At 72.2% G+C, this 57,671-nt stretch carries 47 protein-coding genes (1 of these 47 running past the window's edge); 15 read left to right on the forward strand and 32 right to left on the reverse strand.

The window, feature by feature from the left end:
• Positions 1-142: 142 nt before the first annotated feature.
• Complete coding sequence (locus ACF07N_RS33740) at positions 143-3,151, forward strand: bifunctional [glutamine synthetase] adenylyltransferase/[glutamine synthetase]-adenylyl-L-tyrosine phosphorylase (protein WP_392120405.1); 3,009 nt, start codon at positions 143-145, stop codon at positions 3,149-3,151.
• Positions 3,152-3,217: 66 nt separating this feature from the next.
• On the opposite strand, the gene ACF07N_RS33745 is transcribed toward ACF07N_RS33740, so the two are convergent.
• Positions 3,218-4,111, reverse strand: coding sequence for a phosphatase PAP2 family protein (locus ACF07N_RS33745; protein WP_392120408.1), 894 nt, complete (start codon positions 4,109-4,111; stop codon positions 3,218-3,220).
• Between the two features lie 93 nt (positions 4,112-4,204).
• Positions 4,205-5,239, reverse strand: coding sequence for a LacI family DNA-binding transcriptional regulator (locus ACF07N_RS33750; protein ID WP_383323502.1), 1,035 nt, complete (start codon positions 5,237-5,239; stop codon positions 4,205-4,207).
• Positions 5,240-5,629: 390 nt separating this feature from the next.
• Between ACF07N_RS33750 and ACF07N_RS33755 the strand changes: the two genes are divergently transcribed.
• From ACF07N_RS33755 to ACF07N_RS33785, 7 genes are all read left to right on the forward strand, one after another.
• Complete coding sequence (locus ACF07N_RS33755) at positions 5,630-6,898, forward strand: extracellular solute-binding protein (RefSeq protein WP_392120410.1); 1,269 nt, start codon at positions 5,630-5,632, stop codon at positions 6,896-6,898.
• Between the two features lie 118 nt (positions 6,899-7,016).
• Positions 7,017-8,021 carry a carbohydrate ABC transporter permease gene (locus ACF07N_RS33760; protein WP_383323508.1) on the forward strand — a complete coding sequence of 335 codons (1,005 nt, stop codon included), beginning with the start codon at positions 7,017-7,019 and terminating at the stop codon, positions 8,019-8,021.
• Between the two features lie 13 nt (positions 8,022-8,034).
• Entirely contained in the window at positions 8,035-8,946 is a 912-nt protein-coding gene (locus ACF07N_RS33765; protein ID WP_392120413.1) for a sugar ABC transporter permease, read from the forward strand.
• A gap of 140 nt (positions 8,947-9,086) precedes the next feature.
• Complete coding sequence (locus tag ACF07N_RS33770) at positions 9,087-10,778, forward strand: glycoside hydrolase family 13 protein (RefSeq protein WP_383584548.1); 1,692 nt, start codon at positions 9,087-9,089, stop codon at positions 10,776-10,778.
• A gap of 120 nt (positions 10,779-10,898) precedes the next feature.
• Positions 10,899-12,272: an alpha-amylase family protein gene (locus ACF07N_RS33775; protein ID WP_392120416.1), complete on the forward strand. Its 1,374-nt coding sequence runs from the start codon at positions 10,899-10,901 to the stop codon at positions 12,270-12,272.
• Between the two features lie 198 nt (positions 12,273-12,470).
• Complete coding sequence (gene pulA, locus ACF07N_RS33780) at positions 12,471-17,873, forward strand: pullulanase-type alpha-1,6-glucosidase (RefSeq protein WP_392120419.1); 5,403 nt, start codon at positions 12,471-12,473, stop codon at positions 17,871-17,873.
• 88 nt (positions 17,874-17,961) lie between these two features.
• Positions 17,962-18,318, forward strand: coding sequence for a 5-carboxymethyl-2-hydroxymuconate Delta-isomerase (locus ACF07N_RS33785; RefSeq protein WP_392120421.1), 357 nt, complete (start codon positions 17,962-17,964; stop codon positions 18,316-18,318).
• Positions 18,319-18,324: 6 nt separating this feature from the next.
• On the opposite strand, the gene ACF07N_RS33790 is transcribed toward ACF07N_RS33785, so the two are convergent.
• The 3 genes from ACF07N_RS33790 to ACF07N_RS33800 all read right to left on the reverse strand — a co-directional run bounded on the left by ACF07N_RS33790 (position 18,325) and on the right by ACF07N_RS33800 (position 21,607).
• Positions 18,325-19,014, reverse strand: coding sequence for a TetR/AcrR family transcriptional regulator (locus ACF07N_RS33790; RefSeq protein ID WP_392120423.1), 690 nt, complete (start codon positions 19,012-19,014; stop codon positions 18,325-18,327).
• A 93-nt stretch (positions 19,015-19,107) separates the two neighbouring features.
• Entirely contained in the window at positions 19,108-21,030 is a 1,923-nt protein-coding gene (locus ACF07N_RS33795; protein WP_392120425.1) for a hypothetical protein, read from the reverse strand.
• A 49-nt stretch (positions 21,031-21,079) separates the two neighbouring features.
• Entirely contained in the window at positions 21,080-21,607 is a 528-nt protein-coding gene (locus ACF07N_RS33800) for a tetratricopeptide repeat protein (RefSeq protein WP_392120427.1), read from the reverse strand.
• Positions 21,608-21,756: 149 nt separating this feature from the next.
• Between ACF07N_RS33800 and ACF07N_RS33805 the strand changes: the two genes are divergently transcribed.
• A complete protein-coding gene (locus ACF07N_RS33805) occupies positions 21,757-22,191 on the forward strand; it encodes a hypothetical protein (protein ID WP_383340809.1) in 435 nt (144 codons plus the stop codon).
• A 71-nt stretch (positions 22,192-22,262) separates the two neighbouring features.
• On the opposite strand, the gene ACF07N_RS33810 is transcribed toward ACF07N_RS33805, so the two are convergent.
• The 8 genes from ACF07N_RS33810 to ACF07N_RS33845 form a co-directional block, all read right to left on the reverse strand.
• Positions 22,263-23,771: a DUF1996 domain-containing protein gene (locus tag ACF07N_RS33810; RefSeq protein WP_392120429.1), complete on the reverse strand. Its 1,509-nt coding sequence runs from the start codon at positions 23,769-23,771 to the stop codon at positions 22,263-22,265.
• A 203-nt stretch (positions 23,772-23,974) separates the two neighbouring features.
• A complete protein-coding gene (locus ACF07N_RS33815; protein WP_392120431.1) occupies positions 23,975-24,628 on the reverse strand; it encodes a LuxR C-terminal-related transcriptional regulator in 654 nt (217 codons plus the stop codon).
• Positions 24,619-25,878 (reverse strand): sensor histidine kinase, encoded by a 1,260-nt coding sequence (locus tag ACF07N_RS33820; RefSeq protein ID WP_392120433.1) that lies wholly within the window; start codon positions 25,876-25,878, stop codon positions 24,619-24,621. The genes ACF07N_RS33815 and ACF07N_RS33820 overlap by 10 nt, the downstream gene beginning before the upstream one ends.
• Before the next feature lie 97 nt (positions 25,879-25,975).
• Positions 25,976-26,986 (reverse strand): SDR family oxidoreductase, encoded by a 1,011-nt coding sequence (locus tag ACF07N_RS33825; protein WP_392120435.1) that lies wholly within the window; start codon positions 26,984-26,986, stop codon positions 25,976-25,978.
• A 64-nt stretch (positions 26,987-27,050) separates the two neighbouring features.
• Positions 27,051-27,626 (reverse strand): winged helix-turn-helix domain-containing protein, encoded by a 576-nt coding sequence (locus ACF07N_RS33830; RefSeq protein ID WP_392120436.1) that lies wholly within the window; start codon positions 27,624-27,626, stop codon positions 27,051-27,053.
• Between the two features lie 393 nt (positions 27,627-28,019).
• Positions 28,020-29,051 (reverse strand): glutamine synthetase, encoded by a 1,032-nt coding sequence (gene glnII / locus ACF07N_RS33835; RefSeq protein WP_383323551.1) that lies wholly within the window; start codon positions 29,049-29,051, stop codon positions 28,020-28,022.
• A 357-nt stretch (positions 29,052-29,408) separates the two neighbouring features.
• Entirely contained in the window at positions 29,409-30,092 is a 684-nt protein-coding gene (locus ACF07N_RS33840; RefSeq protein ID WP_392120438.1) for a hypothetical protein, read from the reverse strand.
• Between the two features lie 118 nt (positions 30,093-30,210).
• Positions 30,211-30,570 carry an arsenate reductase family protein gene (locus ACF07N_RS33845; protein WP_383323557.1) on the reverse strand — a complete coding sequence of 120 codons (360 nt, stop codon included), beginning with the start codon at positions 30,568-30,570 and terminating at the stop codon, positions 30,211-30,213.
• Positions 30,571-30,799: 229 nt separating this feature from the next.
• On the opposite strand from ACF07N_RS33845, the gene ACF07N_RS33850 reads away from it, so the two are divergent.
• Positions 30,800-31,114 carry a hypothetical protein gene (locus tag ACF07N_RS33850; protein ID WP_309098129.1) on the forward strand — a complete coding sequence of 105 codons (315 nt, stop codon included), beginning with the start codon at positions 30,800-30,802 and terminating at the stop codon, positions 31,112-31,114.
• A gap of 54 nt (positions 31,115-31,168) precedes the next feature.
• Here ACF07N_RS33850 and ACF07N_RS33855 read toward each other — a convergent pair whose 3' ends face one another.
• Positions 31,169-32,224: an aldo/keto reductase gene (locus ACF07N_RS33855; RefSeq protein WP_392120440.1), complete on the reverse strand. Its 1,056-nt coding sequence runs from the start codon at positions 32,222-32,224 to the stop codon at positions 31,169-31,171.
• Between the two features lie 95 nt (positions 32,225-32,319).
• Between ACF07N_RS33855 and ACF07N_RS33860 the strand changes: the two genes are divergently transcribed.
• The gene (locus ACF07N_RS33860; RefSeq protein WP_383586820.1) at positions 32,320-32,943 is read left to right on the forward strand and encodes a TetR/AcrR family transcriptional regulator; all 624 of its coding nucleotides are present in this window, start codon (positions 32,320-32,322) and stop codon (positions 32,941-32,943) included.
• Positions 32,944-33,204: 261 nt separating this feature from the next.
• Here ACF07N_RS33860 and ACF07N_RS33865 read toward each other — a convergent pair whose 3' ends face one another.
• The 4 genes from ACF07N_RS33865 to glnA all read right to left on the reverse strand — a co-directional run bounded on the left by ACF07N_RS33865 (position 33,205) and on the right by glnA (position 36,833).
• Positions 33,205-34,392, reverse strand: a complete 1,188-nt coding sequence (locus tag ACF07N_RS33865; RefSeq protein ID WP_392120539.1) for a winged helix DNA-binding domain-containing protein — start codon at positions 34,390-34,392, stop codon at positions 33,205-33,207.
• A 197-nt stretch (positions 34,393-34,589) separates the two neighbouring features.
• Entirely contained in the window at positions 34,590-34,994 is a 405-nt protein-coding gene (locus ACF07N_RS33870; protein ID WP_392120442.1) for a signal peptidase I, read from the reverse strand.
• A 42-nt stretch (positions 34,995-35,036) separates the two neighbouring features.
• Positions 35,037-35,312 (reverse strand): hypothetical protein, encoded by a 276-nt coding sequence (locus ACF07N_RS33875; protein ID WP_383323572.1) that lies wholly within the window; start codon positions 35,310-35,312, stop codon positions 35,037-35,039.
• 111 nt (positions 35,313-35,423) lie between these two features.
• On the reverse strand, positions 35,424-36,833 hold the full coding sequence (gene glnA, locus ACF07N_RS33880; RefSeq protein ID WP_309096258.1) for a type I glutamate--ammonia ligase: 1,410 nt from the start codon (positions 36,831-36,833) through the stop codon (positions 35,424-35,426).
• 210 nt (positions 36,834-37,043) lie between these two features.
• On the opposite strand from glnA, the gene ACF07N_RS33885 reads away from it, so the two are divergent.
• Positions 37,044-37,511 (forward strand): RDD family protein, encoded by a 468-nt coding sequence (locus ACF07N_RS33885; protein WP_383323575.1) that lies wholly within the window; start codon positions 37,044-37,046, stop codon positions 37,509-37,511.
• A 140-nt stretch (positions 37,512-37,651) separates the two neighbouring features.
• On the opposite strand, the gene ACF07N_RS33890 is transcribed toward ACF07N_RS33885, so the two are convergent.
• The 4 genes from ACF07N_RS33890 to lipB form a co-directional block, all read right to left on the reverse strand.
• Positions 37,652-38,356: a DUF4191 domain-containing protein gene (locus tag ACF07N_RS33890; protein ID WP_383323578.1), complete on the reverse strand. Its 705-nt coding sequence runs from the start codon at positions 38,354-38,356 to the stop codon at positions 37,652-37,654.
• A 75-nt stretch (positions 38,357-38,431) separates the two neighbouring features.
• Positions 38,432-38,644, reverse strand: coding sequence for a hypothetical protein (locus tag ACF07N_RS33895; protein ID WP_392120445.1), 213 nt, complete (start codon positions 38,642-38,644; stop codon positions 38,432-38,434).
• A 260-nt stretch (positions 38,645-38,904) separates the two neighbouring features.
• Positions 38,905-39,870 (reverse strand): lipoyl synthase, encoded by a 966-nt coding sequence (gene lipA / locus ACF07N_RS33900; protein ID WP_383323581.1) that lies wholly within the window; start codon positions 39,868-39,870, stop codon positions 38,905-38,907.
• 95 nt (positions 39,871-39,965) lie between these two features.
• Positions 39,966-40,766, reverse strand: a complete 801-nt coding sequence (gene lipB, locus ACF07N_RS33905; RefSeq protein ID WP_383323584.1) for a lipoyl(octanoyl) transferase LipB — start codon at positions 40,764-40,766, stop codon at positions 39,966-39,968.
• 238 nt (positions 40,767-41,004) lie between these two features.
• Between lipB and ACF07N_RS33910 the strand changes: the two genes are divergently transcribed.
• Positions 41,005-42,483, forward strand: a complete 1,479-nt coding sequence (locus ACF07N_RS33910; protein WP_383583963.1) for a regulator — start codon at positions 41,005-41,007, stop codon at positions 42,481-42,483.
• A gap of 146 nt (positions 42,484-42,629) precedes the next feature.
• On the opposite strand, the gene ACF07N_RS33915 is transcribed toward ACF07N_RS33910, so the two are convergent.
• Both ACF07N_RS33915 and ACF07N_RS33920 read right to left on the reverse strand, forming a co-directional pair.
• Entirely contained in the window at positions 42,630-44,036 is a 1,407-nt protein-coding gene (locus ACF07N_RS33915) for an NAD(P)/FAD-dependent oxidoreductase (protein WP_392120447.1), read from the reverse strand.
• Between the two features lie 268 nt (positions 44,037-44,304).
• On the reverse strand, positions 44,305-45,201 hold the full coding sequence (locus tag ACF07N_RS33920; protein WP_392120449.1) for a TIGR01777 family oxidoreductase: 897 nt from the start codon (positions 45,199-45,201) through the stop codon (positions 44,305-44,307).
• Between the two features lie 70 nt (positions 45,202-45,271).
• Here ACF07N_RS33920 and ACF07N_RS33925 point away from each other — a divergent pair, with 70 nt between their 5' ends.
• Entirely contained in the window at positions 45,272-45,760 is a 489-nt protein-coding gene (locus ACF07N_RS33925; RefSeq protein ID WP_392120451.1) for a GNAT family N-acetyltransferase, read from the forward strand.
• A 16-nt stretch (positions 45,761-45,776) separates the two neighbouring features.
• Here the strand turns inward: ACF07N_RS33925 and ACF07N_RS33930 are convergent, their stop codons facing one another.
• Entirely contained in the window at positions 45,777-46,961 is a 1,185-nt protein-coding gene (locus ACF07N_RS33930; protein ID WP_392120453.1) for a MarP family serine protease, read from the reverse strand.
• A 259-nt stretch (positions 46,962-47,220) separates the two neighbouring features.
• Between ACF07N_RS33930 and ACF07N_RS33935 the strand changes: the two genes are divergently transcribed.
• Entirely contained in the window at positions 47,221-48,069 is an 849-nt protein-coding gene (locus ACF07N_RS33935) for a peptidoglycan recognition protein (RefSeq protein ID WP_392120541.1), read from the forward strand.
• Between the two features lie 208 nt (positions 48,070-48,277).
• Here ACF07N_RS33935 and ACF07N_RS33940 read toward each other — a convergent pair whose 3' ends face one another.
• The 7 genes from ACF07N_RS33940 to ACF07N_RS33970 all read right to left on the reverse strand — a co-directional run.
• On the reverse strand, positions 48,278-48,796 hold the full coding sequence (locus ACF07N_RS33940; RefSeq protein ID WP_383323718.1) for a DUF4240 domain-containing protein: 519 nt from the start codon (positions 48,794-48,796) through the stop codon (positions 48,278-48,280).
• Between the two features lie 56 nt (positions 48,797-48,852).
• A complete protein-coding gene (locus tag ACF07N_RS33945; RefSeq protein ID WP_392120455.1) occupies positions 48,853-49,839 on the reverse strand; it encodes a helix-turn-helix transcriptional regulator in 987 nt (328 codons plus the stop codon).
• A 71-nt stretch (positions 49,840-49,910) separates the two neighbouring features.
• Positions 49,911-52,613 carry a pyruvate dehydrogenase (acetyl-transferring), homodimeric type gene (gene aceE / locus ACF07N_RS33950; RefSeq protein ID WP_392120457.1) on the reverse strand — a complete coding sequence of 901 codons (2,703 nt, stop codon included), beginning with the start codon at positions 52,611-52,613 and terminating at the stop codon, positions 49,911-49,913.
• A gap of 267 nt (positions 52,614-52,880) precedes the next feature.
• Positions 52,881-53,504 (reverse strand): GntR family transcriptional regulator, encoded by a 624-nt coding sequence (locus ACF07N_RS33955; protein WP_383323607.1) that lies wholly within the window; start codon positions 53,502-53,504, stop codon positions 52,881-52,883.
• A 263-nt stretch (positions 53,505-53,767) separates the two neighbouring features.
• Positions 53,768-55,600, reverse strand: coding sequence for a 2-oxoglutarate dehydrogenase, E2 component, dihydrolipoamide succinyltransferase (gene sucB / locus ACF07N_RS33960; protein ID WP_392120459.1), 1,833 nt, complete (start codon positions 55,598-55,600; stop codon positions 53,768-53,770).
• Positions 55,601-55,663: 63 nt separating this feature from the next.
• On the reverse strand, positions 55,664-57,052 hold the full coding sequence (lpdA, locus tag ACF07N_RS33965; RefSeq protein ID WP_365086620.1) for a dihydrolipoyl dehydrogenase: 1,389 nt from the start codon (positions 57,050-57,052) through the stop codon (positions 55,664-55,666).
• 273 nt (positions 57,053-57,325) lie between these two features.
• Positions 57,326-57,671, reverse strand: partial view of a leucyl aminopeptidase gene (locus tag ACF07N_RS33970; protein ID WP_392120461.1) — the 3' end only. It continues 1,181 nt past the right edge of the window; 346 of the gene's 1,527 nt are visible here — the last part of the coding sequence; its start codon lies off the right edge, out of view; the stop codon is at positions 57,326-57,328.

Here is a 57,671-nt window from a genome sequence, read left to right on the forward strand (position 1 = left end):
CGGGCGCCCTCGGTGGCACGCCGTGCGGGCGCCCGTCCGCCCGCCGGCCTCGCCGGCGCTTGTCCCGGGCCCTGCGGTTAGGCTCGAAGCCGTACGACCTTGATCCGGCGCGAGTCCGAGAAACAGTGTGAGGGAGGCCTGGATGACGGCGGTCCCGGGGCGCAGGAGCAGCACCTTCACACGGCTGCTGCGGCACGGCTTCACCGACGCCTCCGCCGCCGAGCGGCTCCTGGACAGCGTCGAACTCGCGCCGCTGCGCGACGACCCGGTACTGCTGGACGCGCTGGGCGCGACCGCCGACCCCGACCTCGCGCTGCTCGGCCTCGTCCGGCTGCTGGAGGCCCAGCCGAACCCCGGCGCCCGCCGGGAGCTGCTCGACACCCTGATCTCGGCCAAACCGCTGCGCGACCGGCTCCTCGGGGTCCTCGGCGCCTCCGCCGCCCTCGGCGACCACCTCGCCCGGCACCCGGGCGACTGGCAGGCCCTGGTGACGTACGAGGCACGGGACCTGCACCCCGGGGTGGCGGAGTTCGAGGCCGGTCTCGCCCAGGCCGACGATCCGGTCTCACTGCGCGTCGCCTACCGGCGCTGCCTGCTGTCCATCGCGGCCCGTGACGTGTGTGGCACGACCGGCGTCGCCGAGTCCGCCGCCGAGCTGGCCGACCTGGCCACCGCCACCCTGCGCGCCGCCCTCGGCCTCGCCCGGGCGGCCGCGCCCGAGGACGACGCCCTGTGCCGGCTCGCCGTCATCGCGATGGGCAAGTGCGGCGGCCACGAGCTGAACTACGTCTCCGACGTCGACGTCATCTTCGTCGGCGAGCCCGCCGAGGGGGCCGACGAGACCAAGGCGATCCGCGCCGCGACCCGGCTCGCCTCGCACATGATGCGGATCTGCTCGGAGACCACGGTCGAGGGCTCCATCTGGCCCGTCGACGCCAACCTGCGCCCCGAGGGCCGCAACGGCCCGCTGGTGCGGACCCTGGCCAGCCACCTCGCCTACTACCAGCGCTGGGCCAAGACCTGGGAGTTCCAGGCGCTGCTCAAGGCCCGCCCGGTGGCCGGCGACCTCGACCTCGGCGCCGAGTACGTCGAGGCCGTGCAGCCGCTGGTGTGGAAGGCCGCCGAGCGCGAGAACTTCGTCGCGGACGTGCAGAAGATGCGCCGCCGGGTCGTCGAGAACATCCCCGCCGCCGAGGTCGAGCGCCAGCTGAAGCTGGGCCCGGGCGGCCTGAGGGACGTCGAGTTCGCCGTGCAGCTGCTCCAGCTGGTGCACGGCCGCACCGACCCCTCGCTGCGCAGCGGCACGACCCTCGACGCGCTCAAGGCCCTCGCCGCCGGCGGCTACGTCGGCCGGTCCGACGCCGCGCAGCTCGACGAGGCCTACCGCTTCCTGCGCTCCCTGGAGCACCGGATCCAGCTGTTCCGGCTGCGGCGGACCCACCTCGTGCCGGAGGACGAGGCCGAGCTGCGCCGCATCGGCCGGTCCCTGGGGCTGCGCACCGACCCGGTCGCCGACCTGCACCGCGAGTGGCGGCGGCACGCCACGGTGGTGCGCCGGCTGCACGAGAAGCTGTTCTACCGGCCGCTGCTCGACGCGGTCGCCCAGCTCGCCACCGGTGAGGCCCGGCTGAGCGCCGAGGCGGCCCGCGAGCGCATGGTCGCCCTCGGCTACGCCGACCCGGCCTCCGCCCTGCGCCACCTGGAGGCGCTGGCCTCCGGCGTCACCCGCAAGGCCGCCATCCAGCGCACGCTGCTGCCCGTCCTGCTCGGCTGGTTCGCCGACTCGGCCGACCCGGACGCGGGCCTGCTGAACTTCCGCAAGGTGTCCGACGCGCTCGGCAAGACGCCCTGGTACCTGCGGCTGCTGCGGGACGAGGGCGCCGCGGCGCAGAACCTCGCTCGGGTGCTGTCCGCCGGCCGCCTCGCGCCCGACCTGCTGATGCGCGCGCCCGAGGCGGTGGCGCTGCTCGGCGACGGGGACGGCGGCGGTCTCACGCCCCGCCCGCGCGCCCACCTGGAGCAGGAGATACTCGCCGCCGTGAACCGGGCCGACGGCGCCGCCCAGGCGGTCACGGCCGCGCGCGGGGTGCGCCGCCGCGAGCTGTTCCGCACGGCCGCCGCCGACATCGTCGGCTCCTACGGCACCGAGGAGCAGCCCGCCGAGGCCGACCAGGGCGCCCTGGTCGACCGGGTCGGGGCCGCCGTGTCGGACCTGACCGCCGCGACCCTGGCCGGCACGCTCCGGGCGGTCGTGAGGGACGGCTGGGGTGACGAGCTGCCCACCCGGTTCGCGGTCATCGGCATGGGCCGCTTCGGCGGCCACGAGCTGGGCTACGGCTCCGACGCGGACGTGCTGTTCGTGCACGAGCCGCGCGACGGCGTCGACGAGCGGGAGGCCTCCCAGGCGGCCAGCAAGGTCGTCTCCGAGATGCGCCGCCTGCTGCAGATCCCCAGCGCCGACCCGCCCCTGCTCATCGACGCCGACCTGCGCCCGGAAGGCAAGTCCGGGCCGCTGGTGCGCACACTGACCTCGTACGCGGCCTACTACCGCCGGTGGTCGCTGACCTGGGAGTCGCACGCCCTGCTGCGGGCCGAGCCGGTCGCCGGTGACGCGGACCTGGGCCGCCGCTTCATCGAGCTGATCGACCCGCTGCGCTACCCGGCCGGCGGCCTCGGGGACGAGGCCGTGCGCGAGATCCGGCGGCTGAAGGCCCGGATGGAGCGGGAGCGGCTGCCGCGCGGCGCCGACCCCAAGCTGCACGCCAAGCTCGGCCCGGGCGGGCTGTCCGACGTGGAGTGGACCGTGCAACTGCTGCAACTGCGGCACGGCGCGCGGGAGCCCGGCCTGCGCACCACCCGCACCCGCGAGGCCCTGGCCGCCGCCCGCGCGGCCGGGCTCATCACCGACGAGGACGCCGGGACGCTCGACGAGGCCTGGGTCCTCGCCACCCGGGTCCGCAACGCGGTGATGCTGGTGCGCGGCCGGGCAGGCGACACGTTCCCCTCCGACCCGCGCGAACTGGCCGCCGTCGGCCGCTACCTGGGCCACAACCCGGGCCACGTCGGCGACATGCTCGACGGCTACCGGCGCACGGCCCGCCGGGCACGGACCGTCGTGGAGGAACTGTTCTACGGCGTCACCGAGCGCTGATCCGCACCCCCTGCTCCGCGGCGCCCGGGCGTGCGCGCGAACGCCGTGAACCCCGGGAACGTGACGTCAGACTTCGTCCCGCGCGGCCGGCCGGCCCGGCTCGCGCGCCCCGGGCGGCCGGAATCCGGCCGGATCCCGCCCCGGCACCACCTTCGGCAGGGCGTACGGCAGCCGGCCGTACCACAGGCGGGCCACGGCGAAGCCGAACGCCAGGCAGAGCACGCCGCCGACCGCGTCCAGCCAGAAGTGGTTGGCCGTGGCGACGATGACCACCAGGGTCAGCGCAGGGTAGAGCAGGCCCAGCACCCGCGCCCACGGCACCGTCGCCAGCGCGAAGATCGTCAGGCCGCACCACACGGACCAGCCGATGTGCATCGACGGCATCGCGGCGTACTGGTTCGACATGTTCTTCAGGTCGCCGGAGGCCATCGAGCCCCAGGTCTGGTGGACCATGACGGTGTCGACGAAGCCGCCGCCGTTCATCAGCCGCGGGGGCGCCAGCGGGTACAGGTAGTAGCCGGCCAGGGCGACGGCGGTGGTCGCGAACAGGACCAGACGGGTCGCCGCGTAGCGGCCGGGATGGCGACGGTACAGCCACACCAGCACACCCAGCGTGACCACGAAGTGCAGCGTCGCGTAGTAGTAGTTCATGCCGATGATCAGCCAAGTCACCGAGTTCACGGCGTGGTTGACCGACTCCTCGACGGCGATGCCCAGCCGCTGCTCGGCCTGCCAGATCCAGTCGGCGTTGCGCAGCGCCTCGGCCTTCTGCTCGGGCACGGCGTTGCGGACGAGTGAGTACGTCCAGTAACTCACCGCGATCAGCAGGATCTCGAACCAGAACCGGGGCCGGCGGGGGGTGCGCAGCCGGCGCAGGACGCCCGGTCTCGTTTCGGCCGCAACACGGGGCGGGAGGGCCGCCTCCAGGCCCTCCGGCTGCGTCACGGTCGCGTCACCCATAGGCACAAAGTCTGCCAGAAAAGGACTTCTCCACCGATCATCCCGCGGCCCGGCCGGGGCCGCATGTTCTACGGCGACATCAGGCCACCGGCCTCAGGAGCGCGCCCGTTCCCCGGGTGCCGAGGCGGTCGAACCGCGCACCACCAGTTCCGGCATGAACACGAACTCGCTGTGCGGGGCGGGCGTCCCGCCGATCTCCTCCAGCAGCGTGCGCACCGCCGCCTGCCCCATGGCCGGGACCGGCTTGCGGATGGTCGTCAGGGGCGGGTCGGTGAAGGCGATCAGCGGGGAGTCGTCGAAGCCGACCACGGAGATGTCCTTCGGCACGTCCAGGCCCCGCTGGCGCGCCGCCCGGATCGCGCCCAGCGCCATCATGTCGCTCGCGCACACCACGGCCGTGCAGTCCCGCTCCATCAGGGCGGTGGCGGCGGCCTGGCCGCCCTCCAGCGTGTAGAGCGAGTGCTGCACGAGCTGCGACTCGACCGTCTCGGCGCCCAGGCCCACCTGCTCCTGCATGGCGCGCACGAAGCCCTCGATCTTGCGCTGCACGGGCACGAACCGCTTGGGCCCCAGGGCCAGTCCGATCCGCGTGTGCCCGAGGGACGCCAGGTGCGTCACGGCCAGGCTCATCGCCGCGCGGTCGTCGGGGGAGATGAACGGCGCCTGCACCTTCGGCGAGAAACCGTCGACCAGCACGTAGGGCACGCCCTGCGCGCGCAGCCGGTCGTAGCGCTGCATGTCGGCGGTGGTGTCCGCGTGCAGTCCGGAGACGTAGATGATGCCGGCGACGCCGCGGTCGACCAGCATCTCGGTCAGCTCGTCCTCGGTCGAGCCGCCCGGGGTCTGGGTGGCCAGCACGGGCGTGTAGCCCTGCCGTGTCAGCGCCTGGCCGATGACCTGGGCCAGGGCCGGGAAGATCGGGTTCTCCAGCTCCGGGGTGATCAGGCCGACCAGGCCCTCGCTGCGCTGCCGCAGCCGCACCGGACGTTCGTAGCCCAGCACGTCGAGCGCGGCGAGCACGGACTGGCGGGTCGTGGCGGCGACGCCCGGCTTCCCGTTGAGGACGCGGCTGACGGTCGCTTCGCTCACCCCCGCCTGCAAAGCGATGTCCGCAAGCCGTGTGGTCACAGCACTGGACTGTAGCGGCCGGACTTCCGCTTGCACACCGACGGGACGCCGGGTGCGGGCCGTCACACGCCCCGCTGCGGGTTGCTTGGTCATCGCGGTCCCTTGAAGTCGTGTCGGCGTCCGCTCCGCAACGGATGATTCCCCCGGCGGCAACGGATGGCAAGTGCTTGCAGAGTCTTGCACAGCTGTCCGACTCCCCGCGGAACAGCCGGAAATCCAGGCCTTGGAGCGATCGAGGGGAGGTCACGGCGGGATAACCATCCGCACCTCTTGCAACTTTTTGCTGCAAGGTCTTTCGCAACACGTTGCGACGACGTTAATGTCACCGACGCCCGGCCGCCAACGGCGCAGTCGGCAGCACGAAACGGGCATCACCCTCAAGGAGAACTCATGCGGCGTGGCATAGCGGCCACCGCGCTGGTGGCGTCCCTCGCCCTGGCGGCGACGGCCTGCGGCGGAAGCGACAGCGGCGACGAGGCCGGCGGCCCGGTCACCATCACCTGGTGGGACACCTCCAACGCGACCAACGAGGCGCCGACCTACAAGGCCCTCGTCAAGGAGTTCGAGGCCGCCAACAAGGACGTCAAGGTCAAGTACGTCAACGTCCCCTTCGACCAGGCGCAGAACAAGTTCGACACCGCCGCCGGTTCCAAGGGCGCCCCGGACGTGCTGCGCTCCGAGGTCGGCTGGACCCCCGCCTTCGCCAAGAAGGGCTTCTTCCTGCCGCTGGACGGCACCGACGCCCTCGCCGAGCAGGACAAGTTCAAGTCCAACTTGATCAAGCAGGCCCAGTACGAGGGCAAGACCTACGGCGTCCCCTTCACCACGGACACCCTGGCCCTGGTCTACAACAAGGCCCTGTTCGAGAAGGCCGGCGTCGAGGCCCCCAAGACCTGGGACGAGCTGAAGAAGGCCGCGGCCACGATCAAGGACAAGACCGGCGTCGACGGTTACTGGGGCTCGACCCAGTCCTACTACGCCCACTCCTTCCTCTACGGCGAGGGCGCCGACACCGTCGACGTCGGCGCCAAGAAGATCACCGTCACCTCGCCCGAGGCCGAGAAGGCCTACGGCACCTGGCTGAGCCTGTTCAAGGGCAAGGGCCTGCACAAGGCCGACACCACCGCCGACGCCTACGCCCACATCCAGGAGGCGTTCGTCAGCGGCAAGGTCGCCTCGATCATCCAGGGCCCGTGGGAGATCACGAACTTCTACAAGGGCTCGGCGTTCAAGGACAAGGCCAACCTGGGCATCGCCACCGTCCCGGCCGGCTCCAGCGGCAAGGCGGGCGCCCCGACCGGCGGCCACAACCTCTCGGTGTACGCGGGCTCGGACAAGGCCCACCAGGAGGCCTCGCTGAAGTTCGTGAAGTTCATGACCTCGGCCAAGGCCCAGGAGACCATCGCGCTGAAGAACAACACGCTGCCGACGCGCGACGACGCCTACACCGCCGAGGTCAAGGCCGACCCGGGCATCGCCGGCTACCAGGGCGTCCTCGCCGCCGCCCAGCCGCGGCCGGAGCTGCCCGAGTACAGCTCGCTGTGGACGCCGCTGGACGACGAACTGCTGGCGATCGCCGGTGGCAAGAAGTCCCTGGACGAGGGGCTGAAGAGCGCCGAGACGTCCATCGCCAAGCTGCTCCCGGACTACAGCAAGTAGGCCCTCGTGGCCGCCGGATCCTCCGCCACAGAAGGGGAAGGATCCGGCGGCCGTCGGCCTGTGTGCCGTACCCCTCGATCTCCAGCTGATCTCCAGTTCGCGAAGAAGGTTGTCGAACATGACAGTCGCCATCGACCGAGCGACCGGCAAGCGGAGCGGTGACCGCGGTCCCCGGTCCGGGCTGGGCCGGCGCCTCAAGCACAGCTACCAGAAGCACTGGTACGCCTACGCGATGATCGCGCCCGTGGCCGTCGTGCTCGGCGTCCTCGTGCTGTACCCCCTGGCCTACGGCTTCTACCTGACGCTGACCGACGCGACCAGCCTCAACACGGCCCGGACGATCGGCGTCAACGAGATCGAGGCCACCTACAAGTTCATCGGCTTCGACAACTACGCCGACATCCTGTGGGGGGAGACCGCCTACGAGCGCTTCTGGTCCCACTTCATCTGGACGATCGTGTGGACGGCCGCCTGCGTGGCCCTGCACTACTCCATCGGCCTGGGCCTGGCCCTGCTGCTCAACCAGAAGCTGCGGGGCCGCACCTTCTACCGGCTGATCCTGATCCTGCCGTGGGCCGTGCCGACCTTCGTCACCGTCTTCGGCTGGCGCTTCATGCTCGCCGACTCCGGCATCATCAACTCCGCCCTGGAGACGCTGCACCTGCCGACCCCGGCGTGGCTGGAGGACACCTTCTGGCAGCGCTTCGCCGCGATCATGGTCAACACCTGGTGCGGCGTGCCGTTCATGATGGTCTCCCTGCTCGGCGGGCTGCAGTCCATCGACTCCTCCCTCTACGAGGCCTCCGAGATGGACGGCGCCAGCCGCTGGCAGCAGTTCCGCTACGTGACCCTGCCCGGCCTGAGGTCGGTCAGCTCCACCGTGGTGCTGCTCGGCGTGATCTGGACGTTCAACCAGTTCGCCATCATCTTCCTGCTGTTCGGCAACACAGCGCCGGACGCGCAGATCCTCGTCACCTGGGCCTACCAGCTCGGCTTCGGACAGCAGCCGCGCGACTTCGCGCAGTCGGCCGCCTACGGCATCCTGCTGCTCGGCATCCTGATCGTCTTCACCTCCTTCTACCGCCGCTGGCTGAACCGCGATGAGCAGCAGCTCGCGATCTGAGGCAGGAGTCCCCATGAGCACCACGACCGTCCAGCAGTCCGCGGGCGGGGCCCCGGCCCCCGCCGTCGCCCCCGTGTCCGCCGCCGCCCGCCGGCGCGGCCGGCGCGGCGCGGCCGGGAGCCTGCTCTCCCACGCCCTGCTGATCCTGGCGAGCCTGATCGCGCTCTTCCCGATCGTCTGGCTGGTCTTCCTGTCCCTCGGCCCGGACAAGGACGACTATCTGCACCCCGGGCGCATCTGGTCGAAGATGACCCTGGACAACTACGGTTTCGTGCTCCAGGAGACCGCCTTCTTCCACTGGTTGCAGAGCACGCTGATCGTGTCCCTGGGGACCACGGTCATCGGAGTGGTCATCGCCGCCACGACCGGGTACGCCGTGTCCCGCATGCGCTTCCCGGGCTACAAGAAGTTCATGTGGGTCCTGCTGTGCACGCAGATGTTCCCGATCGCCGTGCTGATCGTGCCGATGTACCAGATCCTGTCGAGCCTGCAGCTCGTCGACACCTACTTCGGCCTGGTCCTGGTCTACTGCTCGACCGCGGTGCCCTACTGCGCCTGGCTGCTGAAGGGCTACTTCGACACCATCCCGTTCGAGATCGACGAGGCCGGCCGCGTCGACGGGCTGACGCCCTTCGGCACGTTCTTCCGGCTGATCCTGCCGCTCGCCCGGCCGGGTCTGGCGGTGGCCGCCTTCTACAGCTTCATCACCGCCTTCGGTGAGGTCGCCTTCGCCACCGTGTTCATGCTGGACGACGAGAAGTACACCTTCGCCGTCGGCCTGCAGAGCTTCATCAGCGAGCACGACGCCCAGCGCAACCTGATGGCCGCGACCGCCGTGCTGATCGCGATACCCGTCTCCGCGTTCTTCTACCTCGTGCAGAAGAACCTGGTGACCGGGCTCACCGCCGGCGGCACCAAGGGCTGACCCGGCGTCCCCACGGGCGCCGCCGAACGGCCTTCACCAGCCCGAGGCGGCCGCGGTGCCCATCCGACCCCGCTGTGCCGCGGCCGCCTCGTACCACCTCACGTCCCATGACCACACCCCAGTTACGCATCAAGGACGACATGAGCCAGCACTCAGCTGCACCTGCCCCCACCTCCCCGTCCGCCGTGGCCGTCGCCAAGCGCCGCGACTGGTGGCGGGACGCGGTGATCTACCAGGTGTACCCGCGCAGCTTCGCCGACAGCAACGGTGACGGCATGGGCGACCTGGAGGGTGTCCGCACCCGGCTTCCGTACCTGCGCGACCTCGGCGTGGACGCCGTGTGGCTCAGCCCCTTCTACGCCTCGCCGCAGGCCGACGCCGGCTACGACGTCGCCGACTACCGGGCCGTCGACCCCATGTTCGGCAACCTCCTGGACGCCGACGCGCTGATCCGCGACGCCCACGAACTCGGCCTGCGCATCATCGTCGACCTGGTGCCCAACCACTCCTCGGACCAGCACGAGTGGTTCAAGCGGGCCGTCGCCGAGGGCCCGGGCTCGCCGCTGCGCGACCGCTACCACTTCCGTCCCGGCAAGGGCGCCGACGGTGAACTGCCGCCCAACGACTGGGAGTCCATCTTCGGCGGCCCGGCCTGGACCCGGGTCACCGAGCCCGACGGCACGCCCGGCGAGTGGTACCTGCACCTCTTCGCCCCGGAGCAGCCCGACTTCAATTGGAACCACCCGGCCGTCGGCGACGAGTTCCGCTCCATCCTGCGGTTCTGGCTCGACATGGGCGTGGACGGCTTCCGGATCGACGTGGCCCACGGCCTGGTGAAGGCGGACGGGCTGCCGGACCTCGGATCCCATGATCAGGTGAAGCTGCTGGGCAACGATGTCATGCCGTTCTTCGACCAGGACGGTGTGCACGAGATCTACCGCCAGTGGCGCCTGATCCTGGACGAGTACGCGGGCGAGCGCATCTTCGTCGCCGAGGCGTGGACGCCGACGATCGAGCGGACCGCGAACTACGTGCGCCCCGACGAGCTGCACCAGGCCTTCAACTTCCAGTACCTGAGCACCCACTGGGACGCGGCCGAGATGCGCGAGGTCATCGACCGCACCCTGGAGGCCATGCGCCCGGTCGGTGCCCCGGCCACCTGGGTGCTGTCCAACCACGACGTCACCCGGCACGCCACCCGGTTCGCCAACCCGCCCGGCCTCGGCACCCAGATCCGCCTGGCCGGCGACCGGGAGCTGGGCCTGCGCAGGGCCCGCGCCGCGAGCCTGCTGATGCTGGCGCTGCCCGGCTCGGCCTACATCTACCAGGGCGAGGAACTCGGCCTGCCCGACGTCGTCGACCTGCCCGACGAGGTGCGCCAGGACCCGGCGTACTTCCGGGGCGCGGGCCAGGACGGCTTCCGCGACGGCTGCCGGGTGCCGATCCCGTGGACCCGTGACGGCTCCTCGTACGGCTTCGGCGACGGGGGCAGCTGGCTGCCGCAGCCGGAGGGCTGGGGCGAGTTGAGCGTCGAGGCGCAGAGCGGCGTGCCCGGCTCGACCCTGGAGCTGTACCGGGCCGCGCTCGCGGTGCGCCGGGAGCAGCCCGACCTCGGCGCGGGCACGTCGGTGGAGTGGCTGCGCGCGCCCGAGGGCGTGCTGGCCTTCCGCCGCGGGGAGTTCGTGTGCGTCGCGAACACCACGGGGGAGTCGGTGGCGATGCCCGCGTACGGCCGGGTGCTGGTCGCGAGCGGCGAGATCGTGCAGGTCGACGACGAGGCGAAGGTGCCCGCCGACACCACGGTGTGGTGGACCACCGCGGCCACCGCCTGAATTTTCCGCTGAATTTCGTACGGCCCGCTGCCCTTTCGGGCGGCGGGCCCTTAACATCTGCGTCACCGCAAGGTTTCTGAACCTTGCAGCAAGAACCTTCAACGAAGAAGGAAACCCCACATGGCACGCAGATACCTCTCCGCCGCCGTCGCGCTCGCCGCGGCTGCGGTTGTCATGCACCCGACCGGCGCCCAGGCCTCCCCGCCGGGCACCAAGGACGTCACCGCCGTCCTGTTCGAGTGGAAGTTCGCTTCCGTCGCCCGTGAGTGCACCACCACCCTCGGCCCCGCCGGCTACGGCTACGTGCAGGTCTCACCGCCCGCCGAGCACATACAGGGCTCGCAGTGGTGGACCTCGTACCAGCCGGTCAGCTACAAGATCGCCGGCCGGCTCGGTGACCGCGCGGCCTTCAAGAACATGGTCGACACGTGTCACGCGGCCGGTGTGAAGGTCGTCGTCGACACGGTCATCAACCACATGTCGGCGGGCAGCGGCACCGGCACCGGCGGCTCGTCGTACACGAAGTACAACTACCCCGGGCTGTACTCGTCGTACGACTTCGACAACTGCACCGCGCAGATCACCAACTACCAGGACCGCGGCAACGTCCAGAACTGCGAACTGGTCGGCCTCGCCGACCTCGACACCGGCGAGGACTACGTCCGCGGGGCCATCGCCCGGTACATGAACGACCTGCTCTCCCTCGGCGTGGACGGCTTCCGCATCGACGCCGCCAAGCACATGCCGGCCGCCGACCTCGCGAACATCAAGTCCCGGCTGAGCAACCCCTCGGCGTACTGGAAGCAGGAGGCCATCCACGGCGCCGGCGAGGCCGTCCAGCCCACCGAGTACACGGGCAACGGCGACGTCCAGGAGTTCCGCTACGCCTACGACCTCAAGCGGGTCTTCAACAACGAGAACCTCGCCTACCTGAAGAACTACGGCGAGGGCTGGGGCTACATGAGCAGCGGCGTCTCGGGCGTCTTCGTCGACAACCACGACACCGAGCGCAACGGCTCCACCCTCAGCTACAAGGACGGCGCCAACTACACCCTGGCCAACGTCTTCATGCTGGCCTGGCCCTACGGCGCCCCCGACATCAACTCCGGCTACGAGTTCACCGACCACGACGCCGGGCCGCCCAACGGCGGTCAGGTGAACGCCTGCTGGCAGGACGGCTGGAAGTGCCAGCACAACTGGCCGGAGATCAAGTCCATGGTCGCCTTCCGCAACGCCACGCGCGGCCAGGCGGTCACCAACTGGTGGGACAACGGCGGCGACGCCATCGCCTTCGGCCGGGGCAGCAAGGGCTTCGTGGCCATCAACCACGAATCCGGCTCCCTGACCCGCACCTACCAGACCTCGCTGCCTGGCGGGACGTACTGCAACGTGCAGAACAACACCCCGGTGACGGTGAACTCGAGCGGGCAGTTCACGGCCACCCTCGGTGCGCAGACGGCCCTGGCGATCCACGCGGGCAAGTCCGGCTGTTAGCGGCGGATTCACCCGTGCGCGGTGTACGCGGTCCCGGACGCCACCACCCCCGTGGCGGCCGGGGCCGCTGTGCCGGGCCGGCCCCCGTGGTTGAAAGTTCTTTCTCATGCTTTCACAACTCTTGCTGTAAGGGTTTCGGCGGCGATACCGTCGCGCGGGGTCGGACCCGAGAGAGCCGCAATCGCTAGGAGCCCATCTGTGATACCGAGATGGCCGGTGCCGTCCAGGCGCCGAACCGCCCGTGCCGGACGGGTCGCGGCGGTCACCGCCGCCGCGCTGGCCGCCACACTCGTCCAGCCGCTCGCCGCCGGGGCCGCCACCCCGCCGGCGCCGCCGTCCGATGCCGCGCTGGCCGCCCAGCCGGCCCGCCACGACGCCACCCGGGAGCAGTTCTACTTCGTCCTGCCGGACCGCTTCGCCAACGGCGACGCGCGCAACGACAAGGGCGGCCTGACCGGTTCGCGCCTCGCCACCGGCTACGACCCCACCGACAAGGGCTTCTACCAGGGCGGCGACCTCAAGGGCCTGACCAAGAGGCTCGACTACATCAAGGGCCTCGGCACCACGGCCCTGTGGATGGCCCCCATCTTCAAGAACCGGCCCGTGCAGGGCACCGGGGCGAACGCCTCGGCCGGCTACCACGGGTACTGGATCACCGACTTCACCCAGGTCGACCCGCACTTCGGCACCAACGAGGATCTCGAGACCCTCATCGACAAGGCCCACGACAAGGGCATGAAGGTCTTCTTCGACGTCATCACCAACCACACCGCCGACATCGTCGACTACGAGGAGAAGTCCTACGAGTACCTCTCCAAGGGCGCCTTCCCGTACCTGACGAAGGACGGCGTGCCCTTCGACGACGCCGACTACGCTGACGGGCGGCGGGACTTCCCCGAGGTCGACCGCGACTCCTTCCCGCGCACCCCGGCCGTCACCGCCGCCGAGAAGAACGTCAAGGTCCCGTCGTGGCTCAACGACCCGACGATGTACCACAACCGCGGCGACTCCACCTTCGCCGGTGAGAGCTCGGCCCACGGCGACTTCTCCGGGCTCGACGACCTGTGGACCGAGCGGCCCGAGGTCGTCAGCGGCATGGAGAGGATCTACCAGCGCTGGGTGCGGGACTTCGACATCGACGGCTTCCGGATCGACACCGTGAAGCACGTCAACATGGAGTTCTGGACCCAGTGGGCCACCGCCCTCGACGCCTACGCGGCGAAGAAGGGCCGCGACGACTTCTTCATGTTCGGCGAGGTCTACTCGGCCGACACGGACGTCACCGCCCCCTACGTCACCCAGGGCCGGCTCGACGCCACCCTCGACTTCCCCTTCCAGGAGGCGGCCCGCCAGTACGCCTCGCAGGGCGGCAGCGCCCAGCAGCTCGCGGGCGTCTTCGGCGACGACTACAAGTACACGACCGGCAAGGCCAACGCCTACGAGCAGGTCACCTTCCTCGGCAACCACGACATGGGCCGGATCGGGTACTTCCTGAAGCAGGACGACCCGAAGGCCTCGGACGCCGAGCTGCTGAAGAAGGCCGGGCTCGCCAACGAGCTGATGTTCCTCAGCCGCGGCAACCCCGTCGTCTACTACGGCGACGAGCAGGGCTTCGCCGGCGCGGGCGGTGACAAGGACGCCCGGCAGAGCATGTTCGCCTCGCGCACCGCCGACTACCTGGACGATGACCGGATCGGCACCGACGCCACGCACGCCGAGGACGCCTACGACACGAAGGCCCCGCTGTACCGGCAGATCAGCGCGCTCGCCCAGCTGCGCAAGGCCCACCCGGCCCTCGCGGACGGCGTCCAGCAGCAGCGGTACGCGGCCGACGGGCCGGGCGTCTACGCCTTCTCCCGCACGGACGCCAAGACCCGCACCGAGTACGTCGTCGCCGTCAACAACGCCGCGGAGCAGAGGACCGCGACCTTCGCGACCGGCTCGGCGGACATGACCTTCCGCGGTCTGTACGGCACCGACGCCTCTGTCAAGAGCGACGGCGACAAGAAGCTCACCGTCACCGTCCCGGCCGGTTCGGCGATCGTCCTCAAGGCCGCGGGCCGGCTCGCCAAGCCCGCCACCGAACCGTCCCTCACCCTCAAGGCCCCCGCAGCCGGCGCCACCGGAACCGTCGAGATCTCCGCGGACGTCGACGGCGGGCAGCTCAACCGGGTCGTGTTCGCCGCGCAGACCGGCAACGGCAAGTGGCGGGTCCTCGGCTCCGCCGACCACGCCCCCTACAAGGTCACCCACACCATCGGCAAATACGTGCCGCCGGGCACGGCCCTGCGCTACAAGGCCGTCGTGATCGACTCGGCCGGCCGCACCGCGAGCGCCCTGGCCTCCTCCACCACCGGCACCCCGCCCGTCCAGGAGCCCCCCACCGCGTCCTCCCGCGACTACGCGATCGTCCACTACAAGCGCGCGGACGGCGACTACGCCGACTGGGGCCTGTACGCCTGGGGCGACCTCGCCGAGGGCGAGGCCACCGAGTGGCCCGAGAGCCACCCCTTCACCGGCCGGGACGCCTACGGCGCCTTCGCCTGGGTCAAGCTCAAGCCCGGCGCCTCGAACGTCGGCTTCCTCGTCATCGACAAGGACGGCACCAAGGACGTCGCCACCGACCGCACGATCGACGTCACCAAGACCGGCGAGATCTGGATCGAGCAGGGCGAGGAGACCGTCACCACCGAGCGGCCCGCCTACCCGGCGCCCGACAAGAGCAAGGCCGTCCTGCACTACCACCGGGCCGACGGGAATTACGACGGCTGGGGCCTGCACGTGTGGACCGGTGCCGCGAACCCCACCGACTGGTCGAACCCCCTGAAGCCGGTCAAGACTGATGCCTATGGCGCAGTCTTCGAGGTGCCGCTCACCGAGGGTGCCACCAGCCTCAGCTACATCATCCACAAGGGCGACGAGAAGGACCTGCCCACCGACCAGTCACTCGACCTCAAGGCGAACGGCAACGAGGTGTGGCTGGTGAGCGGCCAGGAGAAGTACCTGCTCCCGCAGCCCGCGGGCAGCGCCGCCGCCCTCGACCTGACCACCTCCAAGGCGGTCTGGATCGACCGGAACACCCTCGCCTGGAACGGCTCCGGCGCCGCCGCCTCCACCCAGCTGCAGTACTCCCGCGACGGCTCCATCAAGGTCGAGGACGGCGCCCTGACCGGCGACGCGAAGTGGCTGCGCCTGGCGAAGGGCGAGCTGACCGACGCCCAGAAGGCGAAGTTCCCGCACCTGAAGGAGTACGACGCCTGGACCGTCGACCCCCGTGACCGCGACCGGGTCCGCGAGGCCCTGCGCGGCCAGGTCGTCGCCACCCAGCACGCGGCCAACGGGGCGGTGCTCGCGGCGACCGGCGTGCAGATCGCCGGGGTCCTCGACGACCTCTACGACGCCACCGGAGCCGACCTGGGACCGACGTTCGACCGGAGCCGCCCCACCCTGTCCGTGTGGGCGCCCACCGCGCAGTCCGTGGCCCTGGAGATCGGCGCCACGACCGTGCCGATGAAGCGCGACTCCGCCACCGGCGTCTGGTCCGTCACCGGCCCCGCCTCCTGGAAGAACAAGCCCTACCGCTACGTCGTGAAGGTCTGGGCGCCCGGCGTCCGCCAGGTCGTCACCAACAAGGTCACCGACCCCTACGCCGTGGCCCTCACCACCGACTCCGAGCGCAGCCTCGTCGTCGACCTGGCCGACAAGGCCCTCGAGCCGGCCGGCTGGTCGACGTACACCAAGCCCAGGGCCGTGCCGCTGCGGGACGCGCAGATCCAGGAGCTGCACGTCCGGGACTTCTCCGTCGAGGACCGCACGGCGAAGCACCCCGGCACCTACCTCGCCTTCACCGACAAGGCCAGCGACGGCAGCAGGCACCTGCGCGAGCTGGCGAAGGCCGGCACCTCGTACGTGCACCTGCTCCCGGCCTTCGACGTCGCCACCATCCCCGAGCGCAGGGCCGACCAGGCGCGGACCGACTGCGACCTGGCCTCCTACCCGGCGGACTCCGAGAAGCAGCAGGAGTGCGTCGGGAAGATCGCCGCGAAGGACGCCTACAACTGGGGCTACGACCCGTACCACTACACGGTCCCCGAGGGCTCCTACGCCACCGACCCGGACGGCACGGCCCGCACGGTCGAGTTCCGCAAGATGGTCAAGGCCCTCAACGACGACGGCCTGCGGGTCGTGATGGACGTCGTCTACAACCACACCGCCGCCGCCGGGCAGGAGAGGACGAGCGTCCTCGACCGGATCGTGCCCGGCTACTACCAGCGCCTGCTCGCCGACGGCTCCGTCGCCAACAGCACCTGCTGCGCCAACACCGCCACCGAGAACGCCATGATGGGCAAGCTCGTCGTCGACTCGGTCGTCACCTGGGCCAAGCAGTACAAGGTCGACGGCTTCCGCTTCGACCTCATGGGCCACCACCCGAAGGCCAACATCCTGGCCGTGCGCAAGGCCCTGGACGAGCTGACCCTCGCGAAGGACGGCGTCGACGGCAAGAAGATCATCCTGTACGGCGAGGGCTGGAACTTCGGCGAGGTCGCCGACGACGCCCGGTTCGTCCAGGCCACGCAGAAGAACATGGCCGGCACCGGCATCGCCACCTTCTCCGACCGGGCCCGCGACGCGGTGCGCGGCGGCGGCCCCTTCGACGAGGACCCGGGCGTGCAGGGCTTCGCGTCCGGCCTGTACACCGAGCCCAACTCCTCGAAGAGCAACGGCACCCCGGCCGAGCAGAAGGCCCGTCTGCTGCACTACCAGGACCTCATCAAGGTGGGCCTGACCGGCAACCTGAGCGCCTACACGTTCACCGACACCGGCGGCAAGGAGGTCAAGGGCTCCGAGGTCGACTACAACGGCGCCCCCGCCGGTTACGCCGACGCGCCCGGCGACGCCCTCGCCTACGCCGACGCGCACGACAACGAGTCCCTGTTCGACGCGCTGGCCTTCAAGCTGCCCGCCACCGTGAGCGCCTCCGACCGGGCCCGGATGCAGGTCCTCGCCATGGCGACGGCCACCCTCTCGCAGGGCCCGGCCCTCTCCCAGGCGGGCACGGACCTGCTGCGCTCCAAGTCCCTGGACCGCAACTCCTACGACAGCGGCGACTGGTTCAACGCCATCCACTGGGACTGCCGGGACGGCAACGGCTTCGGCCGCGGACTGCCCATGGCGGCCGACAACGAGGACAAGTGGCCGTACGCCAAGCCGCTGTTGAGCACGGTGAAGGTGGGCTGCGAGCAGATCCGGGGCGCCTCGGCGGCCTACCGCGACCTGCTGCGGATCCGCGCCGCCGAACCGGACTTCTCCCTCGGTACGGCCGAGCGGGTGCAGTCCCGGCTGTCCTTCCCGCTGTCCGGCACGGACGAGACGCCCGGCGTGATCACCATGCGGCTCGGTGACCTCGTCGTCGTCTTCAACGCCACGCCGGAGCGGCAGGAACAGCGCGTCCCGGCCCTGGCCGGGACCGGCTACCGGCTGCATCCGGTGCAGGCGGCGGGCGCCGACGCCACCGTGAAGTCCTCCGCCTACGCGGAGACGTCCGGGACGTTCGCCGTCCCGGGACGCACGGTCGCGGTCTTCACCCGCACCACCGGGTGACGAAGGCGGTACGGGCGGGGCGGGCCACCGGCGGTGGCCCGCCCCGTCTGCCGTTAGGGTGAGCCCACCCACCGGAACAGGAGTGCTGATGCCGCAGATCACCGTCGACTATTCCGCCGACCTCGCGGACGGCTTCGACCGGCCCGGCTTCGCCACGGCGCTGCACGAGGCGACGGTCGAGATCGCGGCCGCCAAGCCGCCGGCCTGCAAGACCCGGTTCCGCAGGACCGAGGACATCGTCGTCGGCCCCGACACCGAGGGCCACGCCCATGTGCACGTCCACATCGCGCTGCTCGCCGGCCGCACCGACGAGACCAAGGCCCGGCTCACCGAGGCCGCGCTGGAACTGCTGCGGACGCATCTGAAGCCCGCCGCGGGCGTCGTGCTGCACGCCTCCGCCGAGGTCCGCGACCTGGACCCGTCGTACGCCAAGTCCGAGAGCTGAGCCCGCTCAGCTCGCCAGGGCGATCAGCCGGCCGACCAGGTGCGCGAACGGGCCGTCGGCCGGCTCGTCCTTGACGATGCGGCGCAGCAGGGCCGCCATCTCCTCGTCGTAGGCGGCGCTGACCGCGGCGAGCGCGGCGAAGTCGTTGACGAGCTGGCGCTCCAGCTCCTCACGCGGGATGCGCCGGCCGTCCAGCCAGATCAGTGCCGTCGACTCGGCGAGCGAGATCCAGGACCGCACGACCAGTTCGAGCCGCGCGGGCGGATCGGTCACGCCCAGGTGCGAAAGGATCTGGACATGAGCGGCCTGCCGTACGGAGTCGACGAGCGCGTTGGCCCGGGAGGACCCGACCGCCGGGCCGCCGCGCATCAGGGCGGAGAAACCGGGACCGTGCTCGTCCACGAAGTCGAAGAAGCGGTGCATCACCCGCAGCAGCCGGGCTCCCAGCGGGCCCTCGTGCGGCTCCACGAACCGGGCCGCGAGATCGTCCGAGGCCCGCTGCAACGCGGCCTCGTACAGGCTGAGTTTGCCGGGGAAGTAGTGGTAGACCAACGGGCGTGAGATGCCCGCGGCCGACGCTATCTCGTCGATCGACACCTCGTCGGGCGAGCGGCGGCTGAACAGTTCGAGGGCGACGCCGATCAACTGCTGCCGTCGCTCCTCGACTCCCATCCTGCGGCGTACCCCGATAGTCATACGAACACCTTACCGATCGATTCCGGCCGCGAACGGTCCGGATCGATCGGTGGGGTCCGCCCGGGGCGCCCGGGCCGTCACGGAAGGCGCCGCTCAGCGCAGTCCGCCGAGCGAACGCCCGTCCTCCAGGGTGCCCTTCAGCTCGGCCTGCGCGCCCTGCTCGGCCGGGACGGTGAGCAGGCTGCCCCGCGCCGCCCCGTCGACCCCGCCCGCCGCCCGGATCGACGCGGTCTCCCGGCCGCCGGCCGCCAGCAGGTACCAGTCACCGGCCTTCGACTTCCACAACACCCCGGCCAGCACGTGCGGATCACGCGCACCGCACGCCGGGACGTTCTCCGCCTTCGCCGCCACCGCCCCGTACGCCCCGCCCGGGGTGTGGAACTGCGCGAGCACCCGCGCCCCGCCGCCCCGCCAGGTCTCCGCCCGCGTGCACACCCACGCCGCCGAGCCGCTCGCGTCGGGCAGCGGCTGCTCGTTGAACGCCCAGGCGTTGACGCTGCGCACCCCTGCCGAGCGGAGCGTGCCCAGCGAGCAGGCGAACGGTTGCCAGGCGTGCAGCGCCGCCGCCCCGGACACGTCACCCGGACGGCCGGGCCGGCCCGTGGTGAGCCGGGCCGGGACCAGCTCGCCGAGGTCGGTCAGCAGCCGGGTCCGGGCCCCGTCGGTCAGTTGCAGGACGTTCCACGAGGTGCACGGGCCGGACCGCAGGGCCGGGCTGGCCAGCGGCGCGGTCACCCCGTCGGTCAGCGCCAGGTCCATCGCGCCGGAGCCGGGCTTCATCAGATCCCGCTCGGCCGCCTCCTCGACCCACGGAGCGGTCAGGTAACGGACGTTGCCGTCGGCCCGGCCCAGCACCACCGCGCCCGCCTCGGCCCGGGAGGCACCGTCGACCCGTGCGAAGTCGAGGGCGGCGCCCTGCGTGCCGTCCTTCGGCTCGGCGTAGCGGGCGACACGCAGACCGTCGTAGAGGATCACCACGCGTGCGGCGTCGACCGTCCCGGCGTACAGCAGCTGCGGTGGGCCCGCCGGGCCGCCGGAGGGGGTGCCGGGTGTCGCCGAGACCTGGACCGTCTCCCCGGGGCGCGCCCACACCGCGAGGGCCCGGCGCAGCAGGGCGTCGTCGCCGGTGAGGTCGCCCCGGGCCGGCCACACGGAGAAGTCGGTGCGCGCCGAGCCGCGCCACGCGGCAGGGGGGACCCGGGTCAGCTTCCCCGGGTCCAGGGCGGCCTGCGCGGCCGGGTTGCGCGCGTACGGCGGTGCGGCGGCACCGTCGGGTCCCCAGCCCTCGCCGGGCAGTCCGAGCAGTGCCCCGCACACCAGCAGGGCCGCTCCGGCCGCCAGCGCGGCCTTCAGGTGCTGGCGCCGCCGCATCAGGTCGGTCGGGCGGGCCTGCAGCGAGCAGGGGTCGAACTCGGGGGAGTCCAGCAGGGCGAACTGCTCGGGGATCCCGCCGGCCTCCAGCAGCGCGCCGTCCGGGTCGGCGACCCCGGCGGCCGCGAGCACCCTGCGCGCGCCGTCGTCCGTCAGCCGCTCCAGACCGCGCAGCGCGTACGCGGCCCGGGCCGGACCCGAGAGCGTGGACAGCCGCTGGTCCAGGGAGAGTTCGTCGGCGCCGCCGGAGCGCGGGAAGAGCTTCAGACCCCACACCTGCGGCAGCAGCGGCGGCAACTGGGACCGCTTGGGCCAGGTCCGCAGCCGCAGCGGCAGCCCCGCCTGGAGCGCCGTGCGCAGCACCTGGAGCCGGACCAGGGCGTAACCGGGGTCGCCGTCCCGGCCGGTGGACTGGGCCGGGATCACCGGCGCCGGGGTGCGGTTGCGGGGCAGGGCCCGCTGGGTGAGGGCGTGTGCGGTCAGGACGCGCCGGCTGCGGCCCAGGCCGGGCGGCAGCACCAGGTAGGCCAGCCGGACGAGCCGCGGATAGTGCTCGACGAGGGCGGCCTCGGCCTGCTCGACGTCGACGACCGGGCCGGCGGGGGAGGGGGGTGCGGGGCGCTGGGCGACATCCTGTGACTGCACGTTCAGCAGAACGAGCGAATCGGTGGATGGTCACCTGACCACCCCGTGTTCAGGCCCCCGGCCGCCGCGCCGGCTCGACGAGCAGCCGGGCGTAGTTCGCCATCGACCGCTGGTAGCGCGGCAGATGGGGGGCCAGGGCGCCCAGGACCAGCGACAGGCCCTCGCGGTCGCGGCCGAGACTGGACAGGCACAGGGCGAGCGTGGCGCGCACGGCGTCGTCCAGCTCGTCGGACGGGGCGTCGAGTTCGGCTTCGAGCAGCTCGGCGCCCTCCTCGGCCTGCCCGATGTTCCGCAGTGAGCTGGCCAGCTGGATCTTCGTCCGGCGGGCCTTGTAGGGGCTGACGCCGGCCAGTCCCCGGGCCAGCGCCTCCCGGTACAGCGGGACCGCCCGGTCCGAGTGGCCGGTCGAGTCCCAGGCGCAGGCCTGCTCGAACGGGCCCAGCGGGCTGTCCCCGGGCAGTTCGGCCACGAGGGCGTCGACATCGGCGCGGAAGCGGGCCTCGTCCTCGGCGGTCTCGGCGTAGTCGCCGAAACGTGCCCACAGGGCGGTCACGCGATCTTCCCAGTCCTGATTCACCGGGCCACCCTCGCACGGGAGTGCCCACCGGGGCAGCGGGATTTTTGAGCACTCCGGGCCCCGGAGCCGTATCGAGGGGGAGAGCCTCGTTGCCAGGGCTCCGTGCGGCATGCGTCCGGACCGTGCCGTGACAAGGACCGGAGGAACAGATGAGGGTGACCCGACCGATGCTCGCGCTGAGCGGCGCGGTGGCGATACTGGCGCTGGCCGGCTGCGGATCCGGCGGCGAGCACGAGGCGGCGGCCGTGCCCGAGGCGGTGACCGGCAGCCTGGAGCACATCGCGGCCGAGGCCAAGTGCAAGCCGGACATGCAGACCGACGCCGACACCATCCGTCAGGCCATCTGCAAGAGGGGCGAGGAGAAGTACGTCCTCGCCACCTTCGCCACCGACCGTGGCCAGCGCGAGTGGCTGAACGGCGCCAAGGACTACGGCGGTTACTACCTCGTCGGCCGCAAGTGGGTCGCCGTCGGCCAGGAGAAGACCGTGACGGCGCTGCAGGGCACCCTCGGCGGGACCATGGAGGAGGGCTCCGAGCACATGAACCCCGGTGGCAGCCACAACAAGGGCGGCCATCACGGCTGACCGGGCGGAACGCGGGGCAAGCGAAAGCCGGCGGTGGGAATTCCCACCGCCGGCTTCTCACATGGTCCGGACTACTGGCAGTCCTCGCCGTTGTTGATGCACTGGACCATCTCGTTCATCAGGTCCTCGTCGAAGAAGTTGATGAAGTCGTTGTGGTCCGTGATCGGCTTGTGCAGCTGCTCCGGGAAGGAGTCCACCGCGAAGGCGTTCTGCACCTGCCCGTTGTTGATCTGCGGCGCCTGGACGTCGTAGACCAGGCGGACCTGGAGCTGGGGGATGGCCTGGAAGCCGTTCGAGCAGCTGCCGTCCGCCTCCACGAAGTCCACGTGGGTGCGGTGGTTGGCGCTGTCGATGTTCTGGCCGTCCCAGCAGCTCTGGAAGTTGGACGTGCGCACCACGGAGCTGCCCTGGGGGCAGATCGGGTACTTGTCCGTCACCTGCCGGTCCTCGAAGCCGGTGCAGCTCCAGGAGGTGTTGGCGTTGTTCAGGCCGTTGGTGAAGGACTTGGCGTCACCGGTGATGATGCGCAGGGCCTTCGGCATGGCGACGACGTCGCTGGTGCGGTTGCCGACGAACTTCAGCTGCGCCTCGGCCGGCTCGACGATCTTGCCGACGTTGCCGTCCTGGCCACCGCCGGGCTGACCCTGGTCGATGTCCTGCGAGCCGTCCTGGATGCGCAGGACCGGCCAGAAGTAGGAGGACTTGTCGCCCTGGTTCTGGCAGGTGGTCTGGGCGTTGGCCAGGTCCTCGTCGCTCGCGAAGGCGTTGTTGCTCTGGTTGCCGACGTAGTCGTGCTGGTGCTGCGCGCCGTTGGAGACACCGGGCGCCACGATCACGTTGTCGGAGTTGCGGTTCTCGTTCTCGTTGGTGCCGCAGTTCGTGGTGAACGAGCCGGTGGAGCCGCCGTCGCCGTTCGCGGCGAGACCGTTGGGCAGGTTGCGGGAGTTGGGCTGCACGTCCTCGATCTTGATGAAGTCCGCCGCCGCGGGGCCGTTGCCCGCCTGGCCTCCGTTGCCGCCCTGGCCGCCGTTGTTCTGGCCGCCGCCGTTCTGACCGCCGTTGTTCTGGCCGCCGCCGTTCTGGCCGCCTCCGGCGTTGCCGTCGTTGGTGTTCGGGTTCGCGGGCATGCCCTTGCAGCCGGCCAGCCTGCCGAGGTTGGGTGCCTTGCCGCCCACCCGCCGGATGTTGATGCCGATCCGGTCGAGTGCCGCGGTCCGCTTCGCCTTCAGCGGGCCGAGGATGGCGTTGTTGACGAAGCCGGGGTCACCGGCCTGGGCCTGACGCGTGGAGGCGAGCCGCGAGTACGCCTCGCTGATCTGCTTGTCGAGGTTCGCCAGCTCCCGGTCCACCCCCCGCCGGGCGCGCTTGGGCACCTTGGTCAGTTTCTGACCGACGTCCGGGCACTGGATCGTGGCGATCTGCGCGCCCGCGGCCTTCGTCTGGTTCGCCGGATTCTCCTCGTGCGCCGAGGCGTAGAAGTTTGCCCAGATCAGCCCGCCCCCACCGAGCGCTAGGGCCGCCGATGCGGCTATGGCCTTTGTGGCCAGCGGCGTACGGCGTTTTCTTGTGTTGCGTCCCATGGAACTCCTCTGACTTCCTTTTTCGGGGGCATCGAGGCGCCCGACAGGAGTGAAGCGGCTCCCTTCCATACGGAGGCCGTCCCACGGGTGTTCAGAGGTCCCGGAAATCGGTGCGAGATTCGTGGGGACACTGCGTGCTCAACAGCCTCCGGAATACCGGGAGTTGTCGGTCGCCCACCGTGGGTGCGCGCACGCGTCCGGTTTCACCGGTCGTGGTCGAGATACGCGAGAACCGCCAGCACGCGCCGGTTGTCGTCGTCCGAGACCTCGAGGCCCAGTTTGGCGAAGATGTTCGCGGTGTGCTTGGCGATCGCCCGTTCCGTCACGACCAGTTTCCCGGCGATCGCCGCGTTGGACCGGCCCTGCGCCATCAGCTCCAGCACCTCCAGCTCCCGGGGCGTCAGCCGCGCCAGGGGCCGGTCGGTGCCCGACTGCCGCGCCAGCAACTGCTGGATGACCTGCGGATCCATCGCCGTACCCCCGGCCGCCACCCGCCGTACCGCGTCCGTGAACTGCTCGGCGTCGAACACCCGGTCCTTCAGCAGGTAGCCGACGCCGCCGCTGCCGTCGGCGAGCAGCTCGCGCGCGTACAGCTGCTCCACGTGCTGGGAGAGCACCAGCACCGGCAGGCCGGGCCGCCGGCGGCGGGCGTCGAGCGCGCACTGCAGGCCCTCGTCGGTGTGCGTGGGCGGCAGGCGCACGTCGACCACGGCGACGTCCGGGTCCAGTTCGGCCAGGGCGGAGGCCAGTTCGGGCCCGGACTCGACGGCCGCCGCGATCTCGAAGCCGTGCGCCTGCAGCAGCCGCACCAGTCCGTCGCGCAGCAGGAAGAGGTCTTCGGCCAGGACTACGCGCAAGGGATCTCCACGGTGACCATGGTGGGGCCGCCCGCGGGGCTGCTGACGGCCAGGACGCCGTCGAATGTACCCAGTCGCCGTTCGACCCCGGCCAGGCCCGAACCGGCCCCGATCACCGCGCCGCCCCGGCCGTTGTCCGTCACGGTCGCCCGCAGCATGCCGTCCGCCCGGTGCAGGTCGACCCAGATCCGGTCGGCGCCCGAGTGCTTCACCGCGTTGGTGAGCACCTCGCTCACGGCGAAGTACGCGGCCGACTCCACGGGCGCCTCGGCCCGCCCGGGCAGGTCCACGCTCACCTCGGTGGCCACCGGCAGCCGCAGTGCCAGCGCCCGCACCGCGTCGCCCAGACCGCGCTCGGCCAGCACCGGCGGATGGATGCCGCGCACCAGCTCGCGCAGCTCGGTCAGGGCCTCCACCGAGGACTTGCGGGCCTGCGCGATCAGCTCCTTGGCCCGGTCCGGGTCCTTGTCGAGGAGCGCCTCGATGGTGCCGAGGTCCATGCCGACGGCGACCAGCCGCGCCTGCGCGCCGTCGTGCAGGTCCCGCTCGATGCGCCGCAGTTCGGCCGCGGAGGCGTCGACCGCGTCCCGGCGCGTCTCGGTCAGCACCCGCACCCGCTCGGCCAGCCGCTCCTGGTCGCCGCCGAGCATCGCCCGGGTCAGCCGGAAGTGCGCACCGAGCAGGCGCGGGGTGAGGAAGTGCGCGAGGAACAGCAGGCCCAGGGCGAGGACGGCGGCACCGAGCGCCGACGCCTGACCCGTCACCGGCACGAAGCCGTACCAGTACCCGTCGGGGAAGACACGCCACAGCCCGAGAGCGAGCGCGAAGCCCTCCAGTGGGTAGAGCAGCAGGGCGGCCGGCAGCAGCGCGGTGACGAACCCCGCGGTCATGTCCACCGGCAGCCACCGCAGGTCCCGCCAGGTCGCCGGGTCGCCCAGCATGCCGAAGGTGCGTGCCCACGGGTTGGCGTCCTTCGGCAGCGGACGGTAGGACGGCGGGATCCGCACCCCGCCCCACTCGGCCGCCAGCACCCGCCGCCAGTCGGCGAACGCCCGTACCCCCGTCAGCACGTACGGCGTCGTGACGATCCCGACCCCGATCGGGATGAGCCCGATGGAGACGAGGGACAGGCACAGGCACAGCACCGCCCCCGGCAGCGAGATCAGGGCCAGCGCCAGCCCCCGCACCGCGGCGAGCCCCATGCCCCGGGCCGCCGCACGCGAGTCGCCGGTCTTCGTGTCGATGGTCATGACGTCAGTCTGGTCGAGCGGGCTGGCCGGGTCACGGGGCCGGACACCCGGCCGGAGGGTGGTGCTACCTACACCCCCCGGAGCGCCGGCCCGTGGTTCAGGAGCCCGGGCCGGCCGCGAGCACCTTCGCCTCCACCTCCGGGTCCAGCCCGTTCCGCGTCCGGTCCGTGCGCTGCGGCGCGACCCCGCCGAGGGCGCACAGCCAGCTCCAGGTGTCGGCGACCGTCTCCTCGACGGGCCGGCAGCGCAGACCGGCCGTGAGCGCACGGGAGACGTCCGCGCCGTGCAGGGCGTCGTGCAGGTCGCTGCCGGGCGGCACCCACACCGGCAGTTCGACCCACGGCTCGATGCCCGCGGCGAGGATCACCCCGGGCTCGGTCCACCGCAGCTCGGCCGTACCGCCGGTGACCCGCGCGCACGCCTCGAGCAGCGTCCCCGTGGTGGCGTGTCCCCGCGGGCTGATCAGGTTGTACGGCCCGCTCAGCCCCCGCTCCGCCGCCCCGAGAATCCACTCGGCCAGATCCCGCACGTCGACGTACTGCAGGGGCAGTTCCCGCGGTCCCGGTGCCAGGACCGGGCCGCCCCGGGCCATCCGGGTCAGCCACCACGGCAGACGGCCGACGTTCTCGTACGGACCGAGGATCAGCCCGGCCCGGACGAGCACCGAGTCGTCCGCGCCGAAGCCCTCGACCGCGGCCAGCTCGCCGCCGCGCTTGTCCCGGGCGTAGTCGCTCTGCCCGGCCCCCGGGGACGCGCCCTCCACCAGGGGCGCGTCCTCGCCGTACCCGGCGGGCGGGGCCCAGGCGTACACCGAGCAGCTCGACACGTACACGTACCGTCCGGCGCGGCCCCGCAGCAGCCGCGCCGTGTCCTGTACGGCCCGGGGCGCCGCCGACCAGGTGTCGACGACGGCGTCCCACGCGCCGCCGTCCTCGGCGAGGGCGGTGAGCCCGCCGGGCGCGGTGCGGTCGCCGTGCAGCGTCCGCGCGCCCGGCGGCGCCTGGTGCCGCCCCCGGTGGAAGACGGTCACCTCCCAGCCCCGCGCGAGCGCCGCCTCCACGACGGCCCGCCCCACGAACTCCGTACCACCCAGCACCAGAAGCCTCATGCCGACGACTGTGCCCGGTGCGGCGCGTGCACGGAACGGCGATCTGCTGTCGGCAGACGCCGCGTCAGTGCGCCGTCGGCGGAACGTACTTGTAGCCGACGCGGCGCACCGTGCGGATGGTGTCCCGGTGCTCCGCCCCGAGCTTGCGGCGCAGACGGGCGATGTGCACGTCGACCGTGCGGCCGTCGCCCACGTGGCCGTAGCCCCACACCGTGCCGACCAGCTGGTCCCGGGTGTGCACCCGGCCGGGGTGGGCCACCAGGTGGGCGAGGAGCTCGAACTCCAGGTACGTGAGGTCGAGCGGCCGGCCGGCCACCGCGGCGGTGCGCTGCACGGTGTCGACCCGGATCAGCGGCTCGGCGCCCGGCTCGGCCTCGGCCGCCGCCGGCCGGCCGGGCACCGCCACCGGGAACGGGGGCTGCTGGTCGGCGGGGACGAGCACCAGGTAGCCGATCATCGGCGGCTGCCCGGGCAGGGCCGGCAGGGTGTGCTGGGGAGCCGGCAGCCAGGTGGCCCCGGGCGGCAGCAGGTCCGCGACCGTCACCACCTCGTCCCGGTCGACGGCACGCAGCCGGTGCCGGGGACCGTGCGGGACGGGGGAGTCGAGGGTGGCGGTGGACAGGGAACGAGTGGTCGCCATGAGAGGTCAGCTCTTTCGCGCGAGGGGTTCGTCGGGGAGGTCGACGGCCGCGAGTTCGTGGTCGGGCTCGCCGAGGACGTACGCGGTTCGCGCTGGCCGAAGGCCGGGGTGTACGGCTTTAGAGGGCCGGCGCGTTCGTCGCGCGGCAACACACCCGGTCGAAGTCGTGGTGCTGACGGGAAGGCCAGAAGGGCTCGAGGTCATGGCGACCCGTCGCGGTGTGCTTCTGGTAGCTGGCCATGAGGCCATTGAAGCAGACGGAGGCCGACTGCCGGGACCCTTCTCTCACTGCTTGGACAGCGGGCCGATGTCGGGTGCGTCACCCCACGGCAACGCGAGAGGGCGCGCACCGCGAACGGTGAGCGCCCTCCGGGAAGCCGTGCGGACCGGGGGTCAGACCTGGCCGGCCTTCTCCAGCGCCGTGCAGCAGGTGTCGACGAGCAGGCGGGTCACCACGTACGGGTCGACGTTGGCGTTGGGACGGCGGTCCTCGATGTAGCCCTTGCCGTCCTTCTCGACCTGCCACGGGATGCGGACCGAGGCGCCGCGGTTGGAGACGCCGTAGGAGTACTCGTTCCACGGGGCGGTCTCGTGCAGGCCGGTCAGGCGGTCGTCGATGCCGGCGCCGTAGTTCTTGACGTGGTCGAGCGGCTTGGAGCCCTCGCCGAGCGCCTCGGCGGCGGTGATGATCGCGTCGTAGGACTCGCGCATCGCCTTGGTGGAGAAGTTGGTGTGCGCGCCGGCGCCGTTCCAGTCGCCCTTGACCGGCTTCGGGTCGAGGGTGGCGGCGATGTCGAAGTCCTCGGCGGTGCGGTAGAGCAGCCAGCGGGCCACCCACAGCTGGTCCGAGACCTCCAGCGGGGCCAGCGGGCCGACCTGGAACTCCCACTGGCCGGGCATGACCTCGGCGTTGATGCCGGACAGGCCGAGGCCGGCCTTCAGGCAGTTGTCGAGGTGGGCCTCGACGACGTCACGGCCGAAGATCTCATCGGCGCCGACGCCGCAGTAGTAGCCGCCCTGCGGGGCCGGGAAACCGCCCTTGGGGAAGCCGAGCGGGTAGCCGTCCTTGAAGAACGTGTACTCCTGCTCGATGCCGAAGATCGGCTCCTGCGCGGCGAACTTCTCCGCCACCTCGGCCAGCGCCGCTCGGGTGTTGGTGGGGTGCGGGGTGAGGTCGATGTTCAGCACCTCGCACAGGACGAGCACGTCGTCGCCGCCGCGGATCGGGTCCGGGCAGGTGAAGACCGGCTTGAGCACGCAGTCCGAGGCGTGGCCCTCGGCCTGGTTGGTGGAGGACCCGTCGAAGCCCCAGATCGGCAGCGCGTCCAGACCGGCGGGGGAGCCCGCGATGATCTTGGTCTTGGAACGCAGTTTGGCCGTCGGCTCGGTGCCGTCGATCCAGATGTACTCAGCCTTGAAGGTCACGGGCCACATCCTTCGGGGGTGTGTCTGGGCGCGTATCGCGGGTGCTGCGGCGCTGCGGCACTGAAACGCCGCCGGTGCTGCCCGGCAGCCTCGCAACGGGCGATTTCCCGGCCATTGCTCGGATGTGAACCCCGTGTTACCTGGTGGCGCTGTGCCGCACCTCATGGTGTGAGGGTGTCCGGCCCCGGGAAAGGCGCAGGTCACCGGCTCCCCTCCGTCAAGCCGGTGACCGGCACCGCGTGGCCCTGACGTGCCGGTCCCGCCGCCCCTGGCCGGGGGTGGCGGGACCGGTGACACGTACGAGGGACGGCCGAGGGGGTGGGCCGCCGCCTCAGTGGCTTCCCCGGCCGTCCGGCCTCACCCCACCTTCTCGATCACGGCCCGGCGGATCAGGAACTTGCCGGGCTCACGGACCTGTTCGAAGGCCGCGTTGTTCAGCAGCACACAACTGCCGGAGACCGAAGTGACCTCCACCGTCGTGGACTTGTTGTTGTCCAGGTTGGTGACCTTCAGTTTCGTGCCGGCCGGGAACTGGTTGCTGGACGCGGCGGGCGCACCGCCCTCGCCGGAGAGCGTGACCGTGGAGCCGTTGCACACCTGCTGCCCGGCGGCCGCCCCGCCGCCACCGGCGTTGCCCGCCGGGGCGGACGCGGCGGGCGGGGAGGCCGGGGCGGAGGCGGCCGGAGCCGACGGCTGGGCGGGCTGCGCCGGCTGCGTGGCCTGGGAGTCCTGAGCCGACTCCCCCACCACGCAGCCCGACGCCTCCTGCTTGCGCTTGATCTCGGCGACGACCGCCTCGCGGTTGGCGATCCGCGCCTCGGACTGGGCGTCGGGGGCGGCCCGCTGGTCCGCGATGAACTTCTGGTTGTTGCCGAGCGCGGTGGCGAGGCCCAGGCAGACCGTCGACTCCGAGGCCGACTTGGGGATCTGCGCGGCGTTCGACGTGCTCGCCATGACGAAGGCCCCGCCTCCCGCCACCGTCGCCGCGCTCACGAACAGCGCGATCTTCTTCTTCGTGCCGAGGGTTCTCCTACGCGACATGCGCGCCTCCTGCAGAGGTAGGGGAGCGTACGCCGCTATGTACGAGATACCGAACGGGGTTGCTCAGTGGTGGCGGAAGTCGCTGAAGTGACCTGCGCCACAAGGCGGTTGCCCGGCGTCAACGCCCCAGTGCGTCCCGTACGGCCTCCTCGGTGCGGGCCACCACCGCCGTGCCGTCGTCCGCGGTGATGATCGGGCGCTGGATCAGCTTCGGGTGCTCGGCGAGCGCCTTGATCCACCGGTCGCGCGCGCCGGCGTCCCTCGGCCACTGCTTCAGTCCCAGCTCCTTGGCGGCCGCCTCCTGCGTCCGGGTGATGTCCCAGGGTTCGAGGCCGAGACGCGCGAGCACGTCACGGATCTCGTCCTCGCCCGGCACGTCCTCCAGGTAGCGGCGGACGGTGTAGTCGGCGCCCTCGGCGTCGAGCAGCTGCACGGCGCTGCGGCACTTCGAGCAGGCCGGATTGATCCAGATCTCCATGGCGCTCACGGTACGCGCTCCCCGCTCTGTTCGATTTTCTGCCGACCCATCCGCCCTGCCGGGAACGGCCGTGACGGGCCGCCAACTACCGTCGCCACCTGGGCATTTACGGGCCCCCGTGCGCTGCCCGTTGTCAGTGCCCGGCGGTAAACTGTAAGCAGTGTTCGAGGGTGGCGCCGACGACGCCGACGTCTTCGGCGGACCGCCCGACCGCGACAGGAGGATGCCTGTGCCCGCTGCCGCCCTGAAGCCGAAGCCGCTGCCCACCCAGTCCACCGCGAAGCGTCCCGTCCTGCTCGACCTGCCGTACGCGCCCGTGGAGAAGCGGCCGCTGCCGCCGGGCCGGCCCCGCGAGTGGTACGTGACGCACAACCGCCGCCTGAAGGCGATGCGTCTGGCCATCGCCCTGCTCGACTCCGGCGTCTACCTGCCGAACCAGGCCCGCAACGAGACGATCCGCGACACGGCGGAGCTGATCGGTGTCCACCCGCCGTCGGACACGACGTGCCACATGGTGCGGGCGTTCATGCGCTACGCACGCTGACCGGGCCGTTCACGAGCGCCGGGTGCCCTGCCGAGCGGGGTGCCCGGCGCTTCGTCACGCGGCCCGCTCGGGTGCCGGGAACATCGGCGGGCTCAGGCGCGCGAAGCCCTCCTGGCGTTCATAGGGGAAGTGCGGGTACGGCGCCGGGCGGTGACTGGCCGCGTCGAGTCGCGCCACCTGCTCGGGGGTGAGGCTCCAGCCGACGGCGCCGAGGTTCTGCCGCAGCTGCCGCTCGTCACGGGCGCCGATGATGACGGAGGAGACGGTGGGGCGGCCGAGCAGCCAGTTGAGGGCGATCTGGGGGACCGCCCGGCCCGTCTCCCCGGCGATCTCGTCCAGCACGTCGACCACGGTGTAGAGGTGCTCGTCGTCGACCGGGGGGCCGTAGTCGGCGGTGCCGTGCAGCCGGCTGCCGGCCGGGAGCGGGGTGCCGCGCCGGACGCGGCCGGTGAGGCGGCCCCAGCCGAGCGGGCTCCACACGAGCGCGCCCAGGCCCTGGTCCCGGGCGAGCGGCATCAGCTCCCACTCGTAGTCGCGTCCGACGAGGGAGTAGTACACCTGGTGCGCCACGGGGCGCGGGTGCCCGTGCCGCTCCGCCGCCGCGAGGGACTTCATCAGCTGCCAGCCGGCGAAGTTGGACACGCCGGTGTAGCGCACCTTGCCCGCCCGGACGAGCGTGTCCAGGGTGGCCAGGACCTCCTCGACCGGGGTGCCGGCGTCGAAGGCGTGCAGCTGGAACAGGTCGATGTGGTCGGTGCCGAGCCGGCGCAGCGCGGCCTCGCAGGCGGCGATCAGCCGCGAGCGCGACGCACCCGCCTCGCCCGGTCCCTCGCCCGTCGGCAGGCCGGTCTTCGTGGAGAGGATCACCTGGTCGCGGCGGCCCTTGATCGCCTGCCCGAGCACCTCCTCGGAGGCCCCGGCGGAGTAGACGTCGGCGCTGTCGAACAGCGTGACGCCCGCGTCCAGGCAGATGTCCACCAGCCGGCGGGCCTCCCGCGTGTCGGTCGTGCCCCAGGCCCCGAACAGCGGGCCCCGCCCGCCGAAGGTCCCGGCGCCGAAGCTCAGCGCCGGGACCATGAGCCCGGACGCGCCCAGTCGTCTGTATTCCATCCAGCCCCTCCTCGATCCTGGTTAACGGTTCTCTGGTCCCGTTAGTAGTCATTAAGGTAGCAGGGCGGAGCCGCTAATGGAACAGGAGTGCCGTTATGGACGTCGGAGGCGAGCCCGGGACCCTGCGGCCCGGGGGACGGACCGCCCGGGTACGGGAGGCGGTGCTACGGGCGGCCGAGGACGCCCTGACCGAGCAGGGCGTCACCGGACTGGACCTGGCCGACGTCGCGCGCCGCGCCGGGGTGGGCAAGACGACCGTGTACCGCCGCTGGGGGACGGTGACCGGGCTGGTGGCCGACCTCCTGGCGGACATGGCCGAGCAGTCCGCGCCGCGCACCGAGACCGGCTCCCTGCTGGGCGACCTGACGGCCAACGCCCGGCTCGTGCAGCGGACCCTGACGGACCCCCGGCAGGGCGCGCTGTTCAAGGCGCTGATCGCCGCCGCGACCGGCGACCCGAAGACGGCTGCGGCCCTGCACCGCTTCTACGACGTCCGGGTCAGGGAGTGGGCACCGTGCGTCCGGCAGGCCGTCGCCCGGGGCGAGGTGCCGGAGGGCACCGACGCGCACGAGGTGATCCGGGCCGTGTCCGCGCCGCTCTACTACCACCTGCTGATCAGCGGCGGCCGGCTGGACGAGCCCCTGGCCGACCGCGCGGCCCTGGCCGCGGCGACCGCGGCCCGGGCGGGGGTGTACGTACGGCAGGCCGCCGGGGGGTGACGTGCCTGTCCGGCGGGGGGTGACGTGCCTGTCCGGCGGAGAGTGACGTACCTGTCCGGCGAGGTGGCGACTGCCTCGGGGGACGTGCGCGTTCAGCCTGGCGGGGTGACGGGTTTCTGCCCTCGGGGTGGCGTGCTCACCCCGCGGGGGTGGCGTGACCCTGCCCGCCGGGTGTGGCGTGCCTGCTCGGGGTCGCCGAACTGTCTCGTCGGGGTGGCGTGCCCGCTCGGGGTCGCCGAACTGCCTCGGGGAGGGGGTCGCTCAGCCCGCCGCCAGTTCCTTCTCCAGCGGGGTGCGGAAGCGGGGAGTGATCCTGGTCGTGCCCACCCAGCCGGTCAGCCGTTCCGCCGCCGCCTCGATCGCCGCGTGGGCGTCCCGGCCCACGCCCTCCTCGTCGAGGATGCGCCAGACGATCTCCCCGTCGGCCCGCTGGGCCCAGCCGCCGATCACACGTCCGTTCCACCACACCGTCGGCCCGACGTTGCCGCTGCGGTCGAACAGGGCGGGCCGCAACTCCGGTGCGAGGTACCAGTCGCGCCCCTGCCAGCCCATCGCCGTGGGGTCGAGGGCGGGCAGCAGCGCGGCCCAGGGCTCGTCCGGCTCGGGCACCGGACCGGTGTCGTCCCGTGTCACGTAGCCCGTGCCCTCGTCCAGCTCCACCGGCCGCGCCCCGATCGCGGACAGCGCCCTGCGGACCTCGGTCACCCGCCACCCCGTCCACCACTTCAGGTCGGCCTCCGTCGCCGGACCGCACGCGGCGAGCCACCGCCCCAGCAGCTCGGCCCGGGCCCGCTCCCCGTCCAGCTCCGGGTGCTCCGGCGCGACGGCCCAGCGGAACTGGCTGGACGTCCAGGAGCCGAGCGGCCGGCCGCGGACGACCTTCCCCTCCACTCCCAGCACCTTCAGCAGACGGGTCGAGACGGTGTGCACCCCCTCGTAGCTCTTCCCGGCCCCGTACACGAACCGCTCCTTCAGCCGCGGCTCGTCCCGGGCGAGCTCGGCGGCCGTCGCCTGCCCGCGCCGCGCCAGGGCGGCCAGCGCCGACTCCTCGACCTCCTTCAGCCAGGCCGCGTCCGGCGCCCCGGCCGCCGCCATGTGCGTGAGCAGCGCGGCCCGTTCCCGGGCGGCCACGGCCAGGCCCGTCGAGGCGTGCACGACGGCGGTCAGGGCCGTCGGGAACACGAACACGGTGTGCCGCATGCCGTGCATCCGCACCAGGGAGCGGTCCTCGTACAGCGCCCGCCCGGTCTCCTCCACCGTCCCCGACGGGTCCGCGAGCCGTGCGCCCACGGCCAGGTACACCGTCGCCGGGTCCGTGCCGTGCAGCGCGACGAGCGCGCCGGCGACCTCCTCGGGCGTGGCCGCCTTGCCCTGTCCGGCCAGCCGGTGCCGCAGCGCCAGCCGCGCCCGCCGCTCCACCATGCCGATGTACCGCTCCGCCGCCACCATCCCGGCCTCCCTCGCCGCGGCTCTCGCCCGCATGACCGCACCGACCGCACCGCCCACATCATCACGGGCGCCACTGACATCGGCCGCCACCGGCCGTGCGGCCGCGATGCGCCCGCCGCCTCAGCCGTCTCGCCGGCCGTATCGCTCCGGCAGCCCCGTCACCTACGCCTCCGGGCCCTCTCCCAGGACCTCGGGTGTCAGCCCGTACCGGCCGGGCCACCCCCGCGGTTCGCCGCCCGGGGCTCCACCGCGTACCCGGGCACGGACGGCCACCGCACGGTGAGCACGACCGACTCCTCCTCCGCGTACCAGGAGTGATCGACACCGGGTCCCCACACGACGTAGTCCCCCTGCCGCTCCAGCAGCACGCTGCGCCCCGGCAGCTCGACCCGGAAACGTCCGCTGACCAGGACGAGCAACGCGGTGCGTGCTTCACCGCGCACCCACTCGGCCCGCTCGTCCCCCCGGGGATGGACGCCCCACTTGATCTCCACGGCGTCGCTGTGCCGCGGATCCCCCGCGTCCTTGAAGTGCCCGAGGAGCCACCCCCGGTCCAGGGCGGCGTCCTCGCCCGCGTTCCCCGTGTACACGCTGTCGCTCACGGCCCGGACGCTAACAGCCCGACTCCGGGAGCGGCCGGCTGGCTAGTACGGGGGGCGGAAGCCGGTGTAGCCGAGCAGCACGATCAGCGCCGCCACGCATCCGAGCACCACGGCCGTCGAGACCCAGGACGACCACGAGCCCCGCCGCCGCGACCGCCCGTGCTCCGGATCGGGCCGGAACGGCACGGGGCCGGGCGGATTGTCCTTCCACCGCGCGGCGAGCATCCGGGCCCGCGCCGAGGGCTCCTTGTGCGCGGCGCTGTCCGCCCAGCGGAGATCGAACTCGCGCTCCTGGCCGTCCTGTTCGTGCTCGGGCATCTTCCGCTCCACCCCCGTGTGGTCCCTGTCAGCAGAATAGAACAGACGCCCGTGCCCCCGCTGCGCGAGGCACAGCGGGGGCACGGGCGATCCGTCTCGGTCAGGCGCCGATCACACGTCGAAGTACAGCTCGAACTCGTGCGGGTGCGGACGCAGCTGCAGCGGCGCGATCTCGTTCGTGCGCTTGAAGTCGATCCACGTCTCGATCAGGTCCGGCGTGAAGACATCGCCCTGGAGGAGGAACTCGTGGTCGGCCTCCAGCGAGTCCAGGACCGCCGGCAGCGAGGTCGGCACCTGCGGGACGCCCGCGTGCTCCTCGGGGGCCAGCTCGTACAGGTCCTTGTCGATCGGCTCGGCCGGCTCGATCTTGTTCTTGATGCCGTCCAGGCCCGCGAGCAGCAGCGCCGAGAAGGCCAGGTACGGGTTGCCGGAGGAGTCGGGCGCGCGGAACTCGACGCGCTTGGCCTTCGGGTTGGAGCCGGTGATCGGGATACGCATGGCCGCGGAGCGGTTGCGCTGCGAGTACACCAGGTTGACCGGCGCCTCGAAGCCCGGGACCAGGCGGTGGTAGGAGTTCACCGTCGGGTTGGTGAAGGCCAGCAGCGACGGGGCGTGCTTGAGGATGCCGCCGATGTAGTAGCGGGCGGTGTCCGACAGGCCCGCGTAACCGGCCTCGTCGTAGAAGAGCGGCTGGCCGCCGGCCCACAGCGACTGGTGGACGTGCATGCCCGAGCCGTTGTCACCGAAGATCGGCTTCGGCATGAAGGTCGCGGTCTTGCCGTTCTTCCACGCCACGTTCTTCACGATGTACTTGAAGAGCTGGAGGTCGTCGGCGGCGGCGAGCAGCGTGTTGAACTTGTAGTTGATCTCGGCCTGGCCGGCGGTGCCCACCTCGTGGTGCTGGCGCTCGACCTTCAGGCCGGCCCGCTCCAGCTCCAGGGAGATCTCGGCGCGCAGGTCGGCGAAGTGGTCGACCGGCGGGACCGGGAAGTAGCCGCCCTTGTAACGGACCTTGTAACCGCGGTTGTCCTCAAGGGCACCGGTGTTCCAGGCACCCGCCTCGGAGTCGATGTGGTAGAAGGACTCGTTCGCGCTGGTCGCGAAGCGGACGGAGTCGAAGACGTAGAACTCGGCCTCGGGACCGAAGTACGCCGTGTCGGCGATGCCGGTGGAGGCGAGGTAGGCCTCGGCCTTCTTCGCGACGTTGCGCGGGTCACGGGAGTACTGCTCGCCCGTGATCGGGTCGTGGATGAAGAAGTTGATGTTCAGCGTCTTGTCCCGGCGGAACGGGTCGACCCGGGCGGTCGACAGGTCCGCGCGCAGCGCCATGTCGGACTCGTGAATGGCCTGGAAACCCCGGATCGAGGAGCCGTCGAAGGCCAGCTCCTCGTCGGCGTCGAACGCCTCCGCAGGCACCGTGAAGTGCTGCATCACGCCCGGGAGGTCGCAGAAGCGGACGTCGATGAACTTGACGTCCTCGTCCGCGATGAACTTCTTGGCCTCGTCGGCGTTCTGGAACATCCAGCTCCTCCTACTCCCGACCGTCCCGCCGGGGTGGTAGTTCGATCGTGCGGCCAGTGCGGGTGGCACACGCTGACCTCGACCCTAGGGACGGGTGATTTCTCGGGCGTGACTCATTTGTTTCGCACAAGTTAACCGGCTCTCCTTCCACCGTAGCCCCGGCGCACCCCGCCGTGCTCCGGTCATATACGGGCGCAGTACCGTGGACGGGTGGACAACAGGCAAGCACTCGGATCGTGGCTCTCCGGGCCCCGCGCGGCGGCGGAAGAGGCCGGTGTCGACTTCGGCTACCGGGGTGAGCAGCTCGGTCTGCCCGAGGAGGGGCCCGGCTCGATCGCCCGCCCGGGCCGCCGCCTCGGCGCCCTCGCCGTGGACTGGGGCCTGAGCCTCCTGATCGCATACGGCCTCATCACCCAGAGCTACAACGAGGCCGCGCAGATCTGGGCGCCGCTCATCATGTTCGCGCTGATGGTCCTCACGGTCGGCACGGTCGGCTTCACCCCCGGCAAGCGCCTCTTCGGCCTGCGGGTGCTCGCCCTGGACACCGGCCGGGTCAGCCCCTGGCGCTCCGCGCTGCGCACGGTCCTGCTGTTCCTCGCGATCCCCGCCCTGATCTGGGACCGCGACGGCCGCGGCCTGCACGACCGGCTCGCGGGCACGGTCGAGGTCCGCATCTAGCGGACGTCACCCACCGCGCCCACCCCACGCACCGCACCCACCGCGCCCACAGACGTCGAAGACGTCACCCACCGCGCGCACAGACGCCGAAGGGGCGCCCGGACCAGTCCGGGCGCCCCTTCGGCGTCTGTGCGGCGGGATCAGCGGGCCTTCGGCCCGCCCCCCTTCGGCAGCCGCATGCCCTTGGGCATCGGCCCCTTCGGCAGCGGCATGTTGCTCATCAGGTCGCCCAGCGCGCGCAGCCGGTCGTTGGTGGCGGTGACCTGCGGGCCGGTCAGCACGCGCGGCAGCTTCAGCATGGTCGTGCGCAGCTTCTTCAGCTCGACCTGGCCCTCGCCCGTGCCCACGACCAGGTCGTGCACGGGGACGTCGGCGACGATGCGGTTCATCTTCCGCTTCTCGGCGGCCAGCAGGGTCTTCACCCGGTTCGGGTTGCCCTCGGCGACCAGCACGATGCCCGCCTTGCCGACGGCACGGTGCACCACGTCCTGGTTGCGGTTCATCGCCACCGCGGGGGTCGTCGTCCATCCCCGGCCGATGTTGTCGAGCACGGCCGCGGCGGCCCCGGGCTGTCCCTCCATCTGGCCGAAGGCGGCCCGCTCGGCCCGGCGCCCGAACACGATCGCCGTCGCGAGGAAGGCGAGCAGGAGGCCCAGGATGCCGAGATAGATGGGGTGCCCGATCAAGAAACCGATCGCGAGGAAGACACCGAAGGTGACGATTCCGACAGCCGCGAGTACAAGACCGATCTTCTTGTCGGCCCTGCGGGTCATCTTGTAGGTCAGGGCGATCTGCTTCAGTCGCCCGGTGTTCGCAGCGTCCGCTGCGGATTCCTGCCTCGCCATGCCACGAAGTCTACGTGGCCCCACAAGCGCGGACGACGGCAGTGTCCGCGGGGCCCTGTGGGGGAGGGCCCGGGCTCAGGGACGGACGGCGGCGGAACGGGACAGGGACTGCTCGAGGACACGCTGTGCCTCGACCCGGTCCTTGGCGCGACGGCGGTCCTCCAGGACGGAGGTCCAGGCGTTGCGGCGTGCGGTGCGCTGACCGCCGCTCATCAGCAGCGACTCGACCGCGCGCAGTGCGGTCGTGAAGGACGGGATGGCGGTGGCGCGAACGGGCGCGGCCTGCATGGGTGAGGTCCCCCCTCGGCAAGGGTGTACGTGCTGTGAGTCCAGCGTCACTGTTTGGTGTTACCAGGGCGTGACCGACCGGTCAAACACCCATGAAGCCCCGGCGGTCGGCGGCGGAACGCCGACGCGGCCCCGGCGAGTGCCCTCATCTGCGAGGACGTCCGGGACCGCGTCGTATCGGTCGCTACTGGCGGGTAGGGTCTTGTGCGCGAATTCACACGCCTGTCCTCCGCCGTACGGGGAAGGGCGGTGACGGTTCGTCAGACGGCCTGGGGCGCGACGCGCGCGTCCCGCTGCTCCATCGCCATCCGGTACAGCCGCCCCGCGCGGTAGGAGGAGCGCACCAGCGGGCCGGACATCACGCCCGAGAAGCCGATCTGCTCGGCCTCCTGCTGGAGCTCCACGAACTCGTGCGGCTTGACCCAGCGCTCCACCGGGTGGTGCCGCACGGAGGGGCGCAGGTACTGCGTGATGGTGACGAGTTCGCAGCCCGCGTCGTGCAGCTGCTTCAGCGCGTCGCTGACCTCCTCACGGGTCTCGCCCATGCCGAGGATCAGGTTCGACTTGGTGACCAGGCCGTAGTCGCGGGCCTCGGTGATGACCTTCAGGGAGCGCTCGTAGCGGAAGCCCGGGCGGATGCGCTTGAAGATCCGGGGGACCGTCTCGACGTTGTGCGCGAAGACCTCGGGGCGCGAGGAGAAGACCTCCTCGAGCTGCTCCGGGATCGCGTTGAAGTCCGGGGCCAGCAGCTCGACCTTGGTGTGGCCGCCCTCGCGGCCCGCGGTCTGCTGGTGGATCTGGCGCACGGTCTCCGCGTACAGCCAGGCGCCGCCGTCCTCCAGGTCGTCGCGGGCGACGCCGGTGATGGTGGCGTAGTTCAGATCCATCGCGACCACGGACTCGCCGACGCGGCGCGGCTCGTCCCGGTCGAGCGCCTCGGGCTTGCCGGTGTCGATCTGGCAGAAGTCACAGCGCCGGGTGCACTGGTCGCCGCCGATGAGGAAGGTCGCCTCGCGGTCCTCCCAGCACTCGTAGATGTTCGGGCAGCCGGCTTCCTGGCAGACCGTGTGCAGGCCCTCGCTCTTCACGAGGTTCTGCATCTTCGTGTACTCGGGGCCCATTTTCGCCCGGGTCTTGATCCACTCGGGCTTGCGCTCGATGGGGGTCTGGCTGTTGCGGACCTCCAGGCGCAGCATCTTGCGTCCGTCGGGTGCGACTGCGGACACGACCGGCTCCCTAGCGTTTGATTCTTCGGCGTCCTCAAGGGTACGCCCGTGGATTTGAATGCCTCTGTGTGGTGTCAGCCGCTCCCCGCGCGCGTTTATGCCGCCGGGGTCCGCTCGATCTCGCGGGGCTTCAGCTCGGCGTTCTCCAGGACCTCCCGCAGGTGCCGTTCCACCACCGGCAGCACCTCCTCGATCGTCACGTCCCGGCCGAGCTCACCGGCGAGGGAGGCCACGCCCGCGTCCCGGATGCCGCACGGGATGATCCGGTCGAACCACTTGTTGTCCGGGTTCACGTTGAGCGCGAAGCCGTGCATGGTGACGCCCTTGGCGACCCGGATGCCGATCGCCGCGATCTTCCGGTCCTCACGGCGCTGGCCGGCGTTGGACGGGGCGTACTCCGGGCCGTTCAGACGCGGGTCGAACTCCTCGTCCTGCAGGCGCGGGTCGAAGTCCAGGGAGAGGCCGCCGAGCGCCGGGCGCTGGTCGACCGGGTCGCCGAGCACCCACACGCCGCTGCGTCCCTCGACCCGGGTGGTCTCCAGGCCGAACTCGGCGCAGGTGCGGATCAGGGCCTCTTCGAGGCGCCGGACGTGGGCCACCACGTCCACGGGGCGCGGGAGCTTCTGGATCGGGTAGCCGACCAGCTGGCCCGGGCCGTGCCAGGTGATCTTGCCGCCGCGGTCCACGTCGATGACCGGCGTGCCGTCCAGGGGCCGCTCGCTGTCCGCCGTGCGCCGGCCGGCCGTGTAGACCGGGGGGTGCTCCAGGAGCAGTACGGTGTCGGGGATCTCGTCGGCGAAGCGTGCCGCGTGCACCCGGCGCTGCTCGTCCCACGCCTCCTGGTACTCGACGGCCTCGTCACCGAAACCCATACGGACGAACCGCAACTCACTCACGGCAAGCGCCTCCCTCGAACGGGTGTGTAAGGCACGTATCGCGCCCAAGCCACTGTACGTCCGGCCCGTGCGCGTCAGTCCCGGGGGCAATCCTCACACGATCGGATGAATGTCCGGGAAAATGTGTGATGGGGTGCTTACTCTCCGCTACATTCGCGCCGTCCAGCAAGGCATAAGGCCTGCTCACAGGCAATCCGCGCACATCACGAAGGCCGGAAGGCAGGAGACCGCACCGCAGATGACGGAACGACCCGCGCAGCGCACCCCCAACCGACAGCTCGCCGCGCTCATCGCAGAAGCGGGGTTCTCCAACGCGGGACTCGCCCGTCGCGTGGACCAGCTCGGTCTCGAACACGGGCTCGACCTCAGATACGACAAGACATCCGTGACCCGGTGGCTGCGCGGCCAGCAGCCCCGCGGCACGACCCCCGCACTGATCGCCGAGGTGTTCACCCGGCGCCTGGGCCGCCGCCTCACCGCCCAGGACCTCGGCCTGGACGCCTGCGCCCCGGTCTACGCGGGCCTGGAGTTCGCGGCCACCCCCGAGGAGGCCGTCGACATCGTCAGCGGGCTGTGGCGCAAGGACTCCGGCAGCCACGCCGAGCTGCGCAAGATCGCCTTCACCCCGGCCGGGCTCGTCGTGCCCAGCCGGGACTGGCTCATCGGCCGGGCCGACGAGAAGGTGGCCCGGGGCGAGCAGCCCGCCCCGCGGATCCCGGCGCAGGGCCGCCCTGCCGCCCGCTTCCCGGTCACCGCCGAGCAGGGTGTGCCCGTCCTGCCCCGCCAGCGCGGCCAGGCCGAACGCGGACCCGGGCAGAAGGTCACCGCCGGGGACATCGCCGCCCTGCGCTCGGTCGGCGAGCTGTTCCGCACCCTCGACGACGCCTACGGCGGCGGCCACGCCCGCCAGGCCCTCGTGCGCTACCTGGAGCACGAGTGCGAGCCCATGCTGCGCGGCACCTACGGCGAGCAGACCGGCCGCCGCCTGTTCGCCGCCGCCGCCGACCTCACCCGGCTGGCGGGCTGGACCTCCTACGACATCGCCGCGCACGGGCTCGCCCAGCGCTATTTCGTCCAGGCGCTCCGGCTGGCCCAGGCGGCGGGCGACCGGGCCTACGGGGCGTACGTGCTGGTCACCATGAGCCGGCAGGCCGTCTACCTCGGGCACGGCCGGGAGGCCGTCCAGCTGGCCCGCGTGGCCCAGCAGGGCGTCGGCACCTCCGGCCCGCCCGTCGTCCAGGCCCTGCTGCACGCCTCCGAGGCGCGCGGGCACGGCGTGCTCGGCGAGGTCCGGGCCTGCACCGCGGCCCTGGTCCGCGCCGAGCGCGCCCTGGAGACGGCCCGGCCCGGGGACGAGGTGCCGCACTGGGCGAGGTTCTTCGACGAGGCCCAGCTCGCCGACGAGTTCGGGCACTGCCACCGCGACCTGCAGCAGTTCCGCGCCGCCGCCCAGCACGCCGAACGCTCACTCCAGCTGAGGGCCCCGTCCTACGCCCGCAGCCGTCTGTTCTGCCGGGTCGTCCTCGCCACCGCCCGCCTGGGCCTCGGCGAACTCGACCAGGCCTGCCAGCTGGCGGCGGAGGCGGCGGGCCAGGCGGCCGAGATGCGCTCGGTGCGGGCGGTGGAGTACGTCAGGGACTTCGAGCGCAGGCTGGAGCCGTACAAGGACGCGGCGCCGGTGCGCAGCTACCGCGACAAGGTGGCGGCGTTGGGGTAGGGGCCGTGCCTCAGGGGCCTCAGGGGCCTCAGGGGCCTCAGGGGCCTCAGGGGCCTCAGGGGCCTCAGGGGCATGGGGCGGTGCCGGTGTGCGGCTTCGCCGTGTGGGTGCGAACAGCCTTCACGCGCCCGCACCCGGCGCGTCACCTACGCGGCCCGTGGCACGGACGGCACAGGATCGGCGACGTGCATCGACCGCCCCGCCCCCAGGTCCGCCAGGATCGCCGCGGACGCCCGATGCCCGGAGTGCAGCGCACCCTGCACCGTGCTGGTGTCCCGGTGGTCCCCGCACACGTACAGCCCCGCGAGCAACCGCACCGGCCGCCGCAGATCGTGCGGCGGCCGCATGGCGGGCACCGCCTCGGCCGTGTGGTGCACCGCCAGCGTCTCCCAGCGGGCCGTCGACACCCCGTACAACCGCGCCAGGTGCATCCGCACGGCCGTGTCGACGTCCCCCGGCGGCCGCCCCAGCACGGTCGACGACACCAGCGCCCGTCCCGCCGGGGCCCGGGACGGATCGACCTGGCTGACCACCGCCGTGTGCGCGACCGGACCGCCCAGGTCCGCGTCGAGCAGCAGCGACGCCCCCGTCCCCGGCGGCTCGTCGGTCGTGTGGTGCACCACCGTCACCGGGTGGAACTCCGGCACCCGCAACCCGGGAAGGAGCTCGGCCGCGGCCCGCGCGCCCGTCGCCACCAGCACCGCGCGGCACCGGATCTCGCCGTGCTCCGCGGTGGTCACCGAGGTCGTGGAGACCGAGGTGACGCGCACGCCCGTGTGCACGGTGCCGGCCGGCAGCATCTGCGCCAGCCGCTCCGGCAGGGCCCCGGCGCCGCCCTCCGGCAGGCACAGCCGCCCGCCCGCGAAGGCGCGCAGCGCGAGGTCCGCGCACCGGCTGGACGTCGTCAGGTCCGGGTCGCACAGCAGGGCGGCGAGCAGCGGGCGCAGGAAGCCGTCGATCGTCCGGGCGGGCAGCCCGCGGGCCGCGAGGGCCGCCCCGGCGGGCAGCTCGGGGCGGGCCAGGAGCCGTTCGGCCGGGGTGCCCGCGAGCCGGGTCAGCGCGGCCCCCAGCCGCGCCTGGTCCACGGCCGTGCCCAGCGGGGCGCCCGGCCGGCTCCGCGGGACGGAGACCTGACGGCCGGGCACGGCCACCGGCCGCCGCAGCGGCCTGGGTACGGACGGCTGGCGAGGCGCACTCGCCAGCGTCCGCACCGCGTGCAGTGCGCCCCGTGCGCCCCCTGAGCCCTGCTGGACGCCCGCACGATGGTGGCGGCCGTCGCCGTGCAGCAGGACCCCGGGAGCGAAGGGCCTCAGGGCCAGCCCGCCGAGGCCGGGGGTCAGCCGTAGTTCGGGATACGCCGTGGACAGCAACTGGCCGACCCGGTCGAGCCGGAAGCCGTCGATCTTCTCCGTCCCCATGCGGCCGCCGACACCGTGGGCGGCCTCCAGGACCATGGTCGTCACTCCTGCGCTGGTCAGCCGGTGCGCGGCCGAGAGTCCGGCGACCCCGGCCCCCACGACGACCACGTCCGCCTGGTACGCGGGCTCAAGCACGTGCCCCTCCTCGAGGTTGCGCGGGCGCTGGAGACGTCATGCCCTCAACAGGCCGCAGGGATACGCGAGTTCTGGTCGAGGGTAGGGCCGTGATCGGTCAGGGGGAGTCGCGCATCGACAGGGCACGGTCGCACAGCGGTCGCATACGGATGCCGTGTGGGCAGGAAGTGGTCACAGGGGGCTGGTGTGCGCAGGGACGCGGTGTCCCGAAAACGCCGCCGGGCAGGCGGGAGGGGCCGCTCGCGCGGAGCGGCCCCCCGGCGGACCGTCACAGAGCCGCCCGGATCGCCCCCTCGATGTCCGGGAAGGCGAACCGGAAGCCCGACTCCAGCAGCCGCGTCGGCAGGATCCGCGCGCTGCCGAGGACGTCCCCGGCCATCTCGCCGAGCACGGACCGCAGGACGGGCGCGGGCACGGCGAACAGCGTCGGCCGGCGCAGCACCCGCCCCATCGCCGCCGTGATCTCACGGTTCGTCAGCGGATTCGGGGCGGTCAGGTTGAACGGCCCGGACAGGCCGTCGGTGTCGATGAGATGCCGGATCGCGGCGACCTCGTCGTGCAGCGCGACGAACGACCAGTACTGCCGCCCGTCGCCCATCCGCCCGCCGAGTCCCGCCTGGAAGAGCGGGAACAGCCGCCCCCACGCCCCGCCGTGGCGGGAGACGACCAGCCCGGTCCGGGTGAACACCGTGCGGACACCGGCCTCCCGGGCGGGGGCCGTCGCCGCCTCCCACTCCACGCACAGCTCGGGCAGGAAACCCGTCCCCGGAGGCGCGTCCTCGTCCACCGCCCGGTCGCCGGTCTCGCCGTAGTAGCCGATGGCGCTGCCGTTGACGAAGACCCGCGGCCGGTCCTCGTCGTCGAGGGAGGCGACCGCCCGGGCGAGCGCCGCCGTGCCGTTCACACGGCTGTCGCGGATCCGCTGCTTGTACGCATCCGTCCAGCGGCGGTCGCCGACCCCGGCCCCCGCCAGATTGACCACCGCGTGGCAGCCGGCGAGACCGGCCGCGTCCGCCCTTCCGCCCTCCGGGTCCCACCGGACCTCGTCCCGCGCGCGAGGCGTACGGCGCACGAGGCGCACCACCTGGTGCCCGTCAGCGGTCAGGGACCGCGCCAGGGCGCTGCCGATGAGACCGGAGGCGCCGGTCACCGCGATGCGTCGCATGGCTCATATCTTGCCCGGCGGCGGGATAAAACCCCCGTCGGGAGGGGTGCGCCCGGCGTAGCGTGCGTCCATGCCGACTCCGCACATACGACCCGCACGTCCCGGGGACGACGATGCCCTGGGGCGGCTCGACCGCGCCACCTGGTCGCCGCTGCACGCCGTCCAGCCCCGCCCCGAGCCGCCGTACGCGCCCTTCTTCAGCGAGCGTGACCCGGCGGCGGAGTGCCTCGTCGCCGAAGTCGACGGCGCACTCGCCGGATATCTCCGGCTGGGCACCGCGACGCCGCTCGCGTGCAACGCCCACGTCCGGATGATCCGCGGACTGGCCGTCGCCGAGGAGGCCCGCGGGCAGGGCGTCGCGCGGGCCCTGCTGCGGGCGGCGGGGGAGGAGGCCAGGAGACTGGGGGCGCGGCGTCTGACCCTGCGCGTGCTGGCGCACAACGCGCCGGCCCGCGCGCTCTACGCGTCCGAGGGGTTCGCCGTGGAGGGGATCCTGCCCGAGGAGTTCTTCCTCGACGGGACCTACGTCGACGACGTCTTCATGGGCCGCTTCCTGTGAGCCCGGCGGCGGGCCGCTACGACGCCGCCGGCTCGCCCGTGTCCACCGGCGCCGTCGCGCGGGCCGCCCGCTGTGCGTCCGGGGACACCTCGTCCGCCGTCAGCACGTAGCCCGTCTCGGCGTCCGAGGTGGAGCGGGCGAAGACCACGCCGAACACCCGGCCCTCCGGGGTGAGCAGCGGACCGCCCGAGTTGCCGGGGCGGACCGTGGAGCGGATCGAGTAGATCTCACGGACGGCCGTCCCGTCGTTGTAGATGTTCTGGCCCGTCGCCCGCACCCGGTTGGCGACCGTCGCCGCCTGGAGGTTCAGGTCGCCGTCCTCCGGATACCCCGCGACGACCGCCGCGTCGCCGCGCCCGGCGTCGTCCTCGAAGCGCAGCACGGGCGCCTTCAGCCCCGGCACGTACAGCACCGCCACGTCCTTCTGCGGATCGAAGAGCACCACGCGGGCCTCGTACGTCCGCCCGACCCCGCCGATCTGCACGGTCGGCTCGTCGATGCCGGCCACCACGTGGGCGTTGGTCATCACGTGCTCGCGCGCGTACACGAACCCGCTGCCCTCGCGGCCCTGTGTGCCGGCCACGCCCTCGACCTTCACCGTGCTCAGCTTGGCGGCGTTCGTCGCGGCCGCCGTGACGCTGTCGCCCGAGGGCCGGGCGACCTCGGCCGTCGACTCGTTCTCGAACGGGTTGAACACCTGCGGGAAGCCCGCCTGCGTCAGCGCCGACGTGGCCTCCGAGAACCACGCCGGAGTCGTGTCGGGCATCGTCCGCTGCACCGTGCCGAGCAGCCGCGAATCCCGGATCGCCGAGGTGACCAGGGGCGACGAGGAGGCGCCCAGGACGCTCGCGGCCACCCACGCCACGATCAGCACGGCGACCGCGTTGGCCACGGCCCCGCCGATCCCGTCCGCCGACCTCAGCGGCCCCCGGTCCAGCTCCCGCCGCAGCCGCAGCGCCAGGCGCCCCGCCAGCTCGTGGCCGACCACCGCCGGCAGCAGTACCGTGAACACCGCCGCCACCGTCGCCCGGGTCGTGCCCGGCTCGACCAGGTCCATCACCGACGGCAGGATCCACACGCCGACGGCAGCGCCGCCCACGAAGCCCGCCAGCGACACGCACCCGGCCACCAGCCCGCGCCGGTACCCGGACGCCGCGTAGGCCAGGACGACCAGCAACAGCAGGATGTCGAGCAGGTCCACGCAACGCCGCCTTTCTCTCGGACCCTTCAGTACGTGGGGGAAGGGCCCGGTGATCAGTCACCCGCGCACGGATGATCCGAACCGGCCACGCGCGCGTGCACTCGGAGAAACGTCGCGGACCGTGACGATGGTTCCACCGGGTGGCACATCACACATCGCGGACGGACCGGATCAGGCCGACAGTGGGACCATGCGTGTCTTCCGCGGACGGCGGGGTGCGCGGGGGCGCCGCGCCGCCGGGACACCCGGTACGGCCGGTATGCCGCGCGCGGCCCGGGTGGCGCTCGGCTGTGTGCCGGGCGTCGCCGCCGTCGCCGCGCTGATCCTGTGCGCCCACGGCGTGGAGCACGCCGCCGAGACCGCCGCCCGCGCCGCCGCCCGCCCCGCCGCCCCGCCGCACGCCGCCCCCCGGCCGCCCATCGTGCCCCGGTCGCACTGGCTGGGCGACGCCGCCCGCCGGCAGCCCCGCCCGCGCTACGACGACCGCGTCGCCGCCGTCTTCGTCCACCACACCGACTCGCCCAACGGCTACGACTGCGCCGACGCGCCCCGCATCATCCGGGACCTCTACACCGGCCAGACCGGCAGCCGCGACTGGGACGACATCGGCTACAACTTCGTCGTCGACCGCTGCGGCACCATCTACGAGGGCCGCGCCGGCGGTGTCGAGAAGGCCGTCACCGGCGCACACACCCAGGGCTTCAACCACCGCACCACCGGCATCGCCGCCCTCGGCACCTTCACCGAGGGCCTGCCCGTGCCCCGGCCGATGATCCACGCCATCGCCGCACTGTCCGCCTGGAAGCTGGGTCTGACGGGGACCGACCCGCGGGCGAGCGTGCGCCTGGTCTCCAGCAACGGGCTGAGCCGCTACGCGGCCGGCACCACCGCCCGGCTGCCCGCCGTGGCCGGTCACAACGACGGCTACATGACCAGCTGCCCGGGCGCCGCCCTGCACGCCCGCCTGCCCGAGATCCGGCAGCTCGCGGCCCGGCTCCAGGGCCGGCCCGCGCCCGCACAGGAGGGCCACAGCGAACGCGCGGCGTCGTCACATCCGGGCCCCCTACGGTCGTCCCACCAGGCAGCGGACCGGAGGCGGGGACCATGAACAGCAGCGGCGGGCGGGACGCCCGGGCGCGTACGCGGGGGAGGGGCCGGAGCCCCTGGGCGGTGCTCGGCGCGGTCGCCACCGTCGTCCTCGGACCGGCCGCTGCCACCGCCTCCGCCCTCGGCCGGGCCAACGCGGCCCCGCTGCACCCCGCGGTCAGGCCCGAGCGGACGCGCGCATACCCTCCGCCCGGCGCCGGGGCGTCTGATCAGCCCCTGAAGCGCTCCCACAACCGGGGATAGCGCTCGGCGAGCAGCCGCTCGTTCTCGAAGTCCAGCGGGGTGCCCTCCGGCTCGGCGGGCGGGGGCGGGATCCCCAGGTCGGGCGCGACCACGCCGGTGAGCTGCTCATAGGCCTCGTCGGCCGCGTAGCCGAGTTCCTCGCCGTCGCCGTCGATCTCCTCGTCGAAGTCGTCCAGGAGGCCGGCGAGCGCGTCCGGATCGTGCAGGGCGCCCTCGAAGACCTCCCGGCCCTGGCCGATCAGCCAGCACCGGAAGAAGTCGAAGGCGTCGTCGCTGGCCCCGTCGAGCAGCACCCAGGCGGCACCCCACAGGTCCCAGCGGTAGGCGCGGTTGTAGCGGGACTCGAAGTGCCGGGCGAAGTCCAGGACCGAGTCCGGGTCCAACTGGGCGAGCCGCTCCACGAGCAGGTCCGCCTGCTCCTCCGGGTCGCCCTCGGCGGCCTCCCGGGCGTCGTCCACCAGCTCCCAGAACTCCGTCTCGTCCATCACGGGTCAAGCATCGGCCCTGGGACACAGGGGCGCACCCGGAGTGCGCGGGATCGTTATGCGCCGCCTTCGGGACCGTAGAGGCGGGCCAGCCGCACCGCGTCCGCCGCGAACCGCTCCCGCAGGCCCTCCGGCGCCAGCACCTCCACCTCCGGGCCCAGCGCCGTCAGCTGGGTGTGGGCGACCTCCTCGGACTCCACCGGCAGATCCACCGTCACCCACCCGTCGCCGTCCGGAGCGTCCGCCCCGGCCAGGGCCTCCCGGGCCGACAGCGAGTCCAGCGCGTACGGCAGCCTGCGCACCCCCTCGGGGGAGAGGCGCACCACGACCCGCGCCCGCAGGATGGACCGCGCGAACTGCTCCGCCCGCTCCTCCCAGAACGCCGGCAGGTCGAACTCCGGCTCCCGCTCGAAGCGCTCCTCACCCGGTTCCACCGCCGTGAACCGGTCGATCCGGTACACCCGGTGGGACGCGCCCCCGGCCACCCGCGCGCAGAGGTACCAGACGCCCGCCTTCAGCACGAGCCCGTACGGCTCCAGCTCCCGCGAGACCTCCTCCTCGCCGCGCCGGTAACGGGCGCTGATCCGCCGGTCGTCCCACACCGCGTCCGCGACCGCCGGCAGCAGCGCGGGCGTCTTCGGCTCCTTGAACCAGTTCGGGGCGTCCAGGTGGAAGCGCTGCGCCGCGGTCCGGGAGGCGTCCCTGAGGGACGGCAGCAGCGCCGCCGACACCTTCAGCCGGGCCGCCGAGGCCGCGTCCTCCAGGCCCATCTCGCGCAGCGCCCCCGGCACCCCGGACAGGAACAGCGCCTCGGCCTCGCCCCGGTGCAGCCCGGTCAGCCGCGTCCGGTACCCGCCGACCAGCCGGTAGCCGCCCGCCCGGCCCCGGTCCGCGTACACCGGCACGCCCGCCTCCGACAGCGCCTGCGCGTCCCGCGTCACCGTCCGCTCCGACACCTCCAGCTCCCGGGCGAGCTCGGCGGCCGTCATGGAGGGCCGGGTCTGGAGCAGCAACACCATCTTGATCAGCCGGGCAGCGCGCATGGCCACATCATGCAGCAGGCCCCCGCCGGGGCGGGGGCCTGCCGATCAACGGTCCGTGTCCGTGGGAGGACTCACAGACCGTACTTCTCGCGCGCTTCCTTCACGGACGCGGCCTTGACCTCGCCGCGCTTGGCGAGCTGGGCCAGGGCCGCGACGACGATGGACTCGGCGTCGACCCCGAAGTGGCGGCGGGCCGCCTCACGGGTGTCCGACAGACCGAAGCCGTCGGCGCCCAGCGAGGACCAGTCCTGCTCGACCCACTGCGCGATCTGGTCCGGGACCTGGCGCATGTAGTCGGAGACCGCCAGCACCGGGCCCTCGGCGCCCTGCAGCGCCTGCCGCACGAACGGCACCCGCTCCTCGCCACGCAGCAGCGCCTCGTCCGCCTCCAGGGCGTCCCGGCGCAGCTCGCTCCAGGAGGTCGCCGACCACACGTCGGCGGCCACGCCCCACTCGTCGGCCAGCAGCCGCTGCGCCTTGAGCGCCCAGTGGATGGCCGTGCCGGAGCCGAGCAGCTGGATCCGCGGGGCGTTGGCCGGCACGGTCACGCCCGCCGACTCCGCCGTGTTGAAGCGGTACAGGCCCTTGACGATGCCCTCGTCGATGCCGGCGACGGACGGCTTCGCCGGCTGCGGCAGCGGCTCGTTGTAGACGGTCAGGTAGTAGAAGACGTCCTGGTCCTCGCCCGGGGCGGCCTCGCCGTACATCCGGCGCAGACCCTCCTTGACGATGGCCGCGACCTCGTAGGCGAACGCCGGGTCGTACGTCAGCGCCGCCGGGTTGGTCGCGGCGATGACGGGGGAGTGGCCGTCGGCGTGCTGCAGGCCCTCACCGGTGAGCGTGGTGCGGCCGGCCGTGGCGCCGACCAGGAAGCCGCGGCCGAGCTGGTCGCCGAGCTGCCACATCTGGTCGGCCGTGCGCTGCCAGCCGAACATCGAGTAGAAGATGTAGAACGGGATCATCGCCTCGCCGTGCGTCGCGTACGACGTCGAAGCGGCGATGAAGTCGGCCATCGAACCGGCCTCGGTGATCCCCTCGTTGAGGATCTGGCCGTTCTTGGCCTCCTTGTAGTACATCAGCTGGTCGCGGTCGACCGGCTCGTACGTCTGGCCCTTGGGCGAGTAGATGCCGAGCGAGGGGAACAGCGACTCCATGCCGAAGGTGCGCGCCTCGTCGGGGACGATCGGCACCCAGCGCTTGCCCGTCTCCTTGTCGCGGACCAGGTCCTTGACCAGGCGGACGAACGCCATGGTGGTGGCCACGTTCTGCGAGCCGGAGCCCTTGTCGAAGGAGGCGAACGCCTTCTCCGCGGGGGCGGGCAGCGGCGCCACCGGGTGGACGCGCCGGGCCGGGGCCGGACCGCCGAGGGCGGCGCGCCGCTCCTGGAGGTAGCGGACCTCGGGGGAGTCGGCGCCGGGGTGGCCGTAGGGAACCACTCCGTCGACGAAGTCGCTGTCCTTGATCGGCAGGCCGAGCAGGTCGCGCATGTTCTTGAACTCGTCCACCGAGAGCTTCTTCATCTGGTGGTTGGCGTTCTTCGACGCGAAGCCCTCGCCGAGGGTGTGGCCCTTGACCGTCTGGGCCAGGATCACGGTCGGCGCGCCCTTGTGCTCGACGGCGGCCTTGTACGCGGCGTACACCTTGCGCGCCTCGTGGCCACCGCGCGAGACGTGGAAGCACTCCAGGATCTTGTCGTCGCTCAGCAGCTTCGCCATCTCCGCCAGCGCCGGGTCGGCGCCGAAGAAGTCCTGGCGGATGTAGGCCGCGTCGCGCGTCTGGTACGTCTGGATCTGCGCGTCCGGTACCTGGCGCAGGCGGCGTACCAGCGCGCCCGTGGTGTCGAGCTGGAACAGCTCGTCCCAGGCCGTGCCCCACAGCGTCTTGACGACGTTCCAGCCGGCGCCGCGGAACTGGGCCTCCAGCTCCTGCACGATCTTGAAGTTGGCGCGGACCGGGCCGTCCAGGCGCTGCAGGTTGCAGTTGATGACGAAGGTGAGGTTGTCGAGCTCCTCACGGGCCGCGAGCGCGAGGGCCGCCGTCGACTCGGGCTCGTCCATCTCGCCGTCGCCGAGGAACGCCCACACGTGCGAGGCGGAGGTGTCCTTGATGCCGCGGTTGGTCAGGTAGCGGTTGAAGCGTGCCTGGTAGATGGCCGACAGCGGGCCGAGGCCCATGGAGACCGTCGGGAACTCCCACAGCCAGGGCAGGCGGCGCGGGTGCGGGTAGGAGGGCAGGCCGTTGCCGCCGGACTCGCGGCGGAAGTTGTCGAGCTGCTGCTCGCTCAGCCGGCCGTCGAGGAACGCGCGGGCGTAGATGCCGGGGGAGGCGTGGCCCTGGATGTAGAGCTGGTCGCCGGAGCCGTCGGCCTCTTTGCCCTTGAAGAAGTGGTTGAAGCCCGTCTCGTAGAGCCAGGCGGCGGAGGCGAAGGTGGCGATGTGGCCGCCGACGCCGTACTTGCTGCCGCGGGTCACCATCGCGGCCGCGTTCCAGCGGTTCCACGCGGTGATGCGCTGCTCCATCGCCTCGTCACCGGGCACGTCCGGCTCGGCGGAGGTGGGGATGGAGTTGACGTAGTCGGTCTCGAGGAGCTTCGGCAGCGCGATGCCGGCGCCCTCGGCGCGCTCCAGCGTGCGGCGCATCAGGTACGCGGCACGGTGCGGCCCGGCTGCCTTGGCGACCGCGTCCAGGGAGGCCTGCCACTCGGCGGTCTCCTCCGGGTCCCGGTCGGGGAGCTGGTCGAGCTCGCTCGGCTGGATGGCGTTGGGGTCGGTCATGTCGCCGCCTTCCTCAGTCGAAGGGGGTTCCCTCACGTAAGGGGATCGGGGGTGCCCTTGGTCTTTGGCAGGACAGGGCTGGGGCTCGGGTGGCAAGCCCGTCGGCGACTGTAACTCCCTGATCGATGATCGATCAAAGGGTTGAGGGCGAAAACCTCTTGATCACGAGAAAGTAGGCACGCGGTGCCTCGCGCGGTGGCACGCGGTGACGGGTTTCGGCGCGGTTTTCGCAGGTCGGAGGCGTTTGAGCGGGGTCGCGCTCGGGTGTCACGCCCGGGGCGCGCACCCCAGGACATGCGCCTTCACGAGTTCCGCGATCCGGGGGTCACGGCGCTTGAAGGCGGCGACCAGCTCCTCGTGCTCCTCCGCGTACGACTGCTGCTGCGTGCCCAGCCAGCGGATGGACAGGGCCGTGAACACCTCGATGCCCAGGCCCTCCCAGGTGTGCAGCAGGACGGAGTTGCCGGCGGCGCGGACCAGCTCGCGGTGGAAGGCGACGGTGTGCCGGACCTGGGCCGTGCCGTCGGAGATCCGGTCGGCCTCGTACAGGGCGCTGACGTGCGGCTCCAGCGCCGAGCAGTCCTCGGCGAGGCCCGGGGCGGCGAGCTCGGCGGCGATCGCCTCCAGACCGGCCCGGACCGGGTAGCTCTCCTCCAGGTCGGCGGCCGTCAGGTTCCGTACGCGCACGCCCTTGTTCGGGGCGGACTCGATCAGGCGCAGCGACTCCAGCTCGCGCAGGGCCTCGCGGACCGGGGTCTGGCTGACCTCCAGCTCCGTGGCGATCCGCCGCTCGACGATCCGCTCGCCCGGCTGCCAGCGCCCGCTGATGATCCCTTCCAGGATGTGCTCGCGGATCTGTTCGCGCAGCGAGTGGATGACGGGCGCGGTCATGAAGGCTCCTCGGTCGGGATCGACGTTTAGACAATACGGCCGGTTCGCTCCGCGGGTGGGGCCGACGAGGGCGCTGTCGCGCAGGTGAGACGAGGCGCACACAGTGTGTGCGGCGCGTGCGGGCCCGGGCCGGACGGGATCCGGGCGGCTGCGGGCCGTCGGTGCCCGATCGCGCGGTTCCCCGCGCCCCCGAGCAAAAGCCGGTGCCCCCGCTCGGAGACGATCCGAGCGGGGGCACCGTACAGCCGTACCGGCGATGGAGGTCAGAGACCGAGCTCGACCTCGAACTCGCCGGCCTCCAGGATGGCCTTGACCGCCGTCAGGTAGCGGGCGGCGTCGGCGCCGTCCACCAGGCGGTGGTCGTAGGAGAGCGTCAGGTACGTCATGTCCCGGACGCCGATGACCGGGCCGTCCTCGGTGTCGATGACGGCCGGGCGCTTGACCGTGGCGCCGATGCCGAGGATGGCGACCTGGCCCGGCGGCACGATGATCGTGTCGAAGAGCGCGCCGCGCGACCCGGTGTTGGAGATGGTGAAGGTCGCGCCGGACAGCTCGTCCGGGGTGATCTTGCCGGCCCGGACCTTGCCCGCGAGCTCCGCCGTGGCCTTGGCGATGCCGGCCAGGTTGAGGTCACCGGCGTTCTTGATGACCGGGGTCATCAGGCCCTTCTCGGAGTCCACCGCGATACCGATGTGCTCGGTGTCGAAGTAGGTGATGGTCCCCTCGGCCTCGTTGATCCGGGCGTTGATCGGCGCGTGGGCCTTCAGCGCCTGGGCCGCGGCCTTGACGAAGAACGGCATCGGGGAGAGCTTGACGCCCTCACGGGCCGCGAACGCGTCCTTGGCGCGGGCGCGCAGCTTCATCAGGCGGGTGACGTCGACCTCGACGACCGAGGACAGCTGGGCCTGCTCGTGCAGGGCCTTGACCATGTTGTCGCCGATGACCTTGCGGATCCGCGGCATCTTGACGGTCTGGCCGCGCAGCGGGGAGGCCTCCAGGGAGGGGGCCTTCTTCGCCGCCGGAGCGGCCGCGGCGGCCGGAGCCGGGGCAGCGGCGGCGGCCTTGGCGGCCTCCGCGGCGGCGACGACGTCCTGCTTGCGGATGCGGCCGCCGACGCCCGTGCCCTTGACGGTGGACAGGTCGACGCCCTGCTCGGCGGCGAGCTTGCGCACCAGCGGGGTGACGTAGGCACCGTCGTCGGCCGGCTTGGCGGCGGCCGGGGCGGCCGGGGCCTGGGCCGGAGCCGGGGCGGGCGCGGGAGCGGACGGGACCGGCTCGGGGGCCGGGGTGGTCTGCTGCTGCGGGGCCGGAGCCGACGGGGCCTGCGGGGCCGGGGCGGGCTGCGCCGGAGCGGGAGCGGGAGCGGGAGCCTGGGCCTGCGCCGGAGCCGGGGTGGGCTCGGGCTGGGCCGGGGCGGCCGGGGCCTCCTGCGCGGGGGCGGCCGCCGGGGCGGCACCCGCCTCGCCGATGACGGCCAGCTTGGCGCCGACCTCGGCGGTCTCGTCCTCGCCCACCACGATCTCCAGCAGCGTGCCGGAGGCCGGGGCAGGGATCTCGGTGTCGACCTTGTCCGTCGACACCTCCAGCAGCGGCTCGTCGGCCTCGACCGTGTCGCCGACCGACTTCAGCCAGCGGGTGACGGTGCCCTCGGTGACGGACTCGCCGAGCGCGGGCAGGACGACGTCCGTGCCCTGGGCGGAGCCGCCGCCGGCCGCGGCGTCGGCGGTCGGCGCGGGCGCCGGGGCGGCCTGCTCGGTGGAGGGGGCGGCCGCGGCCGGCTCGGGGGCGGGCTCGGCCACCTGCTGGGCCTGCGGGGCCTGCTCGGCGGCCGGGGCCTCCTGGGCCGCGGGCGCGCCGCTGCCGTCGTCGATCAGCGCCAGCTCGGCGCCGACCTCGACGGTCTCGTCCTCGGCGACCTTGATGGAGGACAGCACGCCGGAGGCGGGGGAGGGGATCTCGGTGTCGACCTTGTCGGTGGAGACCTCGAGCAGCGGCTCGTCGGCCTCGACGCGCTCACCCTCGGCCTTCAGCCAGCGGGTGACAGTGCCCTCGGTGACGCTCTCGCCGAGCGCCGGAAGGGTTACGGAAACCGCCATGGTTTCGGTTGCTCCTTACGGAAAGTGCGGAAGTCTGTGTCGTCGCGTTCGTCGACCGAGGGGTCAGTCGTGCGCGTGGAGGGGCTTGCCGGCCAGGGCCAGGTGGGCCTCGCCGAGCGCCTCGTTCTGCGTCGGGTGGGCGTGGATCAGCTGCGCGACCTCGGCGGGCAGCGCCTCCCAGTTGTAGATCAGCTGGGCTTCGCCGACCTGCTCGCCCATGCGGTCGCCGACCATGTGGACGCCGACGACGGCACCGTCCTTGACCTGGACGAGCTTGATCTCGCCCGCGGTGTTCAGGATCTTGCTCCTGCCGTTGCCCGCGAGGTTGTACTTCAGAGCGACGACCTTGTCCGCACCGTAGATCTCCTTGGCCTTGGCCTCGGTGATGCCGACGGAGGCGACCTCGGGGTGGCAGTACGTCACCCGCGGGACGCCGTCGTAGTCGATCGGGACGGTCTTCAGACCGGCCAGACGCTCCGCCACCAGGATGCCCTCGGCGAAACCGACGTGCGCGAGCTGGAGGGTCGGGACCAGGTCACCGACGGCGGAGATGGTCGGCACGTTCGTGCGCATGTACTCGTCGACCAGGACGTAGCCCCGGTCCATGGCGACGCCCTGCTCCTCGTAGCCCAGGCCCTGCGAGACCGGGCCGCGGCCGATGGCGACCAGCAGGATCTCCGCCTCGAACGTCTTGCCGTCGGCGAGGGTGACCTTGACGCCGTCCTGGGTGTACTCGGCCTTCTCGAAGAAGGTGCCCAGGTTGAACTTGATGCCGCGCTTGCGGAAGGCGCGCTCCAGCAGCTTCGAGCTGTTCTCGTCCTCGACCGGGACGAGGTGCTTCAGGCCCTCGACGATCGTGACGTCGGTGCCGAAGGACTTCCACGCGGAGGCGAACTCGACGCCGATGACGCCGCCGCCCAGGATGATCGCGGACTTCGGCACGCGGTCCAGCACGAGGGCGTGGTCGGAGGAGATGATCCGGTCGCCGTCGATGTTCAGGCCCGGCAGCGACTTCGGCACGGAGCCGGTCGCCAGCAGCACGTGGCGGCCCTCGACGCGGCGCCCGTTCACGTCGACGGAGGTGGGGGAGGACAGCCGGCCCTCACCCTCGATGTAGGTCACCTTGCGGGAGGCGACCAGACCCTGCAGGCCCTTGTACAGGCCGGCGATCACGCCGTCCTTGTACTTGTGGACGCCCGCGATGTCGATGCCCTCGAAGCTGGCCTTCACACCGAACTGCTCGCTCTCGCGGGCCTGGTCGGCGATCTCGCCCGCGTGCAGCAGGGCCTTGGTGGGGATGCAGCCCCGGTGCAGGCAGGTGCCGCCGACCTTGTCCTTCTCGATCAGGGCGACGTCCAGGCCCAGCTGCGCCCCGCGCAGGGCCGCGGCGTAACCACCGCTGCCACCGCCGAGGATCACTAGGTCGAAAACGGTGCTGGCGTCGTTCGCCACGTCACGTCCTCCATGCATGTGCGCCGTGAGCCGGTCTTCACTGACCGGCAGGCGGCTGGTGTCCGGCCGCTCGTTCTTCGGCCCTTCGGTGGGGCCCTGTCCTGCCGAGCCCCATCTTCGCACTTGTCAGCACACAAGGAGACGCCGGGCTGCGGTGTGAGACGCCCCACGTTCACATGAGCCGCCCCGGAAGGGGCGCGGGGAACTGTGCGACCAGCCCCCACGCCCCCGTACTCGCCGCACGGCCGGCGAGACAGAGCTCTCGGGCGAGGGTCAGCCCAGATCGCCCGCGGCCGTCAGCTCCGCCAGCCGCACCAGCGTCCGCACAGCGGACCCCGTGCCGCCCTTCGGCGTGTACCCGAACGGCCCGCCCTCGTTGAAGGCCGGCCCGGCGATGTCGAGGTGCGCCCACGCGATGCCCTCGCCGACGAACTCGCGCAGGAACAGACCGGCGACCAGGCCGCCGCCCATCCGCTCGCCCATGTTCGCGATGTCGGCCGTGGCCGAGTCCATGCCCTTGCGCAGGTGCTCCGGCAGCGGCATCGGCCACGCCGGCTCCCCGACCTCCTCGGCGGCCTCGTGCACCGCGGAGCGGAACGCGTCGTCGTTGGCCATGATG

This window comes from Streptomyces sp. NPDC015242, from assembly GCF_043079125.1.
Classification (GTDB): Bacteria; Actinomycetota; Actinomycetes; order Streptomycetales; family Streptomycetaceae; genus Streptomyces.

Excerpts from the sequence above, each read along its gene's own strand:
- ACF07N_RS33740 (WP_392120405.1), top strand. The coding sequence starts at position 143 with ATGACGGCGGTCCCGGGGCGCAGGAGCAGCACCTTCACACGGCTGCTG.
- ACF07N_RS33745 (WP_392120408.1), bottom strand. The coding sequence starts at position 4,111 with ATGGGTGACGCGACCGTGACGCAGCCGGAGGGCCTGGAGGCGGCCCTC.
- ACF07N_RS33755 (WP_392120410.1), top strand. The coding sequence starts at position 5,630 with ATGCGGCGTGGCATAGCGGCCACCGCGCTGGTGGCGTCCCTCGCCCTG.
- ACF07N_RS33760 (WP_383323508.1), top strand. The coding sequence starts at position 7,017 with ATGACAGTCGCCATCGACCGAGCGACCGGCAAGCGGAGCGGTGACCGC.
- ACF07N_RS33765 (WP_392120413.1), top strand. The coding sequence starts at position 8,035 with ATGAGCACCACGACCGTCCAGCAGTCCGCGGGCGGGGCCCCGGCCCCC.
- ACF07N_RS33770 (WP_383584548.1), top strand. The coding sequence starts at position 9,087 with ATGAGCCAGCACTCAGCTGCACCTGCCCCCACCTCCCCGTCCGCCGTG.
- ACF07N_RS33775 (WP_392120416.1), top strand. The coding sequence starts at position 10,899 with ATGGCACGCAGATACCTCTCCGCCGCCGTCGCGCTCGCCGCGGCTGCG.
- ACF07N_RS33785 (WP_392120421.1), top strand. The coding sequence starts at position 17,962 with ATGCCGCAGATCACCGTCGACTATTCCGCCGACCTCGCGGACGGCTTC.
- ACF07N_RS33790 (WP_392120423.1), bottom strand. The coding sequence starts at position 19,014 with ATGACTATCGGGGTACGCCGCAGGATGGGAGTCGAGGAGCGACGGCAG.
- ACF07N_RS33805 (WP_383340809.1), top strand. The coding sequence starts at position 21,757 with ATGAGGGTGACCCGACCGATGCTCGCGCTGAGCGGCGCGGTGGCGATA.
- ACF07N_RS33810 (WP_392120429.1), bottom strand. The coding sequence starts at position 23,771 with ATGGGACGCAACACAAGAAAACGCCGTACGCCGCTGGCCACAAAGGCC.
- ACF07N_RS33820 (WP_392120433.1), bottom strand. The coding sequence starts at position 25,878 with ATGACCATCGACACGAAGACCGGCGACTCGCGTGCGGCGGCCCGGGGC.
- ACF07N_RS33825 (WP_392120435.1), bottom strand. The coding sequence starts at position 26,986 with ATGAGGCTTCTGGTGCTGGGTGGTACGGAGTTCGTGGGGCGGGCCGTC.
- ACF07N_RS33830 (WP_392120436.1), bottom strand. The coding sequence starts at position 27,626 with ATGGCGACCACTCGTTCCCTGTCCACCGCCACCCTCGACTCCCCCGTC.
- ACF07N_RS33840 (WP_392120438.1), bottom strand. The coding sequence starts at position 30,092 with ATGTCGCGTAGGAGAACCCTCGGCACGAAGAAGAAGATCGCGCTGTTC.
- ACF07N_RS33845 (WP_383323557.1), bottom strand. The coding sequence starts at position 30,570 with ATGGAGATCTGGATCAATCCGGCCTGCTCGAAGTGCCGCAGCGCCGTG.
- ACF07N_RS33855 (WP_392120440.1), bottom strand. The coding sequence starts at position 32,224 with ATGGAATACAGACGACTGGGCGCGTCCGGGCTCATGGTCCCGGCGCTG.
- ACF07N_RS33860 (WP_383586820.1), top strand. The coding sequence starts at position 32,320 with ATGGACGTCGGAGGCGAGCCCGGGACCCTGCGGCCCGGGGGACGGACC.
- ACF07N_RS33865 (WP_392120539.1), bottom strand. The coding sequence starts at position 34,392 with ATGGTGGCGGCGGAGCGGTACATCGGCATGGTGGAGCGGCGGGCGCGG.
- ACF07N_RS33875 (WP_383323572.1), bottom strand. The coding sequence starts at position 35,312 with ATGCCCGAGCACGAACAGGACGGCCAGGAGCGCGAGTTCGATCTCCGC.
- glnA (WP_309096258.1), bottom strand. The coding sequence starts at position 36,833 with ATGTTCCAGAACGCCGACGAGGCCAAGAAGTTCATCGCGGACGAGGAC.
- ACF07N_RS33890 (WP_383323578.1), bottom strand. The coding sequence starts at position 38,356 with ATGGCGAGGCAGGAATCCGCAGCGGACGCTGCGAACACCGGGCGACTG.
- ACF07N_RS33895 (WP_392120445.1), bottom strand. The coding sequence starts at position 38,644 with ATGCAGGCCGCGCCCGTTCGCGCCACCGCCATCCCGTCCTTCACGACC.
- ACF07N_RS33910 (WP_383583963.1), top strand. The coding sequence starts at position 41,005 with ATGACGGAACGACCCGCGCAGCGCACCCCCAACCGACAGCTCGCCGCG.
- ACF07N_RS33920 (WP_392120449.1), bottom strand. The coding sequence starts at position 45,201 with ATGCGACGCATCGCGGTGACCGGCGCCTCCGGTCTCATCGGCAGCGCC.
- ACF07N_RS33925 (WP_392120451.1), top strand. The coding sequence starts at position 45,272 with ATGCCGACTCCGCACATACGACCCGCACGTCCCGGGGACGACGATGCC.
- ACF07N_RS33935 (WP_392120541.1), top strand. The coding sequence starts at position 47,221 with ATGCCGCGCGCGGCCCGGGTGGCGCTCGGCTGTGTGCCGGGCGTCGCC.
- ACF07N_RS33940 (WP_383323718.1), bottom strand. The coding sequence starts at position 48,796 with ATGGACGAGACGGAGTTCTGGGAGCTGGTGGACGACGCCCGGGAGGCC.
- ACF07N_RS33945 (WP_392120455.1), bottom strand. The coding sequence starts at position 49,839 with ATGCGCGCTGCCCGGCTGATCAAGATGGTGTTGCTGCTCCAGACCCGG.
- aceE (WP_392120457.1), bottom strand. The coding sequence starts at position 52,613 with ATGACCGACCCCAACGCCATCCAGCCGAGCGAGCTCGACCAGCTCCCC.
- ACF07N_RS33955 (WP_383323607.1), bottom strand. The coding sequence starts at position 53,504 with ATGACCGCGCCCGTCATCCACTCGCTGCGCGAACAGATCCGCGAGCAC.
- sucB (WP_392120459.1), bottom strand. The coding sequence starts at position 55,600 with ATGGCGGTTTCCGTAACCCTTCCGGCGCTCGGCGAGAGCGTCACCGAG.